The following is a 41,306-nucleotide window of genomic DNA, read 5'->3' on the forward strand; positions in this document are numbered from 1 at the left end:
CGCCTTCGAGGATGTTCGCCGCAGCGTTGCCAATCAGCAGGTCATTGCCCGAGCCGCCGATGGCGTTTTCCACGGTCACGCCATGGGCGATGGACACGTTGCCCACCAGGCCGCCGACATCGGAGAAGCCCCCTTCATTGAGATTGATCTTCTGGTTCTGGGTGAAACCCGAGAAATCCAGGGTATCGTTGCCGCCGCCGTCCCAGACCGCGAACACCAGCTTGTCCGAAGCGCTGTGGGCGCTGTAGAAGTCCCGACCGGTGTTGGAGTTGAAGCCGTAGACAGTGTCGTCGGCACGGGTTTCCAGGTTGGCGCCATAGAGCTTCTGCACCGCAACGATATCGTCCAGCAACGGCGCCGAGGCGTAGGCACCGCCGCCGTCCTTGCTGAAGTCCTGCCCGGTGTTGCTCTCACTCCAGTAGCTCATCAGGCTGTAGCCGCGGGTGTCCTGGGCGTAGGTCACGTCGTTGTAGGTCGGGCTGCCGCTGCCGGCGTTGTACACGCCCGGGTGGGACAGGCCCAGGCTGTGGCCGATTTCGTGGGTCAGGGTCTGGCGGCCGTAGTTGCCGTTGCCCGGGGTTTCGTTGACCCGGTACTGGTCGTTGATCAGGTACCAGGACTGGCCGTCGTAGCTGCTGCCGGACGGCAGGTAGGCAAAGGCCGCGCCGCCGGTGCTGACGTTGTAGTTGCCGAAGCTCATGTGGCCGTCGCCACCCTTGGCCGCTTCAGTGAAAGTCACGTTGGCCACGTCCGCCCAGGATTGCAGAGCCAGCAGCGCCTGGGCTTTTTGCAGTGCGCTGAACTCGCTGAAGCTGCCCAGGGCCGGGTTGTAGTTGGCCGGTTTTTCGGTGAGGAAGCTGTAGCTCAGGTCGATCTTGCCGTCGCCGTTCTGGTCGTGCCAGGACAGGCCTTTGCGCAGGATCGAATCCGCCGCCTGGTCGGCGGTGAAGGATGGCTTGCCGTTCACCAGCTCGCTGCCGCCACGGTCATACAGGTGGCTGAAGGCCAGAACTTGCTGGTAGGCATGGCTGGCCTGAGCGGCCGAATCGATGCCGTTGCCGACTGCTTCCGAGAGTGCTTTTGACATTGCTACGTCCTTGTTCCAGACAAAAAATCCGATAGGACAGCTGCGACCCCGCCTGCGAGATCGTCCTATCACTCGCCCATTGAGGCGCTGGAAACCTGACATATCCGTCAGCCGTGAGTCCACGGTTTTTTTTGTCCTACAAAGCCCCCGGGACGCTCTGGCACGGGGTAAATTTTCCACTCGCACGAGGGGGCGCCAAGGGATAGGCTAGACACCGCACCGGGGCCCCGCGGCCCTCTTTGGATAGGAGTCTGTGATGCGCAAAATCCTGTTTCTGGGCACCTTGCTGATCCTTGCCGGCTCGGCCCACGCCGAAGGCATTCCACTGTTCAACGTCTCCTGCCCGGGCAATCTGGCAGTCAGCGCCGACCAGGGCGGCCCGGTTTACATCAACGGCAAAGCAGTCAAGAACAGTGCCGTGGATGACCGGCATTTCCAGGTCAAGACGGCAGAAATCAGCCTGTCCATCAGCGTCGAGGACGACGAATCGGTGACCGTCAAATACACCGACAAGCATGGCGCCAGTGGTCTCTGCGAAGCCGTGGACGACTGAGCCCTCTCCCCTTTTGCCTCACAACCTCAAGAGCCGTGCATGCACATCAGCGCAATTCCCTTCGCCACCACCGACTGGTCGAGCATCGAACCCACCGAGCATCGCGGCGAAACCGGCAGCGCCTTCTGGCGCACCCGGCAGTTCGGTGAAATTCGCGTGCGCATGGTGGAATACAGCCCCGGCTACCTGGCCGACCACTGGTGCTCCAAGGGCCACATCCTGTTGTGCCTGGAAGGCGAGCTGCACACCGAACTGGAGGACGGCCGGCGGTTCGTCCTGACCCCGGGCATGAGCTACCAGGTGGCGGACAACGCCGAGCCGCACCGCTCCTTCACCGCCGTGGGGGCCAAGCTGTTCGTGGTGGATTGAAGCGCTTCAGAACAGGCCCATCTGCCCACCCACCAGGGTGCTGAAATCGTCCTGCACGAACGGCAGGATGGCGTCGGCCACCGGTTGCAACTGGCGGGTCAGGTAGTGCTCGTAGTCGATGGCCGCGCGGCGGTTTTCCAGGGGCTCGGGGCCGGCCAGGGTGATGACGTAGCTGATCCAGCCGCCGTTCTGGTACTGCAGCGGGCGGCCCTGCTCGCGGTTGTATTCGTCCGCCAGGCGCGCCGCGCGGACATGGGGCGGCACGTTGCGCTCGTAGTCGTCCAGGGGCCGGCGCAGGCGCTTGCGGTAGATCAACAGGTCATCCAGTTGCCCGGCCAGGGTGCGTTGCACGTAGTCGCGCACATAGTCCTGGTAGGGCTGGCGGTGGAAGATGCGCTGGTACAGCTCCTGCTGGAATTCCCGGGCCAGGGGCGACCAGTCGGTGCGCACCGTCTCCAGGCCCTTGTAGACCATCTCCTGGCTGCCATCGGCGCGCTGCACCAGGCCGGCGTAGCGCTTCTTGCTGCCCTCCTCGGCGCCACGGATGGTGGGCATCAGAAAGCGTTTGTAGTGGGTTTCGAACTGCAACTCCAGGGCGCTTTCCAGGCCGTATTGCTGCTGCAGGTGATCACGCCACCACTGGTTGACGTGGGCCACCAGGGCACGGCCGATCAGGGCTGCCTGCTCCTCGCCATGCAGGCCGCCGAGCCAGACGAAGGTGGAATCGGTGTCGCCGTAGATCACCTGATGCCCCTGGGCCTCGATCAGTTGCCGGGTGCGGGCCATGATCTCGTGGCCACGCAGGGTGATGGAGGACGCCAGGCGCGGGTCGAAGAAGCGACAACCGCTGGAACCCAGCACGCCGTAGAAGGCGTTCATGATGATCTTCAACGCCTGGGACAGCGGCGCATTGTGCTCGCGCTTGGCCACTTCCCGGCCCTCGGCGACCCGGGTCACGATCGATGGCAGGCAATGCCGGGTGCGGGAGAAGCGCGCGCCGCGAAAGCCCGCTACCGAATGCTGCTCGTCCGGTTGGCGCAGGCCTTCCACCAGCCCCACCGGGTCGATCAGGAAGCTGCGGATGATCGACGGGTACAGGCTCTTGTAGTCCAGCACCAGCACTGACTCGTAGAGCCCGGGCCGCGAGTCCATGACGAAACCGCCGGGGCTGGCCTGGGGCGGCAGCTCGCCCAGGTTGGGGGCGACAAAGCCCTGGCGATGCATCAGCGGCATGTACAGGTGGGTAAAGGCCGCCACCGAACCGCCGCTGCGGTCGGCGGGCAGGCCGGTGACCGTGGCCCGTTCCAGAAGAAAGGTCAGCAACTCGGTCTTGGCGAAGATCCGCGTCACCAGTTCGCAGTCCTTGAGGTTGTAGCGGGCCAGGGCCGGCTTGTCCTCGGCGAACATGCGGTTGATCTCGTCCATGCGCTGGTAGGGGTTGTCGATCGACTTGCCCTCCCCCAGCAGGGTCTGGGCGACGTTTTCCAGGCTGAAGGAAGGGAAGCTCCAGGTCGCCGAACGCAATGCCTCGATGCCATCGATGATCAAGCGGCCGGCGGCCGAGGCGAAATAGTGGGTACGGCTGCCGTGCTCGCGCCACTGCATTTCCTCGCCACCACGCCCCAGGCGCAGCGGCACCGCCAGGCGCCGGGCATGTTCGTGGAGTACGCGCAGGTCGAACTGCACCAGGTTCCAGCCGATGATCGCGTCGGGGTCATGCTCGGCCAGCCACTGGTTGAGCCTCTCCAGCAACTGCTCGCGGCTGGCGCAGAACTCCAGGTCGAAATCCACCGCACTGTCGTCGTCCCGGGCCTTGCCGAGCATGTACACCTGGCGCTGGCCGCAACCTTCCAGGGCAATGGAATACAACTCGCCGCGCTCGCTGGTCTCGATGTCCAGGGACACCAGCTTGAGGCTCGGCCGGTAGTTTGGCGCCGGCTTCATCTGCGCCTCCAGCAACAAGCCATCGGGGCCGGGCTGGCCGCCGAAGGATACCGGCGCGGTGATGAAGCGCTCCATCAGGTAGCGCTCGGGCGGCCGCACATCGGCTTCGAATACCTCGACCCCGGCGCGCCGCAGGGTCTTCTCCAGGCGCATCAGCTGATTGTGCTGCGGGCAGTACAGGCCCAGCACCGGGCGCTGGTGGAAGTCACGCAGCTGCAAGGGGCGCAGTTGCACATCCGGGTCGTCGGTCAGCAAGCGCTCGGCCTGGGCCCGCTGCGCCGCCGGGACGAAGGCCACGGAAGTCTGCAACGGCAGGCGGATCTGGCGCGGCCCCTGGTCGGTGGCCAGCCAGAAATCGACTTGCGTGCCCGCCGGCGTATCGCGCCAGTGCCGGGTCAGGACGAAGCCTTGTTGTACATCCACCGCTGCAACCTCAGAACATTTCAAGGCGCCGATTCTACCTGCCCAGCCTCGCGTTGGGGGGGCCGGATGATGGCTTTTCGGCTTTTGTCAGACAATATGTAGTGCCTGAAAATTTTCACTACAAAACCGTTGACGAGAGGATTTCGGCCTTGCATGATGCAGACGTCTCCCCGATCGGGGGACGAGGCAAAGGTGTTATGAGCAAGCTCGTCTGACCGCCGAGCTGTGACCCGGATGTGTACTGCCCACAAGGCAGATTGATGAAACTGACCTGGCATTGACCGTCCAGTACCAAGACGGGAAGCCGGCGAAAACTCTTCAAGATGCTTGTGGCCGATGGTGGGAATGTCGGCAGCTTCATCCAGGTTTACGCTGCTTCTCTTCGTTGTGACGCTATTGCGTAGCAGTTAATCAAGGCAACTACACGCATCAGGCTCTGGGCCTTATCTTTATCCGACAGACACCCTCTGTCGCCCTGTTTCCGGTATCAGGGTTCAACTTACCGACGTAGCAAGATGAATTAGCGAATCAACTTAGATAGATCGATAAATGGTCAAGGGGGCTACAAATGAATCTTAATAACCAACCCACTATTGATGAATTGGCACGTATGTTCGCCGCACAGAAAGACAGCCACGACAGCCACATCCTGTGGGTCGCCAAGTCGGGCCAAGTGCATATCGACTGCCTGTCGCCCCATAGCCATGAAGCAGAGTTCGACCAGAACAACCGGGACCTCGCGGCCCGCCTGAAGATGTACCGCCGCGGCCAGGGCTACGTCGGCAAGAAAGCCGCAGCCGACAAGGACTTCATCGGCCGGGTCCTTGAGACCCTGAAAGCCGAATGGCAATCGCTGCGGGATAAATCGGAAGTTCGGGTTATTGATCGGTTCTGCTAAGTAACGCGATCAATTCGTTAATCACCAACTAGTTGTTTAAACAATTGAATGGGCGCTCTTCATGAGCGCCCATTTTTATTGAAGCCAATTTCAAACCCGTAGCGAAAGCGGTGTTAGCCTTGAAACCGCCTTCGCTGGCAAGCCAGCTCCTACAGCTCAGAACGCAAAACACGAACACCCAAACGCCCCCCAGAACCCCTGGAAGTCACTCACCGGTACGTTGGACATGCGCGCTTTCTGGTGCCCGTGGGCATGCACCGCGCACGGGCCGCTGCACTGGTGCACCCGGTTCTGCAACGGTGCGTTGGGCTTCCAATGCCCAGGCACCTTGGCCACCGGCGACCAGTCCGGGGTCACCGGCAGGCTCGGTGGGGCCAGTTTTTCGAAGTCACCGGCGGCATGCACCACCTTGCCATCCACCACGGTGAGCAGGGACTCGATCCACTTGATCGCCTCTTCCTCGACGCTGAAGTAGTCCGCCGACAGGGCCACCAGGTCCGCCAGTTGCCCGACCTTGATCTGGCCCTTCTTGCCCTGTTCCGAGGAGAACCAGGCGCTGCCGTGGGTGTAGAGCTCCAGCGCGGTATCGCGGCTCAGGCCCTGGGGGTACAGCTCCAGCCCGCCGACAGTCCGGCCGCTGACCATCCAGTACAGCGAGGTCCAGGGGTTGTAGCTGGAGACTCGAGTGGCGTCGGTGCCGGCGCCCACCGGGACGCCTTCGGCGAGCATGCGCTGGATCGGCGGGGTCATCTCAGCGGCCTTGGCGCCGTAGCGCTCGACGAAGTACTCGCCCTGGAAGGCCATGCGGTCCTGGATCGCGATGCCGCCGCCCAGGGCCCTCACCCGTTCGATGTTCTTCGGGCTGATGGTTTCCGCATGATCGAAGAACCACGGCAGGCCGTTGAAAGGAATGTCGCGGTCGACCTTTTCGAACACATCGAGCATCCGCGAGATGGATTCATCGTAGGTGGCGTGCAGGCGGAACGGCCAGCGCTGCTCCACCAGGTGGCGCACCACCGGTTCCAGCTCCTGCTCCATGCTCTGCGGCAGGTCGGGACGCGGTTCGAGGAAGTCCTCGAAATCCGCAGCGGAAAACACCAGCATCTCCCCTGCCCCGTTGTGCCGCAGGAAGTCGTCGCCCTGGCCGTAGGTGACGCTGGAGGTCCAGTGCTTGAAGTCCGCCAGTTCTTCCTTGGGCTTCTGGGTAAACAGGTTGTAGGCGATGCGCACGGTCAGTTGCTGCTGGGCCGCCAACTGGTTGATCACCTGATAGTCGTCGGGGTAGTTTTGGAAGCCGCCGCCGGCATCAATAGCGCTGGTGACCCCCAGGCGGTTGAGCTCGCGCATGAACTGGCGGGTCGAGTTGACCTGGTACTCCAACGGCAGCTTGGGCCCCTTGGCCAGGGTCGCGTACAGAATCATCGCATTAGGGCGGGCGATCAGCATGCCGGTGGGGTTGCCGTTGCCATCGCGGACGATCTCGCCCCCCGGCGGGTTCGGCGTGTTGCGGTCGTAGCCCACCACTCGCAGCGCGGCGCGGTTGAGCAAGGCGCGGTCATACAGGTGCAGGACGAACACCGGGGTATCCGGCGCCGCCTGGTTCAGCTCTTCCAGGGTCGGCATGCGTTTCTCGGCAAACTGGAATTCGTTCCAGCCGCCCACCACCCGTACCCACTGCGGCGCCGGGGTACGCAGGGCCTGTTCCTTGAGCAGGCGCAGGGCGTCGGCCAGGGACGGCACGCCTTCCCAGCGCAGCTCCAGGTTGTAGTTCAGGCCGCCGCGGATCAGGTGCAAGTGCGAGTCATTGAGCCCGGGGATCACCGTGCGCCCCATGAGGTCGATGACCTGGGTCTCGGCGCCGCGCAGGGCCATGGCCTGGGCATCATTGCCCACGGCGATGAAGCGCCCGTCCTTGATCGCCACCGCGCTGGCCCGGGGTTTGGCCCGGTCCACGGTGTGCAGGCGGCCGTTGAACAGAATCAGGTCGGCAATTGCATCGGGTTTCATGGCATTGCTCCAAACGAAGGTCGAGAAGGAATCAGGCCGCACTACGTGGCTGCAGCCAACGGCTGAACAGGCGCGTGACCCGGGGCATGAAGACGTAGACCACCAGCAGCACGATGCTCAGGGTGATCAGCACCGTGGCCGGCACATAGCCGCCAAGCCAGGGCAGTTGGGCGAACAGCGGTTTCCACAATTGCGGCACCAGGAAGCTCAGCGGCAGGATCACCAGGAAGGTCACACACGCCTGTTTCCAACGCGGTGGCGGGGTCGGTGCACCGCCGTCCTGGGGGGTGAACCAGAATTCGCGATCGGCGTTGATTTCGGTCTGGTCACCGTCGGCCAGCAGGTGCTGGGCCTGTTGCACCAGCTCGCGGCGGTCGGCGGAATCCAGCCAGTGCTGCAACTGTTCGGTGCTGGCAAAGCGCAGCACGCTGGTGAACAACCCGAGGCCGCCGCTGTGGCCACGCACCACGTCGATGCCCAGGTGCCCCGGATAGCTGCGGGCCTTGGCGATGATCTGCCGCAGCCAGGTTTCATAGGCCTGATCCTGGCCCTGCTTGATCCGGTGACGGACCAGCAGGGTCACGACACCGTCGGTGAGTTCGATGTTCATCAGAAGGCTCCAGGGTCTGCGAGGAGATGCATTTGCGCATCACAGTTAAGGCCCGTAAGCGCTGGCTTGCCAGCGAAGCGGTGGGTGCGATCGCATTCGCCGGCCAGGCGGCGCCTACAGCTGACGTTGCGGGGCCTTGTGCACCATGCTGTAGGCATAGTCCACGCCCATGCCGTAGGCACCGCTGTGTTCCAGTACCAGGCCCATGACCGCGTCGTAGCTGTCCTTGTGCGCCCAGTCGCGCTGGTACTCCAGCAGCACCTGCTGCCAGGTCACCGGTACCGCGCCGGCCTGGATCATCCGCTGCACGGCCATGTCGTGGGCCTCCTGGCTGGTGCCGCCAGAAGCGTCGGTGACGATGTACACCTCATAACCTTCGGCCATGGCCTCCAGCGCCGGGAAGGTCAGGCAGACCTCGGTCCACAGCGCCGCCATCACCAGTTTCTTGCGCCCGGTGGCCTTCACCGCCTCCACCAGCTTGCGGTCTTCCCAGGAGTTCATCGACGTGCGCTCGATGGGCTGCTGGCCGGGAAACACCGCCAGCAGTTCCGGCCAGATGTAGCCGCTGAAGCTTTCGGTCTCCACCGAGGTGAGGATGCTCGGCACGTTGAAGATCCTGGCCGCCTTGGCCAGGGCCACGGTGTTGTTCTTCAGGGTCTGGCGATCGATCGATTGCACGCCGAAGGCCATCTGCGGCTGGTGGTCGATGAGGATCAGGGCGGAGTTGGTCGGGTTGAGCAATTCACGAATGGACATGGCGCGTTCCTTTTGCAGTCAGAGAGTGAGGGTCGAACATGACCGGCTGATGGCGCTGCTTGCGCCCCGTGGCGTCCGGCTTGGTGGCTAATCTAGGGCCTGGCAGAAAAAGGAACAATTACCTAAAATCGAGAATCATTGATTCTAAAACAGGGACAATCATGGACCGTATCGAATGCATGCGCGCCTTCGTCGTCACCGTCGACGAAAACGGCTTTGCCGCAGCCGCCCGCGCCATGGACGTACCCCGTTCCAAGGTCAGCAAACAGATCCAGGCGCTGGAAGAAGCCATCGGCGTGCAACTGCTGCAACGCACCACCCGCAGCCTGCGCCTGACCGAAGCCGGTGCCGAGTACTACGAAAGCGTTCGGGAAGTACTAGCCACGGTGGACGAGGCCGAACAGCGCGCGCGCGATGGCATCGCCGAGTTGCGCGGAGTGCTGCGAGTCAATGCACCGATGTCCTTCGGTCTGCGTCGGCTCGGGCCGCTGGTGCCGCTGTTCCACGAACAGCATCCGCTGATCGAGTTGCAACTGGTGCTCAGCGACCAGCAGGTGGACCCGCTGCGCGGCGGCTTCGATGTCACCCTGCGCATTGCCAGCCTGCCGGACTCGTCCATGGTGGCCCGCCAGCTGGCACCGGCACCGCGAATCATGGTGGCCTCCCCCACCTACCTGGCCCGCGCCGGCATCCCGCGCCAGCCCAAGGACCTGAGCAGCCACCAGTGCCTGAACTATGGCTACCTGCAAAGCGGCGTCAGCCTGCAATTGAGCAACGGCAGTGACGTGCAGCGGGTGCATGTCACCGGGCCGCTGCACGCCAACAATGGTGACCTGCTGGCCCAGGCCGCCGAGGCCGGCATGGGCATCGCCCTGCTGCCGGATTTCATCGTCGAGGACGCCCTGGCGGCCGGGCGCCTGGTGCCGGTGCTCTGCGAATGGCAGGCGCCGCCCATCAGCATCAACGTGGTCTACCCCTCGGCGCGGCGGGTGCCGCAGAAGACCCGGGCCTTCATCGACTTTCTGGCGGGGCACCTGACCCAGAAAACCACGGGCTGAACCTTGTAGCGGACGAACGTACGCCTTCACCCGCAGGCGGGCTCCTACACTCAACACAGGTTCCCGCTACTGGCGCAACGGATCATGAAAATCTCCCTCAGGCTGGCCGTTTCCAGCATCCTCGGTGCCCTCGCCTACCTGGGCCTGGCGATCTGGGGCATGGGCGGTTTCTCCGCCTTCTTCGGCCATCCACAGTTGACCCTGATCGCCATCGCCACCCTGCTGATGGTGGTCGCCGCGCTGTACAGCGAAGTCAACCTGAGCAGCGGCGAGCAGGAAGACCAGGGCAACCGCTGGGTGCTGCCGGTGTTCGGGGTGATCGGCCTGTTGAGCGGCTTCGTCCCGGCCTACAGCGACCGCATCGATTTCTGCACCTTCGGCGGCGAAGGCCTGCGCTGGCTCGGGGCCTTGCTGTTCATCCTCGGCGGCGGGCTGCGGCTGTGGCCGGTGTTCATCCTCGGCCGGCGCTTCAGCGGGCTGGTGGCGATCCAGCCCAACCACCGCCTGGTGGTGGACGGCCTCTACCGCCACCTGCGCAACCCCAGCTACCTGGGCCTGCTGGTGAATGCCCTGGGTTGGGCCCTGGCGTTTCGCTCGGGGCTGGGGTTGTTGCTGGCAGCACTGACCCTGATCCCGCTGATTGCGCGGATTCATGCCGAGGAGGCCTTGTTGCTCAAGCATTTCGGCGATGAATACGAGGCCTATTGCGCCCGCAGCTGGCGCCTGCTGCCGGGCCTCTACTAAGGTTCTGTAAAAAAAATCAGACACGCCTGGCAGCCGGGACGCGCCGCTCTAGCACGCGGTTTTCACCATGAGCGAAAGCCCCATGCCAAGGGGCTTGCGCCCTTTACCCCCCTTACATTGGCCTGCGCTTTCTTGCAGTATTGATCCGCCCTGGAGGCTCGCCGCAGCAGTTCGCATCCTCCAGCGCCCGGTGTAAACCAAGAATAATCACCCCGAACTCGACAGCGAGATCACCCGGCAGATGCATCCCCAGAGCCCGTTCCACGGATTGGCCTGCACCCGCTCCACGGCCCCGCCCCTTGGCGGTGGTACGCTTGTCGACGCTCGCATCGCACTGCCCTGCCACTCCCCGCTGCACCCTGCCCAACGCCCTTGTGAGGTGCATGAGGTGCGCGCTGGCGTCATCGGTTTTCTCTTCCTGGACAGGCCCTGCCCATGAAGCTTCTGGTCAACCTGCCCATGGCCCTGTGCCGTTCCCGCCTGCGCCATTCCTCACGCCCTCCGGATCACTCGCCGCTGGCCTGATCGCGCTCCTGCGTGGTCCCTCCCAGACCTGATTTCTGCCCTTGCAACCGGCCCGTGCGCGGCGTCGTTGCAGGACCTGAAAACCTGCGCGCCCCACGGGCGCCAAGCGAGCACAAACATGAATTTTGCAGCCCTAGACGAAGCCCGGAGTTTCCTCGCCGCCAACCCCGATATCGACATGATCGAGCTGTTCATTCTCGACGCCAACGGCGTGCCCCGGGGCAAGCTGTTGCACCGCGAAGAACTGCTGGCGGTGTACGAAAGCGGCCGGCCCCTGCCCAGCACCATCCTTGGCCTGACCCTCAACGGCGATGACGTGGAGAACTCCGGCCTGGTCTGGGATGTGGGCGATATCGACTGCCGTGCCTACCCCCTGGCCGGCAGCCTGGTACGCCTGCCCTGGCGGCAGATCCCTACCGCCGCGGTGCAGGTCAGCATGCACCCCCAGGAGGGCCTGCCCGCCAGCATCGCCGACCCGCGCCACCTGCTGATCAAGGTGATCGACGGGCTCAAGGCCGAGGGTTACCACCCGGTGATGGCCTGCGAGCTGGAGTTCTACCTGCTGGACGCCAAGCGCGACGGCAATGGCCGGCCGCAACCGGCGCTGGACGCCGATGGCGGTCGCCCGCGCAGCACCCAGGTCTACGGCCTGCGCGAGCTGGAGCAGATCGAACCGTTCCTCGCCGACCTCTACGCCGCCTGCAAGCTGCAAGGCATTCCGGCGCGCACGGCGATCTCCGAATACGCCCCCGGGCAAGTGGAGATCACCCTGGAACACGGCGACGCCCTGGAAGCCATGGACCAGGCCGTGCGCTACAAGCGCCTGGTCAAGGCCGTGGCCCACAAGCACGGGATGCAGGCCACCTTCATGGCCAAGCCTTTCGATCACCTGGCCGGCACCGGCATGCACATGCACGTGAGCATCGCCGACGCCGCGGGCCGCAACCTGTTCGCCAGCCAGGACCCGGCCGGCACCCCGCTGTTGCGCCAGGCGGTGGGTGGCATGCTCGCGTCCCTGCTGGAGTCGCTGCTGCTGTTCTGCCCCAACGCCAACTCCTACCGGCGCTTCCAGAGCAACAGCTACGCGCCCCTGGCCCCCACCTGGGGCGTCGACAACCGCACCGTGAGCCTGCGGGTGCCCGGCGGCCCGGCCAATAGCCGGCACATCGAGCACCGCATCTGCGGTGCCGACGCCAACCCCTACCTGGCAGCGGCGGCGATTCTCGCCGGCATCCATCGCGGCCTGCGGGAAAACCTCGACCCCGGCGAGCCGGTACAGGGCAATGGCTACGCCCAGGCCACCGAACTGCTGCCCACCGACTGGCTGACCTCGCTGGTGGCCCTGGAGCAATCGGCCTGGGCACGGGATGCCCTGGGCTCCGAATTCCTCGGTGTGTACCTGGCGGTCAAGCGTGCCGAGTACCGCCAGTTCATGGCCGAAGTCGGCGAGCAGGACTGGCGCTGGTACCTGACCCAGACCTGAGGTCCGTTACCGCTCTGCCGCGCAGGGCTCAGGCGCATCCATTGCGTGCCGGACCCGCCGGCCCATCGACCGATTTCAAAGCCCTGGCCGCTGCCTGCCCGCAGCGGCCCGGCTCACTTTTTTGCGAGGTTCTACCCATGACAGCCGCCTTCGATCCGCGGACCCCGGCAGCCGAGCGCTGCCCCAGCTACTACAGCGCCACCCTGAACCAGGAAACCCACTACCCGACCCTGCAAGGCACTCATCAAGTGGATGTGGTGATCATCGGCGGCGGCTTCACCGGCGTCGCCAGCGCGGTGGAACTGGCCGAGCGCGGCCTGAAAGTCGCCATCGTCGAAAGCCACAAGATCGGCTGGGGCGCCACCGGGCGCAATGGCGGCCAGGTCACCGGCAGCCTCTCCGGCGATGAAGCCATGCGCAAGCAGATGCGCCGCCACCTGGGCGAGGAAGTGGACGATTTCATCTGGCACCTGCGCTGGCGCGGGCACCAGATCATCCAGCAGCGAGTGGAAAAATACGCCATTGCCTGCGACCTCAAGCACGGCCACCTGCACGCGGCCTACAAGCCCAGCCACCTGCCGGGCCTGCGCGCCGACTACGAAGAAGCGGTGCGCCGCGGCATGGGCGACGAGGTCAGCCTGCTGGACCGGGCCCAGGTCCGCGGGTTGCTGGAAAGCGAGGTCTACCACGGCGCCATCAAGAACACCCGCAACCTACACCTGCATCCGTTGAACCTGTGCATCGGCGAAGCCCGGGCTGCCGAAAGCCTGGGGGCGCTGATTTTCGAACACAGCGAAGTGCTGGAGATCATCCACGGCGAGCGCCCGGCGGTGGTCACTGCCCAGGGCCGCATCGACGCCCGGCAAGTGCTGCTGGCGGGCGATGTGTACCACAAGCTGGAACCGAAGAAACTCAAGGGCAAGATCTTCCCCGCCATGGGCGGCATCGTCACCACCGAGCCCCTGGGCGACCTGGCCAGGCGCCTCAACCCCGAGGACCTGGCGGTCTACGACTGCCGCTTCGTGCTCGACTACTACCGCATGACCGCCGACGGCCGCCTGCTGTTCGGCGGCGGCGCCAACTACAGCGGCAAGGACTCGCGGGACATCGCCGGCGAACTGCGCCCGTGCATCGAACGCACCTTCCCGGCGCTCAAGGGCGTAGGCATCGATTTCCAGTGGAGCTGCGCCATGGGCATCGTGATCAACCGCATCCCGCAACTGGGCAAGCTCTCGGACAACGTCTGGTACTGCCAGGGCTACTCCGGGCACGGCGTGGCCACCACCCATATCATGGGCGAGATCATGGCCCAGGCCCTGACCGGCCACCTCGGCCACTACGACACCTTCGCCGCCTGCCAGCACATCCGCGTGCCCTTCGGCGACCAGTTGGGCAACCCGATGCTGGCGGCGGGCATGTGGTACTACCAGATGCTGGAGAAACTGCGCTGAGGGCCGGGCAAGCATCCGCGGGCCGCTGAACCGACTTGCTGAACCGCCCCCTGTTCAGCAGGCTGCCCGCCCCTCGAAGGCATGGACCGCCCCGAACCCGCGGGCGGTCCCTGTGCTTCGTCTTTTAAAGACCCGCCCAAGCCTGAGGCTTGGGCCCAGCGAGACCGCCGTTATCCGAGTCCTCGACCAGGAAAGAATCGACCGCATCAATCAAGACCTGACCCGCGCGTGGAAGGCTGATGTTGAAACCACCTGCGTCCTCTCGGGCATCCTGCTGCTCCCCTGCCTCATCCTCATCTGCCTGCTGGATGGCCCGCTGTTCGCCAAGGTCATCCTGTGCACCTTCCTCTGCCTGATGGTCGGTGGCTGGTGCACCGCCAAGTGGCTCAACGCCCAGGCGCAACCCAGGACCGACATCACGGGCGTGAAGGTGGAGCAACTGGAAGGCTACTTCGACCGCCGCTGGGTTCGGAGCGGCGGCAAGCCCTATATCGAATACAGCTTTGGCAAGCATTGGTTGCACATCCAGACCTCGGCCTGCAGCTTCTTCAGTGGCGACACCCAGTTGAAGCTCAACCGCCGCTATCGCGTCGACGCCCTGTACCTCACAGGCCATTCCAGCGCCTACACCGGCTATTACCTTCTGGAAGAAACCTTCAAGGAAATCTTCGATGACAGCGACCTCAGCGCTACGGAGAAAATCCAGATCGCCGAGCGTGAGAAGCGGATCAACCAGGACCTAGAGGAACAACACAAACGCCTCTACCGCCTCTATCGCAACCCCCAGGGCGAACTGGAAGCCGTGGCCATCGGCTTCAATTTTGCCGCCTGCTTTCTCACCGTACTCTGGTCGTACTGCGTCAGCCTGTACTGGGTGACCGGCCTCACCCTGGCTGCCCTGGGCCTGACCCTGCTGATCCCTGATACAGGCGCCGGCCACCACGGGTTCGCCCTGGGCTGGCTGCTCAGCGCCGGGGTATTCGGCGCGTGCGGCAACCTGTGGCGAGAAAGGCAGGTGCTGTCCAAGGGTTTTGTCCAGGTCGATGCCCTGCTGTCCTGCAACCCCGACCAAGCCAAGGTGCAGTACAAAAGAAAGGTCGAAGAGGCAGCGCCGGGGTTCGGTCAATAGCGCCGCCGGGCAGGTCATTCCGGGTAACGCGCTACACAAAGCCCTAAGGTTCTCGTACCATCGCGCCGCTCACGAGCGGCGCCAGGGAAGGCCATGTACAGACACTCATACCTCCCTCCCTACCTGCGCCTTGTCCAAAGTCACTTTCAGGGTTCCCCATGTTCCGCGTACTCAAGGCTTCGTCCTTGCTGCTGGCCACCAGCATAGTTTCTGGCTGCATCAGCCAACCCGCCGCCATCGTCAGCGCCCCTCTGCAACCCGCAGCCAACGAACCCACGACCTATCTGGTGGGCGCTATTGGCCCGCAGTACCTGGGCGGCGGCGGTGCCGCCACCAACCTGCGCCTGCTGATTCGCAAGCGCGGCTCAATCAATGGCGCCGCGGCACTCTGGGAGGGCGACCCACGACCAACGCCTGAGGACATCCATGAACCCCGCGCCGCCGGCAGTGTATTTGTCATGCCGCTCAAACCGGGTGACTACGAGTTCTACAACTTCCAGTTCTGGTCCATGGTCTACACCCCGGGGCTCGGCTCACGACTGCAATCCCAGGAAGCGCGCGAAGAGTTCGTACTGCCGCTGCGCCTGGAGGCGGGCAAGGCGTATTACATCGGCGAGTTTCGCTCGGTCTGCAGCCAAGTGACCCAGTGCTTCTTTGCCTGGAGCAATCAGATGCCCCGTGACGCCGTGATTGCCCAGCGCCAGGTACCGGGGCTGCCGGAGCTGCAATGGATGCCGCTGGATCTGGACAAGGCCAAGCCCTTCATCCTTCCCGTCGACAAGCAAACCAGCCCAGCCAACGCCACTGCGGAGATTCATCCATGAAATCCTGCCTGAGCCTTTGCGCCCTTGTGCTGCTCGCGGGCTGCGCGGCAACCGACACCTTGCCGGACCGTCCGCTGACGGATGGCCAAGCCTATTTGATGCCCCTGCATGTGATGGTCGATGACCCATTACGCGCCGCTGAGTTACGTAACGCCTTGCGTGCCACCGGGGTGTTCGAAGATGTCCAGACCGGCGCCGGACAAGCTGGCGACTACAGCGCCCGAATTCAATTCAAGTCCGAGCGGGACATGCCGCCAATGCCGTTGATCTTCCTCAGTGCCGCCACTCTGTTCCTGATGCCGCTCTCCAATGGCATCGACACCCACACCGACATCAGCCTGCTGCACGAGGGCAAGCTCCTCAAGCGCTACAGCTATCGCAACCTGACGCATAAATACACCTGGCTGCTGGATCAAGGCGGTGAAATGCAAGAGCAGAATATCCAGCGCATCGCCCGCGCCTTTGCTGGCGATCTGCGTCAGGATCAACTGTTGCCAACCGCGAGTCAGGCCCAATGAACCCCATAGGTTTGACCGCCCTGCTGTGCAGCGCACTGATCATCACCGGTTGTGGCACCCGAATGGCGCCGCTGGACTACCGCAGTCAACATCCCTATGTACCGCTGACCCTGGACCTGGGCCCGGTGAAAAGTCGCTTCGACGAACAGGAGCAACGGGAGACCATCGCCGCCCTGCGTCAAACTGGAGCCTTCTCCTTTCTCGATGGTGGCTATAGTCGCAGCGGCTACAGCCTCCTGATCAGCGAGCCTGGAGGCAAGAGTGCGGGACTGCTTGGCGCGTTAAATGCCATCACCCTGCTGACCTTCCCCATGCCCTACTCCTACCAGAGCAACTTGCGCGGCAGCCTGCTCAAGGACGGCCAACTGCTCAAGACCTACGACTACCGTCGTGAAGGCTATAGTGTGGCGGCCTGGTATGTACCGCCGGTGCAGATCGAAAGTCGCAGAGAGATGCTCGATGAACTGCTGCGCGATTTGGAAAAGGACCGTTTGATTCCTCAGGAGAACCCACGCTGATGACTGCCAGCCTGTACCAGGGCGGCTGCCTGTGCGGGCAGATTCGCTTCGAGGCCCAGGGGCCTGCCGCCAATCCCCATACCTGCTCGTGCAAACTGTGCCAGCGCCACAGCGGCGCGCTGACGCTGGCGTGGGTCGAATTCCCCCGAGAGCGGGTGACCTGGACCGGCCCTGGCGGCGCACCGGCGACCTTCAGGTCGTCGGACTATTCGAGCCGGGCCTTTTGCCGGGCTTGCGGCAGCTCCTTGGGGGCCATCGATGATCAGCCGACCATTGCCTTGCTCCTGGGCTGCTTCGATGACAACCGCGACCCGGCCCTGATGCCGCACAGCCATTCGTTCAGCGACCGCTGGCCCGAGGGCTGGCAGCCCGCACCGACAACGCAGGATAAAGGCGGACAGCATGAGTGAAGCACCGTCGCGCTGCACCTCCCCCCTCGCCTCGAACGTCTGGACCTGGTACGGCCAGGACGAATACCGAAGGATCATCCTGTTGGGAGAACTGGGCCTGGCCCTGGAATTTCTCGCCCTGGACGCCAAGCGACAACGGGTGGAGGTCGGTTGCTGTGCCGAGTGCAATCTGTGGTCTGGCTATCTGGACTATCTCGCTGGTTTTGTGAAGCAGTTTCCGCTGCATCTGGCGCCGCACTTGCTGCCGCGCTTGCAAGCACTGTTAAGCGGCTGTGAAGTACTGTGCCGGGAGGCTTACGGCCTGACCCTGGAAGACAACGGCTTCGAACACCCGCAATGGCGACCGCTGCGAGAAGGCGCCCGCGAGGCGCTGGAGATATTGGGTTGGTCGCAGGTACGGGAGCATATGCCGGAGCTGACCGAGGATTGCCGTGAGGCGTTGCGCAGATGGCCGGATTGAACGCTCAAAGGGTGACGGTGCTGCTCCGGGCCCCTTCGCCAGCAAGCTGGCTCCTACGGTATTGGGTGCAGCGCTGCCTGTAGGAGCCGGCTTGCCGGCGAAGGCGATTCGGCGGACCACACAAGTCCGTTGCTACAGGCCAGCTATCGCCGGGGTGTGGGGCAAGGCGCGTTTGTGGGCAGTGCGCAGGTAGGCACGCTCGATCAACTGGCGCACCGCGTCGGTAACGGGCTCGCCCATCAGGTAGGCGTCAATTTCTGCGTAGCTGCAACCGTAAGCTGTTTCATCCAGCTTGCCCGGCGCCAGTTCCTCCAGGTCCGCGGTGGGCGCCTTGTACACCAGATGCCCTGGCGCGCCGAGGGCCTCGGCCAGCAGCCGCACCTGGGTCTTGGTCAGCCCCGACAGCGGGGCCAGGTCGCAGGCGCCGTCGCCGTACTTGGTGAAGAAACCCATCAGGGCCTCGGCGCCGTGGTCGGTGCCCACCACCAGGCCGTTGCTGAAGTTGGCCACCGCGTACTGGGCCAGCATCCGCGCCCGGGCCTTGACGTTGCCCTTGACGAAATCCGTGAGGGCCGGCGAAGGCTGCAGGCCGTCGATCCGCACCTGGTTCATCAGGCCCTCGACGCTGTCGGCAATGTTGCAAGTGCTCACCGCGTCCGGGCCTATAAAGTCGAGGCAAGCCTGGGCATCACTTTCATCCGCCTGCTGCCGATAAGGCAGGCGCATGGCGATGAAACGGGCCTCCTGCCCCGCGGCGCGCATCTGCTCCACCGCCAACTGGCACAGGCGGCCGGCGGTCAGGGAATCCACCCCGCCACTGATGCCCAGTACCAGGGTGCTGCAGCCGGACTCGCGCAGTACCTGCTGGATAAAGGCCACACGCCGGGCGATCTCGGCAGCCTCGCCACCGCGAACCAGTTGCCGGTCAATGCCCAGTTCCCGGGCGATGCGTGCTTGGATTGAATTGCTCATGTCAGGCCTCCAGGGGCGAGTGGGCAAGATCGACGTTGAACACCTGGGCCGCGTACCGGAGGAACGACGGATCTTCGCAGACGTTCTTGATCGGGTCGTCGGAGAACTTCACCACCGGTTCGCCATGCACCCGCACCAGCTTCATCACGATGCTCAGCGGCTCCACGCCCTCCACATCGCAGGCCAGGCTGGTGCCCATGCCGAAACCGAAGCGGGCCTGGCCACGCACGTGGCGCAGGATCGGCAGGCATTTCTCGAAGTTCAGGCCATCGGAAAACATCAAGTCCTTGGTCCGCGGGTCGATGCCCAGTTCCCGGTAGCGGGCCAGGACCTTGTCGGCCCAGAGGATCGGGTCCCCGGAATCCTGGCGCAGGCCGTCGTAGAGCTTGGCGAAATACAGGTCGAAGTCCTTGAGGAAGAAATCGGTGCTGATGCAGTCGGTCAGGGCAATGCCCAGGCGCCCGCGGTACTCGTGCACCCAGTTCTCCAGGGCCGCATTCTGACTCTCGCGCAGCCGCCCCAGTTGCTGGTGCACCATCAGCCATTGGTGGGCCATGGTGCCGATCAGTGGCAGGTCGAACTCATAGGCCAGGTGCGCATTGCTGGTGCCGACGAAGACCCCGGGGAAATCGCTGCGCATGATCTTCACCACTTCGCGCTGGGCCTTGAACGACAGGCGCCGGCGGGTGGAAAAATCCGAAACGCGGAACTCGGCAAGCTCGTCGCGGCTGGCGTTTTTCTCCAGCCATTCGAACTTCTGATAGAGCCGGCGAGTGACATCCTCAAGCTCCACCTCGGGGTACTTATCGCGGTTGCGCAACTCGCTGACCATGGCCAGCACCGGCTGCTCGAACATGATGCAGTGCAGCATCGGGCCGCGGACGCGGATGCTCAGTTGGCCGTCGACCGCCGCCACGTGGATGTAACGCAGGTTGAAGCGGAACAGACCGAGGAACTGTTCGAAGTCAGGGGTCAGGTATTCACGAAAGCGCTTGTTGAACAAAAAGCGCTGTTCGCCTTCGCGCATCTGCAGGCCGGCGAGCTTTTCCAGTTCCTGGCGGATCTCGGGGATCAGGTGCACCAGGGACTCTTTGGAGCGAACGATGAACTGGTATTCCACGTCCACATTGGGGTGCTGGTGCAACACCGCCTGCATCATGGTGAAGGTGTAGTAGTCGGTGTCCAGCAGGCTCTGAATCACGCCGTTGTTACGGTCGAATGCACTTTCCATGATGATTCCTCAAGCCTTGGCCAGTCTGGCGGTTTCTTCGCGGGTCGCGGCAACCGCGATGCCCGCTCGTTGCATGTCGTCGATCGCCTGGGCAGCCCCCTCGGCGCTGATGGCGCGACAGGCCGGCAGGTGAATGATCACCTTGAAGCCGGCGGCGGCCAGCTGCAGGGCGGTGGTCTTGACGCAGAAATCCAGGGCTAGGCCGCCGACGATGATCTGCTCCACGCCCTGGCTGTTGAGGTACTCGATGACCCCGGTCGACAGCTTGCCGTGCAGGTCGTGGTAGCAGGCGCCATAGGGGTGCAGGTCAGGCTCCACGCCCTTCCACACGAAGTAGTCGTAGTCATAGGGCGCAGGCAGTTCGTCCAAAAGGGTGAAGCCTTCAGTGCCCGGAACGCAGTGGCTGACCCAGGTCAGATCGGCATGTTCAAGGCCCGTGGGCTGGAGCATCTGGTCGTGCCCGGCCACCACCCAGGGAGCCCGGGGACTGTGGGCGTCCTTGCTGCCGATGCGCAGGCTGGCCAGGGTCGCCATGAAATTCAGCTCGCCGCCGATGCGATCGCCTTCGGTCACGGGCAACTCGTCCGGGCACAGCGGGGTAAAGCTCTTTTGTGCATCGACATCGAAGGAAGCGGTCTTCATCGTTTGGCTGTTCATGCTGGGTCTCTCCTCTGCATGGAGCACAAAGTACATGTCATGTACTTTCATAGCAAGACCCTGCAGGTTTTATTTTTCTCGAACCAAATTCAATAACCACGCACAAATAAGGTGCAGAAGATTATTTCCCACTGACAAAAGCGATGCTAAGGTACACGTCATGTACCAAACGAGGAAAAGCAGATGTTTGAACTGGCCCTCTATGGCGGCGCCTTCAACCCGCCCCACGCCGGGCACGCCCAGGTGATGCTCGAAGCCGCCCGCCATGCCCGCCGGGTACTGGTAGTGCCCAGCTTCCGCCACCCGGACGGCAAGCGCATGGCCGACTTCGAGCAGCGCGCCGGCTGGTTGCAGGCAATCACCGCGCACCTGCAGCCAGAGTGCGACGCCGAGCTGGCGGTCAGCCGCCTGGAACGGCAACTGGCCCTGGCAGACCCGGGCCCGGTCTACAGCTTCACCCTGTTGCAACGCCTGGCCGACGACCTGGCCCTGGACGGCAAACGCATCGCCCTGGTGGTGGGCGAAGACGTGGCGCGCCAGTTGCCCAGGTTCCATCGCGGCGAGGAACTGCTGCGGCGCTTTTCCATCCTCTGCATCGAAGAGCAGCCCGGGGTGCGCAGCAGCGTGTTGCGCCAATGCCTGGCCCGTGGCGAAACGCCGCCCAGGCAATGGCTGGCCCCGGGAATGAATCCGCTAAACTACGGCCTCTACGCCGTCCACGGAAGTTGATATGCACGACCGCACCACCCTCCCCAGCGCCTACCTGCACACCATCGACCTGTGCCTGCTGCGCTATCACCGCGAACGCGGCGAGCTGCAGATCCTCCTCCATCAACGGGATGCCGAGCCCTTCGCCGGGCACTGGGCGCTGCCGGGCATCGTGGTCAACGGCGACGTCGAAGACCGCAGCCTGAATGACGCGGTGGAACGCCTGCGCCGTTCGAGCAAGGTGGACATGCCCCTGGCCTGGCTGGAACAGGTGGGCACGGTGGGCGACGCCTTTCGCGACCCGCGCTGCTGGTCGTCCTCGACCTTCTACCTGGGGATCCTCAGCGAGCCGGTGGAGCCCGCCGCGCAACAGGGCTTCTTCGCCCTCGGCGAGGTGGCCAGCGGTGCCTTCAAGCTGCCCTTCGACCACAACGCCCTGGTAGCCCAGGTGCACGAGCGGCTGTTTTCCAAATCCCTGTACAGCAGCCTGCCGCTGATGTTTCTCGGCAACGAGTTCAGCGCCCCCGAGGCGGTGAGCATCTTCTCCCTGGTGCTGCAGCGTCCGGTGCTCAAGACCAGCATCCGCCAGCGCCTGCTGAAGATGAGCGAGGCCGGCTACCTGCGCGACACCGGGCGCAAGAAGAGCGGCGACGGCGGCCGGCCCCAGGCCACCGTGGAGCAGCTCAAGCCCGCCGAGCTGTATTTGTTCGATCGTTGTTTCCTGGAGTGATAGCCCCCATGAGTTCCACCCCCGACACCCAGTGCCTGCTGCAAACCCCGTACTTCAAGGTGGTCCGTGAGAACGGCTACTTCATCATCAAGGAAGCCCAGGCGGTGAACGGCGTCGTGGCCGTGCCGACCCTGGCCGATGGCCGACTGATGCTGGTCAACCTGCGGCGCCGGGCCATCGGCGCCCAGTCCATCGAGTTTCCCCGGGGCGCCATCGATGCCGGGGAAAGCGCCTGCGACGCGGCGGCCCGGGAACTGCTGGAGGAAACCGGCTGGCAAGCCTCAGAGGTACGCCAGCTGGGGCTGCTGCACAGCAACACCTCGCTGATCGCCAGCGCCGTGGCGGTGTGCCAGGTGCAGATCGCCGAGCAGCAGGCCGCCGCCACCGATGGCGAAGTGGACCATGTGCTGTGGGCCAGCCGCCAGGAGTTGCTGGCAATGATCGCCGCCGGCCAGATCACCGACGGTCACACGCTGTCGGCAGCAATGATGCTGCTGGCCAGCGAGTCGGCCTGACGCCCCCACTTCTCCAGGGCGAAGTCGACAAAGCTGCGCAGCTTGGGCAAGCGATAGCGGTCCTGGGCATAGAGCAGGTGCATCGTCCGAAAGGGCAACTGATAGTCCTGCAGCACCGGCACCAGCCGGCCCTGCTGCAGGTCCTCCTCCACCAGCGCATCGGGCATCATCACCAGCCCCAGGCCACCCCGCGCCGCACGATGCAGGCCGGACGAGGTGTTGGTCAGCAACGACCCCGACACCGGAACCTGCACATCGCCTTCAGGCCCGCGCAACGGCCACAGGGTGGCGGTGGCGCTCCACTCATCACCGGCCGGATAGGCGAATGCCAGACAGTTGTGCCGCTGCAGGTCCTCGGGGACCTGCGGCGTGCCGCAGCGTTCCAGATACTCCGGCGCAGCGCAGATCGTCAGGGTGTAGTCCTGCAGGCGCCGGGCAATCAGCGAGGCGTTGTCCAGGTTGCCCAGGCGCACCGCCAAATCGAAGGTGCCATCGGTCAGGTCGAAGCGCTGGTTGGCCAGGGTCAGCTCGACCTTGACCTGGGGGCAGCGCTGGCGGAACTCGTCCAGCGCTGGCGCCAGGCGTTCGGTGCCGAAGGTCAGGGGTGCGGTGATGCGCAAGGTGCCGGTGGGTTCGCCCTGGACCTGCTCCGCCAGGCGCTCGGAATCCGCCACCAGCCCCAGCACCGCCAGGCAGCGCTGGTAGTAATCACGGCCAAAATCGGTAAGCCGCTGGCGCCGTGTCGTGCGGTTGAGCAGACGCACCCCGAGGCGCTGCTCCAGGGCCCGCAGGTGATTGCCCACCATGGTGGTGGACATGCCGCACTCCCGGGCCGCGGCGGTCATGTTCCCCGCCTCCACCACCTTGACGTACACCGACATTGCCTGGAACAGATCCATTATCAACCCTGACTTCAAGATGATTAAAGAAATAGCGAGTTTATCTAGCCTGGGTGGCTAACGATACTGATAGCACACCCCCAAGATGGAGCTACCCGCCATGACCGCCGCCTGCCTGATGAGCACCTACCAACCCCTCGCGCTGAGCTTCTGCAAAGGCCTGGGCAGCCGTCTCTGGGACCAGGCCGGGCGAGAATACCTGGACGCCATCGCCGGGGTCGCGGTGACCGGCATCGGCCACAGCCACCCACGGCTGGTCGGCGCCATCAGCGAACAGGCCGGCCTGCTGCTGCACAGCTCCAACCTCTACGACATCCACTGGCAGCAGCAACTGGCCGCCAAGCTGACCCGATTGAGCGGCATGGACCGGGCGTTCTTCAACAATTCCGGGGCCGAGGCCAACGAGACCGCCCTCAAGCTGGCACGCCTGCACGCCTGGCACAAAGGCATCGAGCAGCCCCTGGTGGTGGTCATGGAAAACGCCTTTCATGGCCGGACCCTGGCCACCCTGGCCGCCAGCGACGGCCCGGCAGTGCGCCTGGGCTACGGCCAGTTGCCAGGCGGTTTTCTCAAGGTGCGCTTCGGCGATCTGGCCGCCCTGGAATCGGCCGTCGCCGAGCATGCTCCACGCATCTGTGCCGTATTGATGGAGCCGATCCAGGGGGAAAGCGGCATCCAGCTGGCCCCACCCGGCTACCTCAAGGCCGTGCGCGAGCTGTGCACCCGGCGCAACTGGCTGTTGATGCTCGACGAGATCCAGAGCGGTATCGGCCGCACCGGGCGCTGGTTTGCCTGCCAGCACGAAGACGTGGTGCCGGATGTGATGACCCTGGCCAAGGGCCTGGGCAACGGCATTCCCATCGGCGCCTGCCTGGCCCGGGGCAAGGCTGCCCAGCTGTTTACCCCGGGCAGCCACGGCAGCACTTTCGGCGGCAACCCTCTGGCCTGCCGCGCGGCCTGCACCGTACTGGACGTCATCGAGGACCAGCAGTTGCTGGCCAACGCCGAACAGCGCGGTGCCCAACTGCTGCGGCGGCTGCGCGAGGAACTGGCGGCGCATCCGGCGGTGCGGGAGATTCGTGGGCTGGGGCTGATGGTGGGTATCGAACTGCGACAGCCGGCCCGAGAGCTGGTGCAGGTCGCCGCCCGTGACCACGGGCTGCTGATCAATGTCACCCGGGGCACCACCATCCGCCTGCTGCCACCCTTGGTGATCGATGGGCAGGAAGTGGAGATGATCGTCGATGGGCTGCGTCAGACCCTGGAGGCGCTCTAGCCTGGGCGAGGCGGGGCAATGCAGTCGGCAGGCACCGGGGCGGTCAGCGCCTGCCCCGGCCTCCGCCCATGGGCTTCAGTCGTCCAGCGCCTTGGGCGCTGCGGCGGGCTTGGCCGCCTTGCCGGCCTTGGCATTGGCCGGCTTGGCCTCCGGCTCGGGGGCCGGAGCCGGCGCTGCGGCCTGTTTCTCCGCCGCCGGCAACTGGTCGACGGCACTGAAGACTTCCTTGAGCTCGATGGCCCCGGAGTGCTCCAGCTTCTTCTCGCCGTCCTTGCCCACCAGGATCACCTTGGTCTGCGCCCCGGCGCCCAGCTTGAGGCTGCGGATCAGGGCCATGGTGGATTGCGGGTCGATGTCCTTGCCATCGCGCTGGCCGATGGTGTTGATCACCGTGTACAGGACCATGTTGCGTTCGTTGAAGGCTTGACGGGTGGCCGGCTCTTCCAGGGACTTCTTCAGGCTCACCAGGGTCGGGTCCACGGTGCTGGGGGCAATCACGATCAGTGGCCGTGACTTGCCCAGGTCCTGGGTCAATGGGCCGTCGTTGTCGGCCGCCAGGACAGGGCCGGCAACAGCGAGCAGAGTAGCGAAGGTCAATGACCGAATGAACATGCGTCTCTCCTTATGTTTTCCACGCAGTAATGATTGCGCATTGCGGGAAAAGGTCCAGGCCGGGACTCAAAATCTGACATTTTTTTGCCCACGGCGCAGCGCTGGTCTTCGGCTTGCCACAGGCCGCGCACGACCGGGGCTCGCGCCCTTCCAGCGGTCGGCACAACCAGGTTCGCGGTAAGGTTTTGTTGCATATGCAGCCCGACAATTACGCCCCTGCAGCACTCGCGCCAACAGCCTTGCGCCCGCTCTTTAATATTCGAATCAATACAACAGCGGCCCTGGGTTGTTTATAAGAACCGCTGCACGACACATTCAACCCACACAACTCCAGCGCTCTTAACAACCATTGAAACGAACCACTCGCAGAACCTCCGGCAACAATCAACAAGAAGATTCCGAAAGTTTTAAACTTATGCCTCAAGTGTCATTTTTCAAACGTCAGAAAACAGGCGCGAATCCCCTACCCCGATAGAAAAATCGGTCTATATCAAGGCTTACAGAGGCCTCTCAGTTTATTGCCACAGCCCACGTCACGGGCCGCCGCGGCCTTTTAACTGCTGCCCTGCAACAACTCTAAGTTACATGCCCAGGCCTGCTTGAATTGCAGCAGACAATGATCTGGAGCAAATAACCGAAGCCATCACTACTTGTTCTTTTATTGCCGAGGGAACTATAGTGCGGCGCGGCACGGACAGCCCGATACGGCACAACTATAAAGCGGCAACTCGCCCTATTACCGAACACTATCCCTTACGGGTTTTTTCGAATGAGCGTCCGATACCGATGATCCCCCTCCTCATCTGCGATGACTCGAGCATGGCCCGCAAGCAGGTGCTGCGGACCTTGCCCAGCGAGTGGCGGGTGTCCGTGACCCAGGCCTGCAACGGGCGCGAAGGCCTGGAAGCCCTGCGCCGCGGGCTGGGCAAGGTGGCGCTGCTGGACCTGACCATGCCCGTGATGGACGGCTACCAGGTCTTGAGTGCGGTGCAGGAAGAAGGCATCGAGGCGCAGATCATTGTCATCTCCGGCGACATTCAAGAAGAAGCCGTGCGCCGCACCCGCGAGCTGGGCGCACGGGCCTTCCTCAAGAAGCCCTTCGACCCGCAGCAACTGCGCGCCCTGCTCAACGAACTGCAACTGCTGGACAGCACTGACGCCAAGCCATTGGCAGCCCCTTCGCCAGCACCGGTGGTGACCTTTCGCGACGCCTTCCGGGAAACCGTCAACGTTTCCATGGGCTACGCCGCGGCACTGATCGCCAAGGTCCTGGATGTCTTCGTGCACCTGCCGATTCCCCACGTCAATGTGCTGGAAGCCGGCGAGTTGCAGATGCTCCTGGCCGATGCCAACCGCGCCCGGCAACTGACCGCCATCTGCCAGAGCTACATCGGCAGCGGCATCGCCGGCGAAGCCTTGCTGATGTTCTACGACTCCGAAGTGGCCGACATCGCCCAGTTGATAGAGCAAGGCACCGACCCCTACCAGGAAATGGAAGTGCTGATCGACCTCTCCAGCGTGCTGATCGGCGCCTGCCTGAGCAGCATCGCCGACCAGCTGGACGTGTTCTTTTCCGTGGGCCATCCCCAGGTACTGGGGGAACACACCACCATCGACGAGCTGATCGTGCTCAACCAGCAGCGCTGGAAAAAGACCCAGGCGGTGGAGATCAGCTACAGCCTGGAAGAACAGAACATCCACTTCGACCTGTTGCTGTTGTTCACCGAAGGCTCCATGGCCTTGCTGGAACAGAAGCTCGCCTACCTGATGAGTTGAGCCATGCCCAAGAGAATGGATTTCAGTGAATTGCACTGGTTGCTGGCGGTGGTCCAGAGCATCGACGTGGGTATCGTCGTGCTCGACCTGGAGTGCCGGGTCCAGGTGTGGAACAGCTTCATGGAGAACCGCTCCGGAGTGCCCTCCAAGCAGGCCATCGACCAGTCGTTCTTCGAGCTGTTCCCCGAGGTCGAGCGACCCTGGTTCACCCGCAAGGTGGGGCGCGTGGTGGCCCTCGGCACGCCGGCCTTCACCATCTGGAAGCAGCGGCCGTACCTGGTGCATTTCAACAACTACCAGCCGATCACCGGCCAGGGCGAGTTCATGTACCAGAACACCACCCTGCTGCCGCTGCGTTCCTCCAACAGCGAGATCCACCACGTCTGCCTGGTGATCTACGACCTGACCGACGTGGCAATCAACAGCCTGGCCTTGCAGAAGGCCAACCAGCAGTTGCAGCACCTGTCGCGCACCGACCACCTGACCCAGCTCTACAACCGCGGCCACTGGGAACAGCGCCTGCAGTTCGAATACAGCCGCCACGGCAGCAGCATCGCCCTGCTGATGCTGGACATCGATCACTTCAAGTCGATCAACGACCGCCATGGGCACCAGGCCGGCGATGCAGTGATCAAGCGCGTCTCCGAGCTGATCCACCAGCATGTGCGCGACAGCGACGTGGCCGGGCGCTATGGCGGCGAGGAGTTCGCCATTCTCCTGCCCCACACCGACCTTGCCGGGGCCCGCACCCTGGCCGAGCGCTTGCGCCAGTCGGTGGAAGAGCAGGAGGTGATCCACAACGGCCAGGTCATCGCCTTCACCATCAGCCTGGGCATCGCCTGCCTCGACCGTCCGGCCCGGGATCATCGCTGCCTGATCGAGTGGGCCGACCAGGCGCTGTACGCCTCCAAGCGCGCCGGGCGCAACCGGGTCAGTACCTACGCGCCTTGAACGGCAGCACTGGAAAAACCTGAAAAAAACTCGCTCCCGAGGGATAAACTGCGCGCTTTTCCGGTCCATCCCCCGGTCTGCTACGCCTTTCCCAGCGCCACAAGGAGTCCTGCGCGCATGTCCCAGTCGAATTCGAACCACTCCCCGCAAGAGCAATGGCAGCAAGCCGTGCTGACCTATGCCCGCGACATCAATCGCTATGTCGAGACCGGCAACCGCGACGGCTGGAAGGGCTTGAAGGAACCGCACTTGCCCGATACCGAGCACCTGCTGCCAGACTGGCAGGCGGCCCTGGAAGCGAGCAACCAGGAGCCCTACGACGCAGCCCGGCGCCAGGCATTCCGCCAGGAGTGGCCGCCGGCGCACTTCCCATTGTCGCCACGCCTGGAAAGCCAGGGACGGATGATTCCGACCCTGGCCCTGTTGCCGGACGGCAGCCTGCTGGCGCGCATAGGCGCACCTTACGAGGCTGGCGAGGTGGTGCATATCGACGACGCAAGGATCCAGACCCTGGAGCAGGTGGAAGGCTTCGGCATGTGCCCCCAGCGGCGCTATTTCGCTTGGGCACGGGCCGACGGCATCCAGCTCACCGACGGCTGGAACGGGCCAGAGGTGGCAAGTTTTGCCTGGCCCGATCCCCACGCGAACCTGCCGACGGGGGTGGCGCTTGAAGACACCGGGCGCCCTCGCCCCAGCAGCCTGATGCCCTTCCCCGACGGGCGCCGGGTACTGCTGGTGAGCTCCGACGGCATCTTCGTCCTGCAGGCCGAGGGCGCCACGCGCCTGCTGCCGAGCCTGGAAGACCTGCAGCAAGAGCTGGCCGACGGCGTCGCTCCCGAGGACCTGGGCATCGGCCTGAGCATGGAGCATGGCGCGGTGTCGCCCGATGGCCAGTGGATCGCCGTGGGCGAGCAAAGCAGCTCGCACCTGGTGTTCGATGCAAGGTTGCAACGGGTAGCGCAGATCGGCCCCGCCAGCGAGTACCCGCATTTCGCCCATTTCAACCAGCGCGGCGATCGCCTGCTGCTCAATGCCTGCCACTTCTATGGCGGTGCCAGCGTGGGAGTGGCGGTGGCCGACCTGCCAGGGCTGTCCACCGATTTCTACAGTGACGATGCGCGCACCCCGGTGCTGCAGGAAGGTGCCCGGGTGTATGCCGCGGCGTCACGGGGCGACGAATTCATCATCGGCGACGCCTACGGCTATCTGCGGGCCTTCAGCGAAAACGGCGAGGAACGCTGGCAGCACTATATCGGCTCGACCCTCACCGCCATGGACATCAGCCCCGATGGCAAGACCCTGGTGGCCGCCACCTATGCCGGGATCATCGTCAAGCTTGACCTGGACGCCGGGCGCCCGGACTGGCAGATCGGCACCGGCGAGCACCTTGAAGTGCAGCGCTGGCTGTTCTGGAAAGACTTCGCCAAGCCGCTGCTGTGGTGACCGGGGGTTAAACCGGCGGGCGCGAGAAACTCACTTGCAGTTGCAGGTGATCCGGATCGTCGATCGCCCGCAGGTACTCCTCCACGCTGACCTCGCCGGCACTGGACCGGGCCCCCGGGGCCGGCACATGGCCGGCGAGCAGCTTGTGCACCACCGCCACCGCCGCGCAGCTGGGAATCTCCGGCCCGTGGTCATGGGTTGCGGTGAGCTGCACGCTCATCGACAGTGGCTGGCCGTCCTGGCCCAGGCCGTGCACGTCGATGTACAGGGCACTGAGCCCATCTCCGAAACCTTCGAACCAGGTGCCGCAGCGATGCAGGCGCGCCGCCCAGGGCGCCGGGTCGCGCACCAGGCCGAGCTTCACCGCCTGGGCCAGCAGCGCATTGGCCAACCCGGCGATCTTCAGCCCGGCGCCGGCCTGGAAGCTCAGGGAGCGGGCACCGTAGCGCTCGGCGAACAGATCCAGGTCCGGCACATCGACATTGGCCACCAACCGCGTGCCCAGCCTGGGCAGCTTGCGCAGGGTCAGGCCCTGCCAGCCGATCACCGGGTGCGGCCGGCCGTCCTTGAGTTGCAGGATGGGTTTGCCGGCATAGGCCAGCACGCCCTGGATGGTGGACAGGCCGGGCATCTTCGCCGAGGAGGAAATGCCGTGCTCGATGCGCTCGATGCGGGAAAAACGCTCACGGTGTTCATCGATCATCGCCGCCGACAGGGTCGGCACCGAGCTGCAGCCGCTGAGCAGCGTCACCCCGGTGGCCCGGGCGGCCTCATCCAGCGTGCCAATGCCGCGCACGAACTGGCGACAGTCGGCCAGGTCGCAGTAGTTGACCCCGGCCTCGATGCAGCCCCGGGCCACCGCGTAGGACTGGCCCTGGAACGGCCCGCCGGTATGGATCACCCAGTGCACCTTAAGGGCCTTGAGCGCCGGCGCCCATTGCGGCCCCATGGCATCGCCGCACCAGCCTTCGCAGGGCTGCCCGCCTTCAGCCTGCAAGGCCTGAACCTTGGCCGCGAGCTTGTGCGGGTCGCGCCCCGAAATCAGCAGATGCACCCCAGGGGTATGGATCAGATAGCGGCAGACGATGCTGCCGAAATTGCCATAACCACCCACCACCAACACCCTGAGCGCCATTGCCTGCATCCTTGAACTAAGCCGTTGCGCAGCATGAACGCTGCCATTCGAGGCGCGGCAGCTTGGTGGATTTGCCAGCGCTCGACAAGCCCCCGCCAACCTTCGACATGCCCCCGAAACGCCCCTGGCAAGTGCTTGTAATATTCAGTTAGAAAAAAAATGCCAATGCCGGTCCGGCATAATGCTATGCAAAATCCTCATCATCTACGGCCCTGGAGCGTGATAGCCTCGTCCTGCTATGTCGGCCTCGCATAATAAACCCGTCGGTTCGCGCAACCGAACGGGATAAAGACGCCTTGCTACCCACCTTGTTTCATCTTCATCTGCCCAACTAACGTTTCGCTGTGAGCCGCTCTTTCCCCGGCTCGCCAAGGGAACTGATTGCAAAATTTGACTCGACCTCAAGGTCGATCTCTCGATCCTATCTCGGAGCTGTTATGTCCAGGCTTTCCCATCAAGATTTGCGCCGCGGTTTCCGTGAACTGATCGCTTCCAACTCCTGCTACCACACCGCTTCCGTATTCGACCCGATGTCTGCCCGTATCGCCGCCGACCTGGGTTTCGAAGTGGGCATCCTCGGCGGCTCGGTGGCCTCGCTGCAAGTGCTGGCGGCCCCCGACTTCGCCCTGATCACCCTCAGTGAATTCGCCGAACAGGCCACCCGCATCGGCCGCGTGGCGCAGTTGCCGGTCATCGCCGACGCCGACCACGGCTATGGCAACGCGCTGAACGTGATGCGCACCGTGGTCGAACTGGAACGCGCCGGCATTGCCGCGCTGACCATCGAAGACACCCTGCTGCCGGCCCAGTTCGGACGCAAATCCACCGACCTCATCTCGGTGGCCGAAGGCGTCGGCAAGATCCGCGCCGCCCTGGAAGCCCGGGTTGATCCGGAACTGGCGATCATCGCCCGGACCAACGCCGGCATCCTTCCGGTGCAGGAAATCATCAGCCGTACCCAGCAGTACGAGCGTGCCGGCGCCGACGCCATCTGCATGGTGGGCATCCGTGATTTCGAACAGCTGGAACAGATCTCCGAGCACCTGAGCGTGCCGCTGATGCTGGTGACCTACGGCAACCCGGCGCTACGGGACGATGCGCGCCTGGCCGAGCTGGGCGTGAAGATCGCCGTGGACGGTCATGCCGCCTACTTCGCCGCGATCAAGGCCACCTACGACTGCCTGCGCGAGCAGCGGCAGATCTTCACCCAGGCGTCGGACCTGAGCGCCACCGAACTGGCCCACACCTACACCCAGCCCGAGGAGTACATCGTCTGGGCCAAGGAGTTCATGAGCGTCAAGGAGTAACACCGGCGATTGGCCGGGGTGAGGCGCCACGCCTCAACCCTGGGCCGATTTCAGCGCGCCTTCCACGCAGTCGAGGATCTGCCCGATGGTCCAGGGCTTGCGGATGAAGGACACCGGATAACGCACCCCGGAACTCTCGGGGGTCTCGAAACCCGACATGACCACGATCGGCAACTGCGGCCAGCGCTCGCCGCACAAATTGCTCAGGCTCGCGCCATTGAGGGTGCCGGGCATGGTGATATCGGTCAGCAGCAGGGCCACGTCCGCGGCCTGTTCCTGCAGGAATTCCCAGGCCCGATCCGCGCTGTCCATCGCCTGGGTGGCAAACCCTTCGTCCTGCAGGATCTCGCAGAGAAACTCCAGCACCGTCGGCTCATCCTCCACCACCAGGATCAAACGGGATTGGGCGCCGGGATTGACTGGCGTGGCTGGGTTCATGAGGGTGACACTCCCTGACGGATTGAGGCGGCTACACACAGGACCGCTGACAAGAGTTATGAGCGGCGCCTTGACGATAAATTCATTTACGCTGCAAGGCCGGCGCGTTTTTAGTACCGGTCCGATCCGCACGCGGAAGCGGGCGCCCCGTTCTTTCACCCACGGCAGGAACATCTTCAACCATGCAGTTCGATCCCAAGCGCCTGGCCCAGGCCCGGCATGTGGTGGTATTCAGCGGTGCCGGGGTCTCGGCGGAAAGCGGCATCCCGACCTTTCGTGACGCCCTGACCGGCCTGTGGGAACACTTCGACCCGGCGCGCCTGGCCACCGTGCAAGCCTTTCGCGAAGACCCGGCGCTGGTCTGGGGCTGGTATGAATGGCGACGCCAGAAAGTGCTCCAGGCCCAGCCCAATCCAGCCCATCTGGCCCTGGCCGAACTGGCCCGGCGGGTGCCGCGCCTGACCCTGATCACCCAGAACGTCGACGACCTGCACGAACGCGCCGGCAGCCCCTCGGTGCTGCACTTGCACGGCAGCCTGCACACCCCCAAGTGCTTTGCCTGCAACCGCCCGTTCAAGGGCCAACTGCCCTTGCCGGACTTGCCGGAACAGGGCGCCAGCCTGGAGCCGCCGCGCTGCACCGGTTGCAACGGCAAGATCCGCCCCGGGGTGGTGTGGTTCGGCGAACCCCTGCCCCAGGCGACCCTCAAGGCCGCCTTCAACGCCGCCGAAGCATGCGACCTGCTGCTGTCGGTGGGCACCTCCGGGCTGGTCCAGCCGGCGGCGCGAATTCCCCAACTGGCGCTGCAGCACGGCGCCTGCGTGGTGCATATCAACCCCCAGCCCCAGGCTTGCACCGGCGCCGAGGAATACAGCCTGGAGGGCAAGGCCGGGCAGTTGCTGCCGGAACTATTGCGCCAGGCCTTTGCCTGATTCCCTGGCGGCTCAAGCCGGGCCGCCGCTTCTGTTCAAGGACGCTTTCACATGCCGCAATCCCCCGACTCTTCATGGCTCGAAGCCGCCTGGGCGCAACGTGAAGAACAGATCTACCCGGCGCTGTTCGGCGCACTGGGCCCGGGCATCTATCCCCTGGACATGGCGCTGTTCAGCCAGGTCTTTGGCCAGCACGACGTCGATCCGCGCTGGCTCACCCACGGGGTCTTCGAATCACCGCCCAATGCCGGACGCAGCAGTTGGCTATACGTCACTTCGGGCCTGTCCAATGCCTGGGAAGATGCCCGGCCCGATGCCGATGGCGAATCCGGCATGGGCCACGAACTGCTGCTGGAAACCCGCGAACAGTCACCCTGGGCCCTGCGCCTGTTACGCAATTTCTGCGCCTACCAATTGCTGCTGGCCGCCGGCCGTTTTGGCGAGCAGCCGCCGTTGGGCGAATGGGACCGCATGCGTACCGGCGAGCCGATCAATGGCGGCGACAGCCTGTTGCAGGCACTGCTGTTCATCCCCGCGCCGGGTTTTGCCGGCCCCCGGCAACTGCTGAGCGGGCGCTTCGGATTTCTGCAGATCATCGGCCTGACCCTGGCCGAACACGCCTGGGGCCAGGCCGAGGGCTACCCGGCCCTGATGGAGCGCCTGGCCCTGGCCGGGGCAGCGCCGGTGCTGGACCCGACCCGAGCCAGCCTGTGCTGAAGGCCGGTGAAAAATCCGCCACGACCAGGGCGGATCGTCATTTTTCCCGCCACGCCAGGCCCGCATGAGGTAGATTCAAGCAGCGAACAATCTCGCGACGACGTTTGCTTTCTTGCCCTGCCGCTGGAAACCAAGCCCCGTACCGGTGGCTCTGTTCACTGCCCCGCTATTTTTTCGCCACTGGCCGCGCATGGTGCGGTGGCGACGCTTTCAGGAAATGGATGAATGCCGCAAAGACAAGTGATCAATGCTTCGGTGAGCCCGAAAGGCAGCCTGGAGACCCTCTCGCAACGTGAAGTGCAACAGCTCAGCGCCGCCGGTTCCGGCAGCATCTATACCCTGTTCCGCCAGTGCGCCCTGGCCATCCTCAATACTGGCGCCCACGTCGACAACGCCAAGACCATCCTCGACGCCTACCACGATTTCGAAGTGCGCATTCACCAGCAGGATCGCGGCGTGCGCCTGGAACTGCTGAACGCGCCGGCCGATGCCTTCGTTGATGGCGAGATGATCGCCAGCACCCGGGAAATGCTCTTCAGCGCCCTGCGCGACATCGTCTACACCGAGAACGAACTGGACAGCCAGCGCATTGACCTGGACAGCTCCCAGGGCATCACCGACTACGTCTTCCACCTGCTGCGCAACGCCCGCACCCTGCGCCCCGGCGTGGAGCCCAAGATGGTGGTGTGCTGGGGCGGCCACTCGATCAATACCGAAGAATACAAATACACCAAGAAGGTCGGCCACGAGCTGGGCCTGCGCAAGCTGGACATCTGCACCGGCTGCGGCCCGGGCGTGATGAAGGGCCCGATGAAGGGCGCCACCATCGCCCATGCCAAGCAGCGCATGAGCGGCGGCCGCTACCTGGGCCTGACCGAGCCCGGGATCATCGCCGCCGAGGCGCCGAACCCCATCGTCAACGAGCTGGTGATCCTGCCGGACATCGAGAAGCGCCTGGAAGCCTTCGTCCGCGTCGGCCACGGCATCATCATCTTCCCCGGCGGCGCCGGCACCGCGGAGGAGTTCCTCTACCTGCTGGGCATCCTGATGCACCCGGACAACCGCGACCTGCCCTTCCCGGTGATCCTCACCGGCCCCAAGAGCGCGGCGCCCTACCTGGAGCAGCTCAACGCCTTCGTCCTGGCAACCCTGGGCGAAGCGGCGCGCCAGCACTACCAGATCATCATCGACAACCCGCCGGAAGTGGCGCGGCAGATGACCGAGGGGCTCAAGACCGTCAAGCAGTTCCGCCGCGAACGCAACGACGCCTTCCACTTCAACTGGCTGCTGAAGATCGACGAGAGCCTGCAACGTCCCTTCGATCCGACCCACGAGAACATGGCCAACCTGCAACTGAGCCATGCCCTGGCGCCCCACGAACTGGCGGCCAACCTGCGTCGTGCGTTCTCCGGCATCGTCGCCGGCAACGTCAAGGACCAGGGCATCCGCCTGATCGAGCAGAAAGGCCCGTACAGCATCCACGGCGACCCGGCGATCATGCAGCCCCTGGACCAGCTGCTCAAAGCCTTCGTCGAGCAGCACCGCATGAAGCTGCCCGGCGGCGCCGCCTACGTACCGTGCTACCGCGTGGTCAACTGAGCCCTGCCCTGCTGCCTTGAACAACGCCGCGTTCCCTGCCTGGGAACGCGGCTTTTTTTTGCCCGGCCTGTACCGTTCGCCACGCGTCCCGTCCTGCTCCATGCCACTGCAACGCCCCTCTGGCGGGCCGTGCCACGGGGTAAGTATTTTTCGTTTTTTTTGCGCCACCGGCGCCGCCGCCCATCATTCACTGCCTGAGTACTATCGCCTCACTGCCACTTCCGGCGGTACCTAAAGGAGATGACTCACATGGCTAAAAAAGCCCCTTCTGCCAAGCCCTCGCCGATGAACCAGCCGGCAGCTTCGCGCATCGCCAGCACCACCGCCAAGGCCGGCAACGGCCAGGTGCCGGCGGACAGCTTCGCTGCCCGGGCCGAACGCGCCGCGGCAAAAAACGCCAATCCTTGATCCTCTCGCGCCCCACCGGCCTTCGCCGGTGGGGTCAGGCCAGGAGGCCGACATGACCCATTACAGCAATGACAAGAACATCGCCCGGCTGGTCCGCCAGCAATTACGTCTGGGCTGGCTGTTCCATCATGGCAAATGCCATGGGAAGCTCACTGCCCCAGGCAAGGGCTCGATCCCTGTGCCCTGCACACCCAGCGACTGCCGGGCACTGCAAAACTTCAAACTGATGCTGCGGAGGCTCGAATGCCGATAGCCCGTTCCCCCTTTCCCAGCCTGGGTGAGTGCTACCAACTGCTGACCGCCGCGTTCGATACCAAGGCCAGCGACCCAACGCGGCGCAAGCAACTGGCCAGGCTGGCAGACAGCGATCACGACTGGAGCCTGTTTCCCGCGATCAAGCGTGACCTGCTGATCGAACCCCTGGCCCAGCTGGACTGCGAGTTCGCCCAGTACGTGGAAGCCTTCATCGATTATCTGCAGGCGCACTACCTGGATCTGATCAAGAACGTGGAACTCGATAGCCTGAGCCGCGAGCAGGCATTACCGGTACTGGTCGAACACTATGCCGGCCTGGTCAGCGGCTTCCTCCAGCAACTGCAGCAACGCTTCGGCGGCCCGAACCTGGGGCAACTGCTGGACCCGGACCAGACGGCCTTCGGGCAGGTCTTGCAGTGGTATCAGCAGCACAGTGGCGACTCGCTCCAGCAACTGGCCCAGCGCCTGTATCCCGAGAGCAAGGATGCCCGTGACCAACTGGCCCGCTGGCACAACGGCACACGGCTGGCCGACCTGTCGAGCCTCAAGGTCCTGCTCAAGACCCTGGAACAGGCCGCCAGCCCGCCCCTGCTGGTGCGCAACCTGGGGCGCTGGCTGGTGATTGGCCGGGCCCTTGGCTACCTCGATCAACAGCTGCTCGGCGCCGGGCGCGGAGCTTTTCGCCAGCCGGTATTGCAGGCCCTGTTGCTGATGCCCACCCCGGACAGCGGCCGGCAGGCGCTGCGGCGCCTGAATCTGGCGGCCGGCCAGCGCCTGAATATCCTCAAACCCGGGGCCCGATGGCTGAGCGAACACCTTGACCCGAGCCGAGACAAGGACAGTACCTGCCAGGCCCGAACCCGGCAGATGCTGGACGACTTCATCACCCTGCAAACCCGTTATGACGAAGATCACCGCACCGGCTATCTCAGTGCCTGGTACGAGGGCCGCTGGCAGTTGCTCTCGGGCAACTCCCCTGCCGCCCTGCGGCATTACGCCAAGGCCCTGGACGCGGCCCTGTATCGCGCCGGGCCCTTGCAGCTCGGCCTGCTGGAGGAAGCCCTGAGCCTGGCGGCGGCGCTGGAGGACAAGATCCTGCTCAAGCGCATGAAACATCAGGCCGTGGTGCTGGGACTGTTCAGCACCCTGGGCATGGAGCAGGGCCCGGTGATCAGTGACTGGGAAATCATTCAGTTGAAACAGGTCTTCGCACGGCTGTTCCCGCCGCAGGGTTTGTTCCCCCAGGCCGAGCGCCAGGAACTGCAGGTGGAGCGGCCCTTCCTGGCTTTCGACCCTGCCGAGATCGCCCGGATCAAGGTGGACCTGAAGCGCCCCGACCGGGTAATCACCGTGCATGCCCTGGACGGCCAGAAGCGTCGCTATCCGCAATTGCTGTGGTTCGCCTCCGAAGGTCAGGCCGATGCGGTGAGTGCGCTGTTGCAGGCCGGCGCCGACGTCAACCCGAGCGACGAGGCCGCTGGCTCGGCGCTGCTGTACGCCCTGCAATACGCCCACGATAGAAACCAGCGCGGCGCCCTCGACCTGCTCCTGGCCCGGCCTCATGCCGTCGCTACCCTCGACCGCCGCACCCACAGAAAACAACTGACGCCCCTGATACAGGCCATCGACATGGGGGATGCCGAACTGGCGGCCCGACTTCTGCAGATGGGCGCCTCGGCCGACGCGCGAGGGCTGTATCCGCTGCTGACCCCGCTGTATCACTGCCTCGGAAAGCTGTGCCAGGTGCAACGCCCGGACAAGACACTGGAGTTGGTACTCGAAAGGATCGGGCAACAGGACCCGGTCAGCCGCGAAGTCCTGCGCCGGACCCTGGGCAGCAGCGCCGGAACCTTCGGGCAACGGATGCCCATACCACCCGGGCACCCGCTGTATCAACAGGTGCTAGAAATGCTCCTGGAACTGCAGAGTGAACGCTGCGACCCCGGGCAACTGATGCATATCGCGCACCTGCTGCTGCACCACGGTGCCGACCCCAACGCTGTCCACGACTACCCCTGCGCCGGCCGGACCCCACTGATGCTGGCGGCCGAAGACGACCAGTTGGAGCTGTTCAAGGCCATGCTCGCGGCCGGCGGCGAGCCACAGCGCCAGGATCGCGAAGGCGCCGATTGCTGGCAAATCGCCCTGGCCCATGGCGCCCATCGGGTTCTGGCGTGGCTGCGCTCGATGCCGTCCTGAGAACCGTAGCCTGAAACTCCGGGACGGTTTGACAGCGTCCTGAGCAGTGTGGAATAGTTTTCCATAATAATGGAACATAGTTCCATTTTATCTCACTGATCGAAAAAGGCCCTGTCATTGTGAGCGACGTTCCCGCTGCAACCCTCCCGCCCCTGGATTGTGATTTGCTGGTGATCGGCTCCGGCGCCGCCGGCCTGGCCTGTGCGGTGACCGCCGCGTGGCATGGCCTGAAGGTGATAGTTGTGGAAAAGGATTCCACTTTCGGCGGTGCCAGCGCCTGGTCCGGCGGCTGGATGTGGGTGCCGGGCAATCCCCTGGCACGCCGCGCCGGCATCCATGAAAACCCGCAGCAACCGCGCACCTACCTCAAGCATGAGCTGGGGGAGCGCTACGATGCCGCACGCATCGACGCCTTTCTGGATAACGGGCCGCAGATGGTGGCCTTCTTCGAACAACACACGGCCCTGCAATTCGTCGACGGCAATGGCATCCCGGATATCCACGGCCAGGTGCCCGGGGCCGGGATCGAGGGCCATCAGGTGATCGCCGCGCCGTATGACGCCCGGGCCATCGGCCCACTGCTCAAACGGCTGCGCAAGACCCTGCGGGAAACCTCGTTCCTGGGCATGCCGATCATGGCCGGGGCCGACCTGGGGGCCTTTCTCAGCATGACCCGTTCCTTCAGGTCGCTGCTGCATGTGGCCGGGCGCTTTGCCCGCCACCTGCGGGACCTGGCGCTACACGGCCGGGCCATGCACCTGGTCAACGGCGTGGCGCTGATCGGCCGGCTGGGCAAGTCCGCCGAGGACCTGGGGGTCAACCTGCTGGAGTCCACCCCGGCCCGCTCGCTGCTGCGCGATAGCCAGGGCGTGCAGGGCGCCCTGGTGGACACGCCTGAGGGGCCGCGGGAAATCCGCGCCCGGCGTGGAGTGCTGCTGGCCGCCGGCGGCTTCGCCAATGACCTGCCCCGCCGCCAGGCGTTGTTTCCCCGCGCCCCGGGGCCGGACGAGCACCTGGCCCTGCCGCCGCGCAGTTGCTGCGGCGACGGCATCCGCCTCGGCGAACAGGCCGGTGCCGTGCTGGCCACGGACCTTGCCAGCCCGGTAGCCTGGGCCCCCGTCTCTCGGGTGCGGCATGCCGACGGCAGCATCGGCCACTTTCCCCACATCATCGACCGGGCCAAACCCGGGCTGATCGGCGTGCTGGCCAACGGCAAGCGTTTCGTCAACGAGGCGGACGGCTACTACGACTACACCGCGGCCATGCTGGAGGCGGTTCCCGCGGGCGAGGAAGTGGCGTCCTGGCTGATCTGCGACCACCGCTTCCAGCGCCGTTACGGCCTGGGTTATGCCCGGCCCTTCCCCCTGCCGGTGGGGCCGCTGGTGCGCAGCGGCTACCTGGTACGGGCCGACTCCATCCAGGCCCTGGCCAGCCAGTGCGGCATCGACCCCCAGGGCCTTGCGGCCACGGTGCAGGCATTCAACCAGCATGCCCGCAACGGCCAGGACCCCGAGTTCGGCCGCGGCTCGACGCCCTACAATCGCAAGCAGGGCGACGCCCTGTATCCCGGGCCCAACCCCTGCGTGGCGCCCATCGAACAGGGGCCTTTCTACGCGGTGAAAGTGCTGCCCGGCAGCTTCGGCACCTTTGCCGGGCTCAAGACCAACGCCCAGGCCCAGGTGCTGGATTCGCACGGCACGGCGATCCCCGGGCTGTATGCCGCAGGCACCGACATGGCCAGCGTGATGGGCGGCTTCTATCCCTCAGGCGGTATCAACCTGGGGCCGGCCATGACCTTCGGCTACATCGCCGGGCGCCATGCGGCCGGGGTCAGTGACTACGAAGTGCCGCTGGATCCTGGTGCCGAGGCCACCCGCGGCTGAGCCGCCAGGACGGGTTCAGGGGCCCCGGCCATCGCCGGCGTCCTCATTGACCAGCGGCGCCTGCAGCTGGCGTTCGAGCTGCTGGCCGAGGTAATACACCCCGGCCATGACCCCATGCTCGGGGTCATGCAACTGCCTGGCCCAGGCCTGATCGAAGGCCGCGCCCAGGTCCCGTCGGGTCTGGGTCTGCAGGTCTTCCCGGTCATGGTCCTGGACCAGCGCCCGGACCCCGGCCACTCCCACCGAAATCAGCGCGCCGGCCACCCGCCCCACCGCCGCAGCCACCGCACCGGCCACACTGCGGCTGGCGAACTGGGCCTGGAGCTTGTCACTGGTCACCTGCGCCACCTGGGACACCCCCGGGGCCGGCGCTCCCTGTTCGCCGGTCGGGGCGCCATGGATCTGCTGCAGCAAGGGCCCATAGGCGGGCAAGCGGGCAATGGGCTCGGCCCGTATCAACTGGTTCAAGGAGGCGCGCTGCTCGGGGGCCGGCCCCAGGTCGATGGCCAGCACCTGGTCCAGATGGAGTTCCAGTTGCGGTGCCGGCAGTGGGTAACGGCTGCGGATCTGCGCCAGCTGCTGGCGCAGCAACTGCACATAGAACTCCATGGCCTCGCCGGTGATCGCATCGGCATCGACTTCCAGCGCCACCGGTGCCAGCACCCGTTCCTGGTACTGCTCCTGCAAGTAGGCCGCCAGGCGCCGGGAAGCTTGCCCGGCGTCGCCTTTATCGTTCAGGGAATACCAGCCGACCTTGAGCGACAGCCATTCCTGGGTCCAGTAACCACTGAACCAGGGAATGAAGTTTTCCTCGGTCTGCTGGTAGACCCGGGTCCGCCAGTGCTCCATGGAGCCCTGGGCATAGACCTCGGCCTGTTCAGTGGCGCTGCGGGAGG

41 protein-coding genes are annotated in these 41,306 nt (G+C 64.6%); 28 read left to right on the forward strand and 13 right to left on the reverse strand.

What is annotated here, in order from left to right; genetic code table 11:
- On the reverse strand, positions 1 to 1,087 hold a 1,087-nt coding region (locus F6S12_RS15100; RefSeq protein WP_315869040.1), incomplete at its 3' end, for a serralysin family metalloprotease.
- Between the two features lie 256 nt (positions 1,088 to 1,343).
- Here F6S12_RS15100 and F6S12_RS15105 point away from each other — a divergent pair.
- Positions 1,344 to 1,640: a hypothetical protein gene (locus tag F6S12_RS15105; RefSeq protein ID WP_053150873.1), complete on the forward strand. Its 297-nt coding sequence runs from the start codon at positions 1,344 to 1,346 to the stop codon at positions 1,638 to 1,640.
- 39 nt (positions 1,641 to 1,679) lie between these two features.
- Positions 1,680 to 2,009, forward strand: a complete 330-nt coding sequence (locus F6S12_RS15110; RefSeq protein WP_053150870.1) for a DHCW motif cupin fold protein — start codon at positions 1,680 to 1,682, stop codon at positions 2,007 to 2,009.
- A 6-nt stretch (positions 2,010 to 2,015) separates the two neighbouring features.
- Here the strand turns inward: F6S12_RS15110 and F6S12_RS15115 are convergent, their stop codons facing one another.
- Positions 2,016 to 4,376, reverse strand: a complete 2,361-nt coding sequence (locus F6S12_RS15115) for a DNA polymerase II (RefSeq protein ID WP_161466990.1) — start codon at positions 4,374 to 4,376, stop codon at positions 2,016 to 2,018.
- A gap of 568 nt (positions 4,377 to 4,944) precedes the next feature.
- On the opposite strand from F6S12_RS15115, the gene F6S12_RS15120 reads away from it, so the two are divergent.
- Positions 4,945 to 5,274, forward strand: coding sequence for a hypothetical protein (locus F6S12_RS15120; protein WP_053157821.1), 330 nt, complete (start codon positions 4,945 to 4,947; stop codon positions 5,272 to 5,274).
- A 156-nt stretch (positions 5,275 to 5,430) separates the two neighbouring features.
- On the opposite strand, the gene F6S12_RS15125 is transcribed toward F6S12_RS15120, so the two are convergent.
- The 3 genes from F6S12_RS15125 to F6S12_RS15135 form a co-directional block, all read right to left on the reverse strand.
- Positions 5,431 to 7,281, reverse strand: a complete 1,851-nt coding sequence (locus F6S12_RS15125) for an amidohydrolase (RefSeq protein WP_161466989.1) — start codon at positions 7,279 to 7,281, stop codon at positions 5,431 to 5,433.
- Between the two features lie 31 nt (positions 7,282 to 7,312).
- A complete protein-coding gene (locus F6S12_RS15130; RefSeq protein ID WP_011060774.1) occupies positions 7,313 to 7,891 on the reverse strand; it encodes an antibiotic biosynthesis monooxygenase in 579 nt (192 codons plus the stop codon).
- Positions 7,892 to 8,005: 114 nt separating this feature from the next.
- Positions 8,006 to 8,647 carry a hydrolase gene (locus F6S12_RS15135; RefSeq protein WP_011060773.1) on the reverse strand — a complete coding sequence of 214 codons (642 nt, stop codon included), beginning with the start codon at positions 8,645 to 8,647 and terminating at the stop codon, positions 8,006 to 8,008.
- A 161-nt stretch (positions 8,648 to 8,808) separates the two neighbouring features.
- Here F6S12_RS15135 and F6S12_RS15140 point away from each other — a divergent pair, with 161 nt between their 5' ends.
- From F6S12_RS15140 to F6S12_RS15185, 10 genes are all read left to right on the forward strand, one after another.
- Complete coding sequence (locus tag F6S12_RS15140) at positions 8,809 to 9,705, forward strand: LysR family transcriptional regulator (RefSeq protein WP_053157810.1); 897 nt, start codon at positions 8,809 to 8,811, stop codon at positions 9,703 to 9,705.
- Between the two features lie 84 nt (positions 9,706 to 9,789).
- Positions 9,790 to 10,449: a methyltransferase family protein gene (locus tag F6S12_RS15145; RefSeq protein ID WP_161466988.1), complete on the forward strand. Its 660-nt coding sequence runs from the start codon at positions 9,790 to 9,792 to the stop codon at positions 10,447 to 10,449.
- Between the two features lie 643 nt (positions 10,450 to 11,092).
- Positions 11,093 to 12,457 (forward strand): glutamine synthetase family protein, encoded by a 1,365-nt coding sequence (locus F6S12_RS15150; protein WP_161466987.1) that lies wholly within the window; start codon positions 11,093 to 11,095, stop codon positions 12,455 to 12,457.
- Between the two features lie 137 nt (positions 12,458 to 12,594).
- Complete coding sequence (locus F6S12_RS15155; protein WP_169893690.1) at positions 12,595 to 13,908, forward strand: NAD(P)/FAD-dependent oxidoreductase; 1,314 nt, start codon at positions 12,595 to 12,597, stop codon at positions 13,906 to 13,908.
- 112 nt (positions 13,909 to 14,020) lie between these two features.
- Positions 14,021 to 15,037: a DUF2628 domain-containing protein gene (locus tag F6S12_RS15160; protein ID WP_169893688.1), complete on the forward strand. Its 1,017-nt coding sequence runs from the start codon at positions 14,021 to 14,023 to the stop codon at positions 15,035 to 15,037.
- Between the two features lie 158 nt (positions 15,038 to 15,195).
- Positions 15,196 to 15,861 carry a hypothetical protein gene (locus F6S12_RS15165; RefSeq protein ID WP_015635215.1) on the forward strand — a complete coding sequence of 222 codons (666 nt, stop codon included), beginning with the start codon at positions 15,196 to 15,198 and terminating at the stop codon, positions 15,859 to 15,861.
- Complete coding sequence (locus F6S12_RS15170) at positions 15,858 to 16,379, forward strand: hypothetical protein (RefSeq protein ID WP_015635214.1); 522 nt, start codon at positions 15,858 to 15,860, stop codon at positions 16,377 to 16,379. The genes F6S12_RS15165 and F6S12_RS15170 overlap by 4 nt, the downstream gene beginning before the upstream one ends.
- The gene (locus F6S12_RS15175; RefSeq protein ID WP_015635213.1) at positions 16,376 to 16,897 is read left to right on the forward strand and encodes a hypothetical protein; all 522 of its coding nucleotides are present in this window, start codon (positions 16,376 to 16,378) and stop codon (positions 16,895 to 16,897) included. Before F6S12_RS15170 ends, F6S12_RS15175 begins: the two co-directional genes overlap by 4 nt.
- Positions 16,897 to 17,307, forward strand: coding sequence for a GFA family protein (locus F6S12_RS15180; protein WP_077933902.1), 411 nt, complete (start codon positions 16,897 to 16,899; stop codon positions 17,305 to 17,307). The genes F6S12_RS15175 and F6S12_RS15180 overlap by 1 nt, the downstream gene beginning before the upstream one ends.
- The gene (locus tag F6S12_RS15185; RefSeq protein WP_077933901.1) at positions 17,300 to 17,767 is read left to right on the forward strand and encodes a hypothetical protein; all 468 of its coding nucleotides are present in this window, start codon (positions 17,300 to 17,302) and stop codon (positions 17,765 to 17,767) included. The genes F6S12_RS15180 and F6S12_RS15185 overlap by 8 nt, the downstream gene beginning before the upstream one ends.
- Before the next feature lie 132 nt (positions 17,768 to 17,899).
- On the opposite strand, the gene nadE is transcribed toward F6S12_RS15185, so the two are convergent.
- From nadE to F6S12_RS15200, 3 genes are read right to left on the reverse strand one after another with little or no spacing between them, the layout of a single operon-like run.
- Positions 17,900 to 18,739: an ammonia-dependent NAD(+) synthetase gene (gene nadE, locus F6S12_RS15190; RefSeq protein WP_152686134.1), complete on the reverse strand. Its 840-nt coding sequence runs from the start codon at positions 18,737 to 18,739 to the stop codon at positions 17,900 to 17,902.
- 1 nt (position 18,740) lies between these two features.
- Positions 18,741 to 19,970: a nicotinate phosphoribosyltransferase gene (gene pncB, locus F6S12_RS15195; protein ID WP_077933899.1), complete on the reverse strand. Its 1,230-nt coding sequence runs from the start codon at positions 19,968 to 19,970 to the stop codon at positions 18,741 to 18,743.
- Between the two features lie 9 nt (positions 19,971 to 19,979).
- Positions 19,980 to 20,627 carry a nicotinamidase gene (locus F6S12_RS15200; RefSeq protein ID WP_315869041.1) on the reverse strand — a complete coding sequence of 216 codons (648 nt, stop codon included), beginning with the start codon at positions 20,625 to 20,627 and terminating at the stop codon, positions 19,980 to 19,982.
- Between the two features lie 183 nt (positions 20,628 to 20,810).
- On the opposite strand from F6S12_RS15200, the gene F6S12_RS15205 reads away from it, so the two are divergent.
- From F6S12_RS15205 to F6S12_RS15215, 3 genes are read left to right on the forward strand one after another with little or no spacing between them, the layout of a single operon-like run.
- Positions 20,811 to 21,356: an adenylyltransferase/cytidyltransferase family protein gene (locus F6S12_RS15205; protein ID WP_053150835.1), complete on the forward strand. Its 546-nt coding sequence runs from the start codon at positions 20,811 to 20,813 to the stop codon at positions 21,354 to 21,356.
- Between the two features lies 1 nt (position 21,357).
- Entirely contained in the window at positions 21,358 to 22,065 is a 708-nt protein-coding gene (locus F6S12_RS15210; protein WP_011060761.1) for an NUDIX hydrolase, read from the forward strand.
- Positions 22,066 to 22,073: 8 nt separating this feature from the next.
- On the forward strand, positions 22,074 to 22,580 hold the full coding sequence (locus F6S12_RS15215) for an NUDIX hydrolase (protein WP_315869042.1): 507 nt from the start codon (positions 22,074 to 22,076) through the stop codon (positions 22,578 to 22,580).
- On the opposite strand, the gene F6S12_RS15220 is transcribed toward F6S12_RS15215, so the two are convergent.
- The gene (locus F6S12_RS15220; RefSeq protein ID WP_315869043.1) at positions 22,532 to 23,479 is read right to left on the reverse strand and encodes a LysR family transcriptional regulator; all 948 of its coding nucleotides are present in this window, start codon (positions 23,477 to 23,479) and stop codon (positions 22,532 to 22,534) included. The two genes, F6S12_RS15215 and F6S12_RS15220, sit on opposite strands and share 49 nt — an antisense overlap.
- Before the next feature lie 100 nt (positions 23,480 to 23,579).
- On the opposite strand from F6S12_RS15220, the gene F6S12_RS15225 reads away from it, so the two are divergent.
- Positions 23,580 to 24,755, forward strand: a complete 1,176-nt coding sequence (locus F6S12_RS15225; protein ID WP_093408902.1) for an aspartate aminotransferase family protein — start codon at positions 23,580 to 23,582, stop codon at positions 24,753 to 24,755.
- Between the two features lie 75 nt (positions 24,756 to 24,830).
- Here F6S12_RS15225 and F6S12_RS15230 read toward each other — a convergent pair whose 3' ends face one another.
- Complete coding sequence (locus F6S12_RS15230) at positions 24,831 to 25,367, reverse strand: DUF4174 domain-containing protein (protein ID WP_011060757.1); 537 nt, start codon at positions 25,365 to 25,367, stop codon at positions 24,831 to 24,833.
- Positions 25,368 to 26,153: 786 nt separating this feature from the next.
- On the opposite strand from F6S12_RS15230, the gene F6S12_RS15235 reads away from it, so the two are divergent.
- From F6S12_RS15235 to F6S12_RS15245, 3 genes are all read left to right on the forward strand, one after another.
- Positions 26,154 to 27,143, forward strand: coding sequence for a response regulator (locus F6S12_RS15235; protein WP_011060756.1), 990 nt, complete (start codon positions 26,154 to 26,156; stop codon positions 27,141 to 27,143).
- Positions 27,144 to 27,146: 3 nt separating this feature from the next.
- Positions 27,147 to 28,094, forward strand: a complete 948-nt coding sequence (locus F6S12_RS15240) for a diguanylate cyclase (protein ID WP_315869044.1) — start codon at positions 27,147 to 27,149, stop codon at positions 28,092 to 28,094.
- Between the two features lie 117 nt (positions 28,095 to 28,211).
- On the forward strand, positions 28,212 to 29,537 hold the full coding sequence (locus tag F6S12_RS15245) for a hypothetical protein (RefSeq protein ID WP_174394980.1): 1,326 nt from the start codon (positions 28,212 to 28,214) through the stop codon (positions 29,535 to 29,537).
- Between the two features lie 7 nt (positions 29,538 to 29,544).
- Here the strand turns inward: F6S12_RS15245 and F6S12_RS15250 are convergent, their stop codons facing one another.
- The gene (locus F6S12_RS15250; RefSeq protein ID WP_315869045.1) at positions 29,545 to 30,672 is read right to left on the reverse strand and encodes a saccharopine dehydrogenase; all 1,128 of its coding nucleotides are present in this window, start codon (positions 30,670 to 30,672) and stop codon (positions 29,545 to 29,547) included.
- Between the two features lie 437 nt (positions 30,673 to 31,109).
- Between F6S12_RS15250 and F6S12_RS15255 the strand changes: the two genes are divergently transcribed.
- Complete coding sequence (locus tag F6S12_RS15255; RefSeq protein WP_011060752.1) at positions 31,110 to 31,979, forward strand: oxaloacetate decarboxylase; 870 nt, start codon at positions 31,110 to 31,112, stop codon at positions 31,977 to 31,979.
- Between the two features lie 33 nt (positions 31,980 to 32,012).
- Here the strand turns inward: F6S12_RS15255 and F6S12_RS15260 are convergent, their stop codons facing one another.
- Entirely contained in the window at positions 32,013 to 32,417 is a 405-nt protein-coding gene (locus F6S12_RS15260; protein ID WP_011060751.1) for a response regulator, read from the reverse strand.
- 182 nt (positions 32,418 to 32,599) lie between these two features.
- On the opposite strand from F6S12_RS15260, the gene F6S12_RS15265 reads away from it, so the two are divergent.
- From F6S12_RS15265 to F6S12_RS15295, 7 genes are all read left to right on the forward strand, one after another.
- Positions 32,600 to 33,349 (forward strand): SIR2 family NAD-dependent protein deacylase, encoded by a 750-nt coding sequence (locus F6S12_RS15265; RefSeq protein WP_236204170.1) that lies wholly within the window; start codon positions 32,600 to 32,602, stop codon positions 33,347 to 33,349.
- 51 nt (positions 33,350 to 33,400) lie between these two features.
- Positions 33,401 to 34,066, forward strand: coding sequence for a suppressor of fused domain protein (locus F6S12_RS15270; protein ID WP_019094424.1), 666 nt, complete (start codon positions 33,401 to 33,403; stop codon positions 34,064 to 34,066).
- Positions 34,067 to 34,291: 225 nt separating this feature from the next.
- Positions 34,292 to 35,665 carry a nucleotide 5'-monophosphate nucleosidase PpnN gene (gene ppnN / locus F6S12_RS15275; RefSeq protein WP_011060748.1) on the forward strand — a complete coding sequence of 458 codons (1,374 nt, stop codon included), beginning with the start codon at positions 34,292 to 34,294 and terminating at the stop codon, positions 35,663 to 35,665.
- 249 nt (positions 35,666 to 35,914) lie between these two features.
- Complete coding sequence (locus tag F6S12_RS15280; protein WP_169893685.1) at positions 35,915 to 36,073, forward strand: hypothetical protein; 159 nt, start codon at positions 35,915 to 35,917, stop codon at positions 36,071 to 36,073.
- Positions 36,074 to 36,125: 52 nt separating this feature from the next.
- Positions 36,126 to 36,326, forward strand: a complete 201-nt coding sequence (locus tag F6S12_RS15285) for a hypothetical protein (RefSeq protein WP_125063760.1) — start codon at positions 36,126 to 36,128, stop codon at positions 36,324 to 36,326.
- On the forward strand, positions 36,317 to 38,527 hold the full coding sequence (locus tag F6S12_RS15290; protein ID WP_315869046.1) for a hypothetical protein: 2,211 nt from the start codon (positions 36,317 to 36,319) through the stop codon (positions 38,525 to 38,527). The genes F6S12_RS15285 and F6S12_RS15290 overlap by 10 nt, the downstream gene beginning before the upstream one ends.
- 119 nt (positions 38,528 to 38,646) lie before the next feature.
- Positions 38,647 to 40,410 carry an FAD-dependent oxidoreductase gene (locus F6S12_RS15295; protein WP_065363751.1) on the forward strand — a complete coding sequence of 588 codons (1,764 nt, stop codon included), beginning with the start codon at positions 38,647 to 38,649 and terminating at the stop codon, positions 40,408 to 40,410.
- Between the two features lie 15 nt (positions 40,411 to 40,425).
- On the opposite strand, the gene F6S12_RS15300 is transcribed toward F6S12_RS15295, so the two are convergent.
- Positions 40,426 to 41,306 (reverse strand): hypothetical protein (locus F6S12_RS15300; protein ID WP_315869047.1); only part of this gene is annotated, 881 nt, incomplete at its 5' end.

Source organism: Pseudomonas sp. JV245A (genome assembly GCF_032424515.1).
In the GTDB taxonomy this organism is placed as follows: domain Bacteria; phylum Pseudomonadota; class Gammaproteobacteria; order Pseudomonadales; family Pseudomonadaceae; genus Aquipseudomonas; species Aquipseudomonas protegens.

Coding starts and splice junctions, on each gene's coding strand:
- F6S12_RS15105 (WP_053150873.1), top strand. CDS start 1,344: ATGCGCAAAATCCTGTTTCTGGGCACCTTGCTGATCCTTGCCGGCTCG.
- F6S12_RS15110 (WP_053150870.1), top strand. CDS start 1,680: ATGCACATCAGCGCAATTCCCTTCGCCACCACCGACTGGTCGAGCATC.
- F6S12_RS15120 (WP_053157821.1), top strand. CDS start 4,945: ATGAATCTTAATAACCAACCCACTATTGATGAATTGGCACGTATGTTC.
- F6S12_RS15125 (WP_161466989.1), bottom strand. CDS start 7,281: ATGAAACCCGATGCAATTGCCGACCTGATTCTGTTCAACGGCCGCCTG.
- F6S12_RS15130 (WP_011060774.1), bottom strand. CDS start 7,891: ATGAACATCGAACTCACCGACGGTGTCGTGACCCTGCTGGTCCGTCAC.
- F6S12_RS15135 (WP_011060773.1), bottom strand. CDS start 8,647: ATGTCCATTCGTGAATTGCTCAACCCGACCAACTCCGCCCTGATCCTC.
- F6S12_RS15140 (WP_053157810.1), top strand. CDS start 8,809: ATGGACCGTATCGAATGCATGCGCGCCTTCGTCGTCACCGTCGACGAA.
- F6S12_RS15145 (WP_161466988.1), top strand. CDS start 9,790: ATGAAAATCTCCCTCAGGCTGGCCGTTTCCAGCATCCTCGGTGCCCTC.
- F6S12_RS15150 (WP_161466987.1), top strand. CDS start 11,093: ATGAATTTTGCAGCCCTAGACGAAGCCCGGAGTTTCCTCGCCGCCAAC.
- F6S12_RS15155 (WP_169893690.1), top strand. CDS start 12,595: ATGACAGCCGCCTTCGATCCGCGGACCCCGGCAGCCGAGCGCTGCCCC.
- F6S12_RS15165 (WP_015635215.1), top strand. CDS start 15,196: ATGTTCCGCGTACTCAAGGCTTCGTCCTTGCTGCTGGCCACCAGCATA.
- F6S12_RS15170 (WP_015635214.1), top strand. CDS start 15,858: ATGAAATCCTGCCTGAGCCTTTGCGCCCTTGTGCTGCTCGCGGGCTGC.
- F6S12_RS15175 (WP_015635213.1), top strand. CDS start 16,376: ATGAACCCCATAGGTTTGACCGCCCTGCTGTGCAGCGCACTGATCATC.
- F6S12_RS15180 (WP_077933902.1), top strand. CDS start 16,897: ATGACTGCCAGCCTGTACCAGGGCGGCTGCCTGTGCGGGCAGATTCGC.
- F6S12_RS15185 (WP_077933901.1), top strand. CDS start 17,300: ATGAGTGAAGCACCGTCGCGCTGCACCTCCCCCCTCGCCTCGAACGTC.
- nadE (WP_152686134.1), bottom strand. CDS start 18,739: ATGAGCAATTCAATCCAAGCACGCATCGCCCGGGAACTGGGCATTGAC.
- pncB (WP_077933899.1), bottom strand. CDS start 19,970: ATGGAAAGTGCATTCGACCGTAACAACGGCGTGATTCAGAGCCTGCTG.
- F6S12_RS15200 (WP_315869041.1), bottom strand. CDS start 20,627: ATGAACAGCCAAACGATGAAGACCGCTTCCTTCGATGTCGATGCACAA.
- F6S12_RS15205 (WP_053150835.1), top strand. CDS start 20,811: ATGTTTGAACTGGCCCTCTATGGCGGCGCCTTCAACCCGCCCCACGCC.
- F6S12_RS15210 (WP_011060761.1), top strand. CDS start 21,358: ATGCACGACCGCACCACCCTCCCCAGCGCCTACCTGCACACCATCGAC.
- F6S12_RS15215 (WP_315869042.1), top strand. CDS start 22,074: ATGAGTTCCACCCCCGACACCCAGTGCCTGCTGCAAACCCCGTACTTC.
- F6S12_RS15220 (WP_315869043.1), bottom strand. CDS start 23,479: ATGGATCTGTTCCAGGCAATGTCGGTGTACGTCAAGGTGGTGGAGGCG.
- F6S12_RS15225 (WP_093408902.1), top strand. CDS start 23,580: ATGACCGCCGCCTGCCTGATGAGCACCTACCAACCCCTCGCGCTGAGC.
- F6S12_RS15230 (WP_011060757.1), bottom strand. CDS start 25,367: ATGTTCATTCGGTCATTGACCTTCGCTACTCTGCTCGCTGTTGCCGGC.
- F6S12_RS15235 (WP_011060756.1), top strand. CDS start 26,154: ATGATCCCCCTCCTCATCTGCGATGACTCGAGCATGGCCCGCAAGCAG.
- F6S12_RS15240 (WP_315869044.1), top strand. CDS start 27,147: ATGCCCAAGAGAATGGATTTCAGTGAATTGCACTGGTTGCTGGCGGTG.
- F6S12_RS15245 (WP_174394980.1), top strand. CDS start 28,212: ATGTCCCAGTCGAATTCGAACCACTCCCCGCAAGAGCAATGGCAGCAA.
- F6S12_RS15250 (WP_315869045.1), bottom strand. CDS start 30,672: ATGGCGCTCAGGGTGTTGGTGGTGGGTGGTTATGGCAATTTCGGCAGC.
- F6S12_RS15255 (WP_011060752.1), top strand. CDS start 31,110: ATGTCCAGGCTTTCCCATCAAGATTTGCGCCGCGGTTTCCGTGAACTG.
- F6S12_RS15260 (WP_011060751.1), bottom strand. CDS start 32,417: ATGAACCCAGCCACGCCAGTCAATCCCGGCGCCCAATCCCGTTTGATC.
- F6S12_RS15265 (WP_236204170.1), top strand. CDS start 32,600: ATGCAGTTCGATCCCAAGCGCCTGGCCCAGGCCCGGCATGTGGTGGTA.
- F6S12_RS15270 (WP_019094424.1), top strand. CDS start 33,401: ATGCCGCAATCCCCCGACTCTTCATGGCTCGAAGCCGCCTGGGCGCAA.
- ppnN (WP_011060748.1), top strand. CDS start 34,292: ATGCCGCAAAGACAAGTGATCAATGCTTCGGTGAGCCCGAAAGGCAGC.
- F6S12_RS15280 (WP_169893685.1), top strand. CDS start 35,915: ATGGCTAAAAAAGCCCCTTCTGCCAAGCCCTCGCCGATGAACCAGCCG.
- F6S12_RS15285 (WP_125063760.1), top strand. CDS start 36,126: ATGACCCATTACAGCAATGACAAGAACATCGCCCGGCTGGTCCGCCAG.
- F6S12_RS15290 (WP_315869046.1), top strand. CDS start 36,317: ATGCCGATAGCCCGTTCCCCCTTTCCCAGCCTGGGTGAGTGCTACCAA.